This is a genomic window from Microvirga sp. VF16 (assembly GCF_016864375.1).
Classification (GTDB): Bacteria; Pseudomonadota; Alphaproteobacteria; order Rhizobiales; family Beijerinckiaceae; genus Microvirga.
The window spans coordinates 4787415-4844263 of the sequence record NZ_CP069354.1 but is presented as its reverse complement, the minus strand read 5'-3'; the positions used below and the strand labels follow the sequence as shown (position 1 = coordinate 4844263).

The following is a 56849-nucleotide window of genomic DNA, read 5'->3' as shown; positions in this document are numbered from 1 at the left end:
AAAAGCAGAACAACGCCGCACACATGAGGGCGATCCCCACCATGCGGTTCTGGCGCTGCGAGACGGCTTTTGACGAGGACGTGATAACGGTGTCGGCCATGCCGGGAATGCTAGCCGCTTAGCCGTCCCGAGACGAATGTCCGCCACGCACGAGGGCCGTGCGTGGCACACAGGGGTTTTAGCGCATCGTGCGGACCCAGAGGGCCACGTCAGTGAAAAGTGGGTCCAGTTTTCCGCGCTCGGCGATACGCTCATCCATAAAGGGAGCATCGGATTGGATCCCAAAAGCGCAAGTCCACTTTTGGGTCCGATGCTCTAATCAGGCCGTCGCTGCCATCTCCGGTTCGCTGGAGGCCTCCAGCCCGTCTACCTCGTCATCGGTCTCGAAACCCGTCTGATCGGCTCCGGTGAGACCGGCGAGGTTCTTGGCGGCCTTGCGCAGGAGCTTGCGTAGCCGCTTGCGGTCCTTGTTGTCGAAGCCTTGCAGCAGCTCGCCCTCGACCTCTTCCCATAGGGCGTCAATGGCGGCCGCCTTGCGCTTGCCCTCCTTGGTGAGCTTCACGCGCACGACCCGGGCATCGCCGGGCTCGGTGTGGCGTTCCACCAGCTTCAGGCTGGAAAGGCGGGAGACCGTCTTGGAGGCGGTCGGCGGGCGCACCCGCAGGATGGCGGCCAACTCGCCCATGGTCATGGGACCGGAATTGCCGAGAGCCTGGAGGACCTGCTCTTGGCCGGCGAAGAGGCCGAGTTCCGAGAGCTTGTCGCCCGTGCGGCTTCGATGCAGGCGTGAGGCTTGAACCAGAGCCCATCCGACGCTCTTGATGCCCGGATGCGTGTTATCGGTATCCATGGTCCCTCGCTGTTCGAAGCGTTCTCCTTACCTACCATGGACGGGACTCATGACGGTACGATGACAAGCCGGCACACTATTAACAGGCTAAACAAATGGAAGCGCTCAGGCCTCTCGATTGAGGGCGCTTTCGTGCCAGCGGCGAAGAAGGGCATGATTGAGCGCTGCTAGGACGAGAAACAGGCCAATGCCGGTTGCGGCCAAAAGAACAAGAGCCGCAAACAGGCGCGGGATGTTGAGCCGGTACTGGCTTTCGATGATGCGGTAGGCGAGCCCTGAACCTGCCCCTGCGGACCCTGCGGCCATCTCGGCGACCACAGCCCCGATGAGTGATAATCCGCCCGCTATCCGCAGCCCCGCGAGAAAGGCCGGAAGGGCGGCCGGGCGGCGCAGGAACCACAGGGCCTTCAGGCGCGCCCTCAGGCGTGCCAGCGGATCTTGCGAGGCCGGAGCGCCATAAAGCTGGAACAGTTCCATCAGATTCCGGTCCACGGATTGCAGGCCGAGCATCGTATTCGAGAGAACCGGAAAGAATGCGACGAGCCACGCGCAGGTCAAGACAGCCACATCCTGCGGCATGTAGATCAGGAGCAGGGGCGCGATGGCGATGACCGGCGTGACCTGCAGCACGACGGCGAATGGATAGAGCGAATACTCGACGATCTTCGACAGGCTCAACAGCACCGCGAGTAACACCCCGCCGAGAACGGCGAGGACGAGGGCGGTAAGCGTGGTCTTGAGCGTCGTCATGAACGAGGCAGAGAGCAGCGGCCAATCGGCGACGAGAGTTTGGGCGATCAGGCTCGGCGTGGGCAGGATATAGGGTGGGATGCCCCCGATGCGCACGATGGCTTCCCACGCGGCGATGGCTGCCGCGAAGACGACAAGCGGCAGAACGATTTTCAAAGGGTTGCCCTGCCGGCGTGCGGGCAGCGGAGCCGAGGTCATCACAACCGCTCCTCGGCTGTCTGATCGAGCAGAATCTGCGAGATCTCTCCGCAAAGTCGCGCATAGCGCGCGCTGGTGCGGAAATCCTTCGAGCGGGGCCCGGGCAGCTCACCTTCGATCTCGGCGACGATGCGACCCGGACGTGGGGACATGACTGCGATCCGGCTCGACAGATAGGCGCTCTCATAAACCGAATGGGTCACGAACACGACGGTGCAATGCAGTTCGCTCTGCACGCGCAGAAGGTCGTCGTTGAGCCGGAAACGTGCGATCTCGTCGAGGGCGGCGAAGGGCTCGTCCATGAGAAGCAGCCGCGGCTTGAGCGACAACGCGCGCGCGATCGACACGCGCATCCTCATGCCGCCGGAGAGTTCACGTGGATAGGCTTTCGCAAAATCGTTTAACCCGACGAGGGCAAGGCTCTCGGCGATGCGATCTCGCGCATCACGTTTGGACAGGCCGCGAAGGCGCAACGGCAGCCACACATTGTCCGCCACATTCGCCCAGGGCATCAGCGTCGGATCCTGGAACACGAAGCCGATCTCGCCGCGATGATCCTCATCGGTCGAGCCTGGCCAAGTGACGCTTCCTTCCGTCGGCTGCGCAAGTCCCGCAATGAGGCGCAGCACCGTCGACTTGCCGCATCCCGAAGGCCCGAGGAGGGAGACGAACTCGCCTGCGCGCACATCGAGATTGAAACCGGCAAGCGCCGTCACGCCGTTGGAGAAGATCTTCGTGATCTCTCTGAGAGAAACGAGCGCGGGCGAAAGTTGCGTCATGGGTGTAGCGACATGAAAAAGGCGTCGCTCTCCTCTTACTTCTTCAGGTTCAGCCCGACGCCCTTGTTCACGAACTGGAGCGTATAGGCCTTCCTGTAATCGAGGTCCGCCTTGAAGAGACCCGCCTTCACCATCTTGTCGAAGAAGTCCTTCATGCGCGCATCCGTCATGGCACCGATGCCGAGCTGTTGCGTGTCACCGGAATCGACGATGCCGTATTCCTTCATCTTGGCGTGGGAATAGGCCAGCAGTTCGTCCGTCATCTCCGGATTGTCGCGCTTGATGAGTTCTTTCGCTTTCGTGTTGTCGCCGTAGAGATAATTGTACCAGCCAATGGTCGAGGCATCGACGAAGCGCTGCACGAGATCGGGATTCTTCTCTATCACCTCGCGGCGGGTCTCCACCGTGGTGGAATAGGTGCTGAAGCCATGATCCGCGAGCAGGAACACGTTGGGCTTGAAGCCCGCGGCCTTCTCAATGGTCAGCGGATCGGAGGTGACATAGCCCTGCTGCACCGATGCCTTGTTGGCGATGAAGGGCGCCGGGCTGTAGCCGAAGGGCTTCACCTGCTCGTCCTTGAAGCCGTACTCGGCCTTCATCCATTGGAAGAAGGTAGCGACGCCGTCCTTGGACAGAAGAATGTCGTTCGATTTCTTCAGATCCGCGAAGGTGTCGAGGCCCTGGCCAGGATGGCTCAGCAGCACCTGCGGCTCTTTCTGGAAATGAGCCGCAACCACGATGGTGGGGATGTTCTTCTCCACAGCGGAGAGGGCCTGGATCATGCTGCCGCCCATGTAGAAGTCGAGCTTGCCGACGGTCATGAGCATGCGATTGCTGGCGCGAGGGCCGCCCGGCACGATGGCGACCTTGAGGCCGTATTTCTCGTAAGTCCCGTCAGCGACGGCCTGGTAGTAGCCGCCATGCTCGCCTTGCGCGATCCAGTTGGTGCCGAAGGTCACCTCTGTCAGCGGCTGTTGCGCCAAGGCGCTTCCGCCCAAACAGGCTGCAAACGCTCCCGTGATCCAGGCGTTCAGCTTCATCGCACTCACCTTCCGCTAAGGCAGGGCAAACGGCCTGCCATCCGAGGCACAGCTTCTGCGCGGTTCGGCAGGGCTTGGCAAGGTCTCCCGCCATCTGCAGTCATCACTGGCCTTGTACTGGTGATTCCGATTGCCCGAGGCGGCATGCTTTGCATTATCGGAATGGCCGGGACGAGCCCGGCCATAACGTCGTAAGTGTCATCCCTGGCGGGCCGCAGGCGAGGGAAGAGGATCCACTGTGACGTGCTGCCTCTATGGATTCCCTCCCCCTCCGCTGCGTTCCGGTCGGGAATGACACGGAGAGGATGTGAATCACTCCACGTACCAGGGATAGGTCCAGGTCTCCGTCAGTGCCCGGTTGCCGGCGCGCAGAAAGGCGCGCAGATCCGCGGATTGCCCAGGTTCCAGCCTCACGTCGATGGCGGCCCTGAAGCCGTTCGTGTGGCTGTTGGGCATGATGAAGGTATTGGTGATCTGCCCGGCGGAAGTGGAGGGGACGAGCTGCACCTGCTCCGGAGCGCCGAGATAGTAAGGCAGATTGCCGCCCGCGAAGTCGATGATGAATCGGCGGTGCCGGGGATCGCTCGGCGCGTTCGACCCGCTGGCGCGCGGCGGGGTCTGGAAGGTGTTGATCGCCTTCCCGCCCGGATGCATGGCGCGGATCTCGGATGCAGCGCGCAGGCGGTAGGAGAGAACCACTTCCTGCCCCGGCTCGAGGGCCCGGTTCGGCTGCCAATAAGCCACGACGTTGTCGTGAGTCTCGTCGGGGGTCGGGATTTCGACCAGCTCGACCCAGCCCTCGCCCCATTGCCCGATGGGCTCGACCCAGTAGCCGGGACGCTGATGGTATGTGGCTTCGAGATCCTGGTAGTTTTCGAACGCCCGGTCGCGCTGCATCAGGCCGAAGCCGCGCGGATTGTTGTCGCTGAAGGACGAGATCGTCTTGCGGCTCGGGTTGCGCAGGGGCCGCCAGATCCACTCGCCCGCGCCGGACTGCATGAGAAGCCCGTCCGAATCGTGGATTTCGAGGCGGTAGTCGTCCGTCGGCTTCCGGTCGTTCTCGCCCTCGAAGAACATCGAGGTGAGGGGGGCGACACCCACATTGGTGATGGTCTGGCGCGGGAACAGCGTCGCCGTGACGTCGAGAGTCGTTTCCTTCGACGGGTAGATCTCGAACCGGTAGGCGCCGGCGACGGAGGGGCTGTCGAGAAGGGCGTAGATGATGGCCCGCTCGTCATTGGGCTTGGGCATCTCGACCCAGAATTCGCGGAAATGCGGAAACTCCTCCGCTTCGCCGCCTTCCACATTGATCGCGAGGCCTCGCGCCGAGAGGCCATATTTCTGATCCGATCCAAGGAAGCGGAAATAGCTCGCGCCGAGGAAGGCGATGACCTCGTCGAGCACCTTTGGGTTGTTCAGAGGGTAGTGGAGGCGAAAGCCCGCAAAGCCGAGATTGACGGGCAATGGCCGCTCGATCTTGTTGCGGCCGTAATCGAACAGCTCCCGCTGGTAGGGTACCGGGGTCGGAACGCCGTCGCGGATGATGTTCACCATCACTGGGCGCTGGTAGAGGAAGCCCGGATGGAAGAGCTGCATCCGGAACGGCCCGTTACCGGAGCCGAGCAGGGCCTTGTCCGGGCGGAATCGGATATCCCGGTAATCATCGAAGCTGAGTCGGTTGAGGGGCTCGGGCAGCTGCACCGCTGGCGCCTCGTAGGGGACGGCTGCCAGCTCGCGGGCGCGGCGCACCACGTCCTCGTAGCGGAACGGATTGGGCGCCGGTGCGCCGCTCTGCTGCTGAGCCCAGCTCTGCTGACTGAAAGCGGGCAGCGCGGTGGCTGCGAGCAGGCTTTGCAGGAGGGTACGGCGGGACAGGTTCGTCATGGCTGCGGAGCGTTCTCGACTGAAAGAGCAAAATGGCCGGAATTCGGGCTTTGGAATATGGGCCCGGATCTTCTTCCGTGTACCTGTCCCGCTTAATGGAGGCTGAATGGTGATGCGGGCAAGACACAGGTCCCGGCAGGGTTAAAAAAATCCTCTGAAAGGTCTGAAAAGCTCTTGTGATCCCTGACGAATATGCTTATTTCACCCCTGCCCAATTTCGCACGTGCCTGTGGTCGCGTGCCGGTTGGTGGGCATCCGGACAAGAGGCCGGACAGCCGCCCGAGAGCGACCTAGCTCTCGATACCCCTAACCGGCAGCCGGAGGCGAAAACCGGCGCACCTCGTTCTCAACGGGGGACGCGACTTAAAGCAACGACGAACGGGCTTTTTTGGTCTCGTTGGCCCTCCAAAGGTCAACACCGAAGAGGCTTGTTTATCATTGCCAGGCGTGCGGATGGAGTATCCCCATCCAATCCAAGGCAGCATCGTCGGGTGAAGAGCCCATCGCCGCTTCTCGTGTCTCCATCGCACGAAGCGGGATGTCATCTTCTCTCGCTGACGCCGGACGGCAGGAAATCTGATCGTCTGAACTTCAATCCGGAGGCTGGACAAGACCTCCATTGAACCTTTGGTGGGGAGAGCGCCATGACTCAGCGCATCCGTGAATTCCTGCGCAACCGACGTGAGGACGGCCCGTGCGTGGTCGTCGACCTCGAAGTCGTGCGCGACAACTATTCGAAGTTTGCCCGTGCGCTCCCCGACACGCGCGTGTTCTACGCCGTGAAGGCCAATCCGGAGCCGCAGGTGCTCAAGCTCCTGGCCGATCTGGGCTCATGCTTCGACACGGCGTCCGTGGTCGAGATCCAGCTTGCGCTGGATGCCGGCGCTACGCCCGACCGCATCTCCTTCGGCAACACGATCAAGAAGGAGCGCGATATCGTGCGCGCCCTTGAGCTCGGTGTGCGCCTCTATGCGGTCGACTGCGAAGTCGAGGTCGAGAAGATCGTCCGTGCGGCTGCGACCGCCGGTGTCGATGCCTCTGAGGTGAAGGTGTTCTGCCGCATCCTGTGCGACGGTGCCGGCGCCGAGTGGCCGCTCTCCCGCAAGTTCGGCTGCGTGCCCGAGATGGCCGTGGACGTGCTGGAGCATGCCTATCGTCAGGGCCTGGAGGCTTACGGCGTGTCCTTCCACGTGGGTTCGCAGCAGCGCAACACGGAAGCCTGGGATCAGGCTCTCGGCTCTGCCTCCGCGATCTTCCGTGAATGCGCGCATCGCGGCATTCACCTGTCGATGGTCAACCTCGGCGGTGGCTTCCCGACGAAGTACCTGAAGACGGTGCCTCAGGTGGAAGCCTATGGCGAGTCGATCTTCCGTGCGCTGTCGAAGCACTTCGGCAACCGCATCCCGGAGACGATCATCGAGCCGGGCCGCGGCATGGTCGGCAATGCGGGCGTCATCGAGGCCGAGGTCGTTCTCGTCTCGAAGAAGAGCCGCGATGAGGACGAGGTGCGCTGGGTCTACCTCGACATCGGCAAGTTCGGCGGCCTCGCCGAGACGATGGACGAGTCGATCCGCTACCCGATCCGCAGCGAGCGCGACGAGGACCGCAAGGTGCCGTGCGTGCTCGCCGGACCGACCTGCGACTCGGCCGACGTTCTCTATGAGAAGGAGCCCTACCTGCTCCCCATCTCGCTGGAGATCGGCGACAAGGTGCTGATCGAGGGCACGGGCGCCTACACGACCACCTACTCGGCGGTCGCGTTCAACGGCTTCCCGCCGCTCAAGTCCTACGTGATCTAACTCACGTCCCGCCTGCCTCGTGAAATGAGGCAGGCACCAACCTCCAAGAAGTTGTCCCGGACGGCCTGTTCAAGTTGTGAACAGGTGCGAGGGCTGTCGCTCACCCCACGTGTTTTGGGAGGCCACGGCCATGATCACGATTCGCGAAGAAACCTTCCATGATGTCGATGCACGCGAGGCGCTGCTCGATGCCTGCTTCGGACCCGCCCGGTTCCAGAAGACCTGCGAACGCCTGCGCGAGGGCAGGATGCCGGCCGACGGCCTGTCCCTGGTCATCGACCGCGACGGTGAGATCATCGGTACCGTGCGCCTATGGCACATCTCGGCCGGCCCGAACCGTGCGGCACTAATGCTGGGGCCCATCGCCATCGATCCGTCCGTGCAGAGCCTCGGACTCGGCGGCAAGCTCATGCGCGAAGCGCTGAAGCGGGCGGTCGATCTCGGCCACAAGGCGGTGCTGCTGGTGGGTGATGCGCCCTATTACGAGCGCTTCGGCTTCTCGACGGAGAATACGGGCTCGCTCTGGCTCCCAGGTCCCTACGAGCGCAACCGCTTCCTCGCGCTTGAGCTTGAGGCGGGTGCACTCAATGACGCGCGCGGTCTCGTCTCCGCGACGGGAGACCTGGAAGGAAAGCCGGATCTGACCGCTCTCGTGGCTGCCGCGTCCCAGGGAGTTCTGGGAGGTCTCGCCCGCACGGCCTAAGAACCTGTTTCGACATTGACGTGCGCCGCACCAGGAGCCAATGGTGCGGCGCGTTTCTTTGTCGCTGATCAACCCTAACCCGGCTCCCGAGCGAAGAAGGAGAACCATCGATGACCACTTGGCCCGTTCATGGTCGCATCACCGGCCCCATCGTCATGATCGGCTTCGGCTCGATCGGCAAAGGCATGCTGCCCCTGATTGAGCGGCATTTTGAGTTCGACAAGAACCGGTTCACGGTCATCGATCCCGTCGACACGGACCGCAGCATGCTGGACGTGCGCGGTATCACTCTCGTGCAGAAGGCTCTGACGCCTGACAATTACCGCGAAATCCTCACACCCCTCCTCACGGAAGGTGGCGGTCAGGGATTCTGTGTGAACGTGTCGGTCGATACATCCTCGCGAGCCATCATGGAGCTGTGTCGCGAGATCGGCGCGCTCTACATCGACACCGTGGCCGAGCCCTGGGCTGGCTTCTATTTCGACAAGAGCGCGGGGCCTGAGGCCCGCACCAACTACATGCTGCGCGAGAACATCCTCGATGCGCGCCGAAAGAGCCCCGGCGGCCCCACCGCGGTGAATTGCTGCGGCGCCAATCCCGGCATGGTGTCCTGGTTCGTGAAGCAGGCGCTTCTCAATATTGCCAAGGATATCGGTCTCGAGCACGAAGAACCGAAGACGCGCGAGGAATGGGCCGGTCTCATGCAGCGCGTCGGCGTGAAGGGCATCCACATCGCCGAGCGTGACACCCAGCGCGCGGAGCATCCGAAGCCCATGGGCGTCTTCGTGAATACCTGGTCCGTGGAGGGCTTCGTTTCGGAAGGCGTGCAGCCGGCGGAACTCGGCTGGGGTACGCACGAGACCTGGATGCCGGAGAATGGCCGGACCCATACGAAGGGCAGCGGCGCGGCCATCTATCTGCTTCAGCCCGGCGCCAACACGCGCGTCCGTTCCTGGTGCCCTACGCCCGGGCCGCAATACGGCTTCCTGGTCACCCATAACGAGGCGATCTCGATCGCGGACTATTTCACCGTTCGCGAGGGCGACAAGGCCGTCTATCGGCCGACCTGCCACTATGCCTACCACCCGGCGAACGACGCGGTGCTCTCGCTTCACGAGATGTTCGGCAATGAGGGCAAGGTGCAGGAGAAGCACCATATCCTCACCGAGAATGAGATCGTGGACGGCAAGGACGAACTCGGCGTGCTGCTCTATGGGCACGGCAAGAATGCCTATTGGTACGGCTCGCAGCTCTCCATCGAGGAGACTCGCAAGCTTGCGCCTTATCAGAACGCCACCGGCCTCCAGGTGACCTCCGCCGTGCTTGCGGGCATGGTGTGGGCGCTGGAGAATCCGAATGCCGGCATCGTCGAGGCCGACGACATCGATTTCCGTCGCTGCCTCGAAGTACAGCTGCCCTATCTCGGCCCGGTGAACGGCTACTACACGGACTGGACTCCGCTCGACGACCGTCCTGGCTTCTTCCCGGAGGATATCGACACGTCCGATCCGTGGCAGTTCCGGAACATCCTGGTGCGGTAACCACGCGCGTCATGGCCGGCCGTATGCCGGCCATCCACGTCTTCTGTTCCTGAACAAAGCAGGGCGTGGATACCCGGGACAAGTCCGGGCATGACGGTTGGAGTGAACTGAGATGCCCCATTTCGAGGAATTCTACGCCAACAAGCTCCGTGGCGGCCTTGGCGTCGTTGATGCCGGAAGCGTGCTCGACCTGCGGGGCGTCTCGCGCGAAAAGGCGGAGGCCTCGATTCAGGACATGCTGGAGCGCAGCCGCTTCGCTGCAGCGAAGTCAGTGGCCATCCGTCTCGATCCGCCGCCGAAAGGCGGCGGCGAGACCCTGTTCCAGCCGGTCGGCAAGGCTCTGCTCGAGGCCAAGAAGCGCGGCTGGATCGACAGGCTGCAGACCCTGCCGGCGCAGGACGGTCTGGGATTCTATGTGGTGCTGGCCGGAAAGCCGGAGCGCGAGGCTTAAGCCTGTATTTCCTGCCGGCGTGCGCGCGGCCTCCGCAAAAGGCTACGCAGAAAACCCATCAGAAGAAGAACGCCGCCCCAGACGGCAATGAAGCCGATGGCGGTCGAGAGGATGCCTTCTTCCGTCACCGGCACGGCCGGCTCGAAATCGCGGTAGACCGCCTCCATCACATCCTGGTCTCCGTCGCGCACCATCAGGGCGACACGCGAGAAGGGGCCTGCCTGCATCATGGTTCCGCGATGATTCTCAAGCCGGCCCAGGCGCTCCACATTGGCCTGCATGGCGGTGCCCTGGCGGCTGACGAAATCGTCAGCATTGGAGCGCAGGCGGGTAATGGCGCTCTCCCGCGTCTCGCCGCTCGCCTGCGCGTCGGCATCAAAGCGTGTGATCACCTGTCGCAACTCGTCGATCGCGCCGCCGAGACGCTGACGATATTGCTGTGCGAATTCCGGGCCTTGCGAGGCGACGATGCCGCCGCACAGCCCACAACCGAATGCAATGATGCGAACGACCCGAGACAAGCTTGACCTCTTTTAAGGCTCAAGAGCCTTGAGGATATCTTGTTCCATCACCTCGTCGAGGACCTTGGGGACCTTCAGGGCCCTGGTCTTCCGGCCCGGCTCCATCACGAGGATCACAGTCTCGATGCCCGGACAGCCGGGATCGTTGCAGGCGATCTCGTTGACCGCAAAGGCCGTATCCGGCGAGACCTGAAGAGCCGCACGGGCGAGATTCTTCACCCGGTCGATGGCCTGCTTGTCAGGCTTCGGCAGACCGAAGGACCCTCTCAGGAAGGCACCGAACAGAGCCACGGGCGATCTCACGTCGGCAGGGTCAGGATGCCAGCCTGACCATCCTCGCAGCCGAAGGCGAGGCGTTTGCCCCCCTTGTCCCAGGCCATGGCCGTAATCCCGCTGTCCTTGACGGCGGGGCGGACAAGAAGCTCGGAGGCATCGTTGAGACGGATGAGCAGGATGCAGCCATCCTCGTAGCCCACCGCCAGCACATAGGTGTTGGGATGGAAAGCCACACGGCTGACCTTGGCCGGACGTACACCGCATTCCCGCGGCGCCTTGCCCATGGGGCCTTCCTTTGATTCGAACGGCCAGATGATGGCCGCTTCGGCGCCGGAGGTGGCGAGCCACTTGCCGTCGCCCGACCAGGACAGGGAGCGCGTCTTCGACGGATAGCCGCTCATTCGCATGTGGCCCTTGTCGGGGATGAGCCGCCAGCCGTGAAGCGCGTTCTCCTGCATGGAGGTCACGACGAAGCGGGCATCCGGTGACCAGGTAACGTCGAGATGCGAGCCCTTCCATTCAAGCGCCTCGGGTTTGGCTTCCACGTTGGGAAACCAGAGCGTCGCGCCGTTGTAATGGGAAATCGCCAGCCGGTAGCCCTTGGGCGCGAAGGCGAGGCCGCGCGCGGCGGAGGGCACTTCAAGAGTCTTCTCCCGGCCCTTGTCGTCGCGAGCGATCACGCGCTTGCCGGCGCCATAGGCGAAGGCGCCGCCGGCATTGACGGCAAGCGAGTCGATCCAGGCTCCCTTGGTCTCGGCCAGGGTCTTCGTGGAACCGTCAGCGCCGGTAACGACGACGCGGCCGTCGTCTCCGCCAGTCACGAAGCGCTCGCCGTCGCTCGCCGCCGCCATAACGCCCGCGTCGGGATGAGCCTCGACACGATGGCTTTCTCCGTCCTTGCTGAGAAGAACGCCGCCGTCGCCGAGACCGAAGGCGGCCGTGCCTTTGAGCCAGCCGATGGCCGTGACATGCGCGCCCGCCGTCACGGGCGCCACATTCTGGGTCAAGGACGGAGCGGTTCCAGTACTCATCAAAACGATCCCTTCATGCGCGCTGCCCATAACATAGTTTGGCCGGTTGCGGGCAGGGGCATCACGAATTTCTCAAAGGCGGTGATCTACCAATGAGCCCCAGGATTAGGACTTCTGAGCCGTAGCCCGTTCCAGCTTATTGCCTGAGACTACGCGCTCAAAAACGGAGTGATTGAATGCGAGTTCTGGCTTTGGCGACCTTTGCCCTTGCAGGTGTCCTGTCGGCGCAGGTGTCGGCCCAGGAGCAGAGCGCAGAATCCTCCGCGAGGGAGGCGCAGAAGGCCGCCTGCCAGCAGGAAGCGAACCTGATCTACAGGACGAGCAGCCGGGGCATCGGCATGGGTGAGGATGCCCGCAACCAGATCATCGCCGCCCGCAGGGCCCACGTGCGCGACTGCATGTTGCGGGCAGGCCTGGCCCCGGGCTGAGCCCCGAGGCCGTCAGACGGCTGTTTTAAGCCGCGCAGGCCAAGAACCCTTCCTTGATCGCCTTCTCGTTCAGGTCGCGGCCGATGAAGACCACCTTGGAAGTGTGCTTCTCGCCCGGCTTCCACTCGCCTTGCACGTCGCCGTCGAGGATCATGTGCACGCCCTGGAAGACAAAGCGCTTCGGCTCGTTCGGGAACGCGACGATGCCCTTGCAGCGCAGGATGTTCGGCCCTTCGACCTGGGTCAGGTTCGAGATCCACGGCATGAACTTCTCCGGATCCACTTCGCCATCGATGGCGACGGAGACGGACTGCATCTCCTCGTCGTGATGATGGTGATGGCCTTCCTCCAGGAAGTCGGGCTCGAGCTCGATGATGCGGTCGAGATCGAAGGCCTTGCGGTCGAGGACTTCCGAGATCGGGATGGCGCAGTTCTGGGTCCGGTGGACCTTGGCGTAGGGATTGATGGCGCGGATGCGCGCCTCGACCTCTTCCAGTTCCCCCTCGGAGACGAGATCGATCTTGTTGAGGATGATCACGTCCGCGAAGGCGATCTGGTTCTTGGCCTCGGGCGCATCCTTCAGCCGGTCGGAGAGCCACTTGGCGTCCGCCACCGTCACCACCGCGTCGAGCCGCGCGGTGTCGGACACGTCCTGGTCCATGAAGAAGGTCTGAGCCACGGGAGCCGGATCGGCAAGACCGGTGGTCTCGACGATGATGGCGTCGAACTTGCCCTTACGCTTCATCAGTCCGTCGAGGATGCGGATCAGGTCGCCGCGCACGGTGCAGCAGATGCAACCGTTGTTCATCTCGAATACTTCCTCGTCGGCGCCGACGACGAGCTCGTTGTCGATGCCGATCTCGCCGAACTCGTTGACGATCACGGCGTATTTCTTGCCGTGCTGCTCGGTGAGGATGCGGTTGAGAAGCGTGGTCTTGCCGGCGCCGAGATAGCCTGTGAGGACGGTGACGGGAATCTTGTCGGTCATCGGAGTTTCCAGAATATGTGTGTGTCATCCCCGGCGGCCTGCACGGCAGGCCGGGAAGGGGATCCAGATTCCAGTACGAACCCTATCTGGATTCCCTTCCCTCGCTGCGCTCGCCGGGAATGACCTAAGCGATTCAGCGATAGGGGACCTTCAGCTCGACAGAGCCGTGCTGAAAGCCCTTATATTGTGTCTCATCATGTCAATGTAAGTGGCAGCTGGGCCGTTGCCGTCCGAGAGCGCGTCGGAATAGACCTTGGAGCCGATCTTCGCGCCGGTTTCCTTGGCGATGCGCTCCATCAGGCGGATATCGGAGACGTTCTCCACGAAGATTGCGGCGATCTTCTCGCGCTTGATCTGCTGGATGATGCGGGCCACGTCCTTGGCCGAGGCCTCCGACTCGGTGGAGACGCCCTGGGGGGCGACGAAGTCGATGCCATAGGCCTCCTCGAAATAGCGGAAGGCGTCATGGGAGGTGATGATTCTGCGACGCTCGGCAGGAATGCCGGCGACGAGGCTCTTCACCTCGGCGTCCAACGCATCGAGCTGCTTGAGATAGGCGCTCGCATTGGCCTCGTATGTCGCCTTGCCCGCTTCATCCGCGGCGATCAGCGCATCTCGAATGCCGACGACGTAAATCTTCGCATTGCCGATGCTCTGCCAGGCATGGGGATCAGCGCCGCCATGGCCGTGATCATGCCCGTGGCCTTCATCGTCACTCTTCAGAGGCTTCACACCTTTGGCGGCCTCGACCTTCACGGCCTTGGTACCGGAGGATTTCACGAGACGGTCGATCCAGCCCTCGAATTTCAGGCCGTTGGTGAAGACGATTGTCGCCTCAGACAGGCGCCGTCCATCGGCCGGCGTCGGCGAATAGACATGCGCATCGCCGTTCGGGCCGACGAGGGTGGCGACCTCGACGCGCTCGCCGCCCACGTTGCGCACCATGTCGCCGAGGATCGAGAAGGTCGCGACCACCTTCAGCTTGTCGGCGTTCTGCGCCGCCACCGGCAGCGACGATGCGGCAAGGGTGAGGCATCCGGCCAGAAGGGATACGGCAGCTCTTCGCGTCAGCATGGGTCTTGATCCTTATGAAGGAGGTCAGGCTTCCAGGTGCTTGCCGGGCCATGCGAGCCACAGCAGGCCGCCCTCGCGCCCCAGCACGAGGGAGATCACATAGAAGGCACCCGCCGAGAGGATGATCGCCGGCCCCGCGGGCAGTTCCGCATGGAACGAGAGCAGCAGGCCGCTCAATCCCGAGACGATGCCGATGACGACGGAGACCAGCATCATCATGGTGATGTCGTTGGTCCAGAAGCGGGACGCGGCGGCAGGCAGCATCATCATGCCGACCGCCAGCAGGGTTCCGAGCGCATGAAATCCTCCGACGAGGTTCATGACGACGAGGCCTAAGAAGATCAGATGCGTTGGCGTGCCGGCATGGCTCACGGAACGCAGGAAGACCGGGTCCACGCATTCAAGCACGAGCGGGCGGTAGAGCACGGCCAGCGCCAGCACAGTGATGGTGGAAATGGAGGCGATCAGAAGCAGCGTGTTGTCATCGAGCGCCAGTACCGTGCCGAAGAGCACGTGCAGCAGGTCCACATTCGAGCCGCGCAGCGACACGATGGTGACACCGAGTGCCAGAGACAGCAGGTAGAAGGCTGCCAGAGAGGCATCCTCCTTCAATGACGTGAAGCGTGAGACAAGGCCCGCCGCAACCGCGACGATGACGCCAGCAAACAAGCCGCCGATGGTCATGGCCGGCAGCGAAAGGCCGGCGACGAGATAGCCGACGGCCGCGCCGGGCAGGATCGCATGCGCCATGGCATCGCCGGTGAGGCTCATACGGCGCAGCATCAGGAAAACGCCGACCGGGCCGCCGCCCAGGGCGATGGCGATCACGCCCACGAGGGCGCGCTGCATGAACTCGAATTCGGAGAAAGGCGTATAAAGCAGGTCGAGCATGGGCGGGCGCTCTTACGCGACGTTGCGGTGGCATACATCCGCGTGCGGATCGTATGCCTCGACCATGCGCCGGGCCTTCAAAAGATTCTCGGCACTCAATACGTTCATCGTCTCGCCCCAGGCCACGGGCTCGCGGGCGATCAGCAAGGTCTGCGGGAAGGTGCGCTTGACCATGTCGAGGTCGTGCAGGACCGCAACCACCGTACGGGATTCGTCATGCCAGCGGCGGACGAGGTCGAGCAGATCGGCGGTCGTCTTGGCGTCGATGGCGGTGAAGGGTTCGTCAAGCAGGATCACGGGGGCGTCCTGAAGGAGGAGCCGCGCGAAGAGCGCCCGCTGCATCTGCCCGCCCGACAGGGTCGAGATCGGGCGCCGCTCAAAGCCGATGAGGCCTACCGCCGCCAGAGCCTGCTCGATCCTCGTGCGGTCGCGCCGGGAAATGCCGCCGAAGAGGCCGGAGCGGGACCAGAGGCCCATGGCGACGAGATCGTAGACCGAGAGCGGGAAGGACCGGTCTATCTCGGCCGCCTGGGGCAGGTAGGCGATGCCGGAAGCCGAGCCCTTCAGGCGGATATGGCCTTCGAGGGGCTTCAACGTGCCGACGATACCCTTGAGCAGAGTGGATTTGCCGGCCCCGTTGGGCCCGACCACGGCCATCAGGCTGCCGGCCGGGATATCGCCGTCGAGGTGATGCACGGCCGGCCTGCGGTCATAGCCTAAGGTGACCTCGTCGAAGCGGATGGCGGTCGATCTGGACGGCATGCGTTACCCCATCACCGCAAGGACCAGCAGCCACAGGACAAGCAGGAGGGCGGCGGCGGCGATCAGACGCTGCCCGGCCGACAGGCGCAGCAGCGAGAAGGTCGGAGCGGCGGCAATCGCCCGATGCTCGTGGGTATGGTGATGATGGTGGTGGCCATGCGACATGGCCCCTTACATAAACCGGATCAGCCGGCATTTCTAGGGGCGTATAGTATTTTATACGCCCCTATCAACCATATGGTTTATTTGAAGATATTTCAGAACGTAGGGTGGTATTGGTAGAGCCAGGTTTCGCTTAACACCTCGTTCTCATTGCGCAGGTAGCAGCGCATCTCCACCGGCTCGGTTCCGGTCGCGGTGAGGTCGAACTGGGTGCGCCAGTGCCCAGGCACGTTGTTCGGCACGGCCTCGGTCAGGATGTTCGAGAATTCACCGCGGGAGGCACTGAGCACGGGCTTCGGGATCACGCCGCTCGGCAGCTTGGTCAGGGGCTGGCCGATGAACTCCACCATGAACTTGCGCACGCCCTTCGGCCGGTTGGTGCCGGCCTGTCCGCCGTTGCCGAGGCGGGTGGCGATGACCCGCGCGAGCGGCGTCGGATAAGGTTCGTCCGCCGCCCAATGCATGCGATAGCGCAGCTCGATGGCCTGGCCCGCGCGCACCGGTTCGGACGGCACCCACATGGCCACGATGTTGTCGTGGATCTCGTCGTCGGTTGGGATCTCGACCAGTTGGATCGAGCCCCGGCCCCAGCCGCCCTGCGGCTCGATCCAGAGGGAGGGGCGGCGGTCGTAATAGACGCCGTCGAGATAATGGTCGAAGTTCCGGTCGCGCTGGAGCAGGCCGAACCCCTTCGGGTTCTCGTCGGTGAAGGCCGAGGTGATGATGCGCGGCGGGTTGTTGAGCGGGCGCCAGATCCGCTCGCCCATGCCCGTCCACATGGCGAGCCCGTCCGAGTCGTGAATCTCAGGGCGCCAGTCGACGGCGGTGGTCTTCGACTTCTCCGAGTACCAGTACATGGAGGTCAGCGGCGCGAGGCCGAGCCGGCTCACGTCCTGGCGCATGTAGACGGCGCTGTCGATATCCATGATGACGGCTGCCGCCCGCTGCATGACGAAGCGGTAGGCGCCGGCAACGCTCGGGCCATCGAGCAGGGCATAGACTGTGACCGTGTTCGAACCCGGCTGCGGCGTCTCGAAATAGATATGGGTGAAGTCGGGGAATTCCTCATTCTTCCCGAAGACCGCCACGTCTACGGCGAGGCCACGGGCGGAGAGGCCGTATTGGAACAACTCGCCGATGGCGCGGAAGTAAGAGGCGCCGAGGAAGGCAACCCAGTCGTTCTTACGCCAGTCGAGCTTGCCGTTACGGGCTTCTTGGAAGCGGAAGCCGGCAAAGCCCGAATTGTCCGGCAGCTTATGGGCGGGCGAATCCGCCGGCATGTCGAAATAATCGCTGTCGTAGATGATCTCGCGGGCCCGGCCGCCCTCGACCACGTGCATGCGCACCGGCTTCTGGAAAAAGCGGCCAAGATGGAAGAAGGTGACGGGGAACTCGCTGGGGCCGTTGGCCCAGAGCGCCAGATCCGTCTTGAACTTGATCTTGCCGTGGGCGTCGTAGTCGATTTGGTACAGGATCTCGGGCGAAGGGCTCGGCGGCGCCACATAGGCCGAGCGCGCCATGTTCTGCGCCCGCTTCCTCAAATCCTCGAACGAGAACGGGGCAGGGGCCCCCATTTTCAGGCTTTGCTGCGCCAGTGCCTCACCGGAAAAGCCTTGCGCGGCAAGGGCGGCGGTGGCGGTTGCTGTTTGGAGGAAGCGGCGGCGATTGATCATGAATGAGCGCATATGTCTGTGGAAAGGACGCACCCCTACCGACCAAGGTGGCAGGATTAAGTCCCTCTTAGCCTCTTGAGAAATCTTCGTCAGCGGGCAAAGTTACCCTACACACAGGCGTAGGAATAACTGCGCCATAAAATAGGGAGTACGTCATGCATCGAAAAGTCATGCGCCGCGTCATCGGCGCAGCGGCGGCCATTGCCATTGCCGGAGCGGGCCTGCCCGCCCAGGCCCAGGATTTCATCAATGTCCTGACCGGCGGTACCTCGGGCGTCTATTATCCGCTCGGCGTCGCCCTCTCGAAGGTCTTCACGGACAAGGTGCAGGGCTCCCGTCCCTCGGTCCAGGCCACGAAGGCGTCCGTCGAGAACCTCACCCTCCTGCAGCAGGGCAAGGGCGAGATCGGCTTTACCCTCGGCGACAGCCTCGCCATGGGCTGGGCCGGTGACGAGGAAGCCGGCTTCAAGGGCAAGCTCGACAAGCTGCGCGGCATCACCGCCATCTACCCGAACTACATCCAGGTCGTGGCGACCCAGGAATCTGGCATCAAGTCGCTGGCGGACCTGAAGGGCAAGCGCCTCTCCGTCGGCGCTCCGAAATCCGGCACCGAGCTCAATGCCCGGGCGATCCTCCAGGGCGCAGGTCTGTCCTACAAGGATCTCGGCAAGGTCGAGTATCTGCCCTTCGGTGAATCCGTCGAGCTGATGAAGAACCGCCAGCTCGATGCGACCCTGCAATCGGCCGGCCTCGGCGTCTCCTCGATCCGCGATCTCGCCACTTCGGTTCCGATCGTGGTGGTGGAGATTCCGGCAAGCGTCGTGGACAAGGTCGGGTCGCCCTACGTGAAGGCCACGATCCCGGCCAACACCTATGGCGGCCAGACCGCTCCCGTGCAGACGGCGGCGGTGGTGAACTACCTCGTCACCCATTCCGGCATGAAGGACGAGACCGTCTACCAGATGACCAAGGCGATCTATGACAGCCTGCCGGATCTCGTTGCAGCCCATGCGGCCGCCAAGGACATCAAGCTCGAGAGTGCGCTCTCCGGCATGCCCGTTCCCATGCATCCGGGCGCTCAGCGCTATTTCGACGAGAAGGGCGTGAAGAAGCAGGGCTCCTAAACCCTTCGGCCGATTTACATTCCAGCCGGGGCAGATGAACTGCTCCGGCTTTTTCATGACAATAAGAACAAGGTTTGAGGGAACGCCATGAGCCAGGGTGCGAACAATTCTGAACTCGCCCAGATGGAGGCGCCGTCTGAGGCCGTGAATCCGGAACACGGTCTGCCGGAAAGCTTCGGCGAAGATTTTGCGGGCAAGCTCCTGTTCTGGATCGCCGTCTCGTTCTCCACCTTCCAGATCATCACCTCCTTCGGCATCCCCCTCGACCAGCCCTTCATCACGGGCCTGAGCCTCACCCATCTCTGGGCCGTCACCATGGTGGCCTGGGCGGCCTGGCTGATTGGGCTTGCGGTGCGCCGCCGCGGCATCGTCGATGGCGTTCTCGCCTGGCTCGCCATTGCGGGCGCCTTCGGGCTCGTCCTCTGGTTCGGCGGCAGCATGCCGAGTCAGGTCGTGCGCACCATCCATGTGGGCTTCCTGTGCCTCGTGGCAGGCGCGATGATCGCCAATCACCGCTCCGGCTCGTCATCCCTGCGCGCCGTCGGCTGGATCGTCGGCATCGTCAGCTTTCTCGTGGGTCTGTACCACTGGGCGCTCTACGAGGAACTGATCGTTCGCGCCGGCGAGCTCACCACGCTCGATCTCGTCGTCGGCATCGCCGGGCTCGCCATCCTCATCTATCTCATCTGGCGCGTGATGGGACCGGCACTCCCCATCGTGGCTGGCCTGTTCCTGTCCTATTGCCTGTTCGGGCATCTTCTCCCGGCTCCCCTCGATCATCGCGGCTATTCGCTCGAGCAGGTGGTGGAGCACATGTCTTTCGGAACCGAGGGCATCTACGGCACGCCGACGCTCGTGTCCGCGACATACATCTTCCTGTTCATCCTGTTCGGCGCCTTCATGGAGAAGGCCGGCGTCATCGACTTCTTCAACGACATCTCGATGGCGGTCTTCGGCGACAAGCAGGGCGGGCCCGGCAAGGTGTGCGTGGCCTCCTCCGCCCTCATGGGAACGGTCTCGGGCTCGGGCGTCGCCAATGTGGTGGCCTCGGGTCAGTTCACGATTCCGCTGATGAAGCGCTTCGGCTTCACCTCCGCCTTTGCCGGCGGTGTCGAGGCGACATCCTCCATGGGCGGCCAGATCATGCCTCCGGTCATGGGTGCGGTTGCCTTCATCATGGCCGAGACCATCGACGTGCCGTATTCGAAGATCGTCGAGGCGGCGATCATTCCGGCCATTCTCTATTTCGCGGCCTGCTATCTCGCGGTGCATCTGGAAGCCGGCAAGCGCAACCTGCGCGGCCTGCCTAAAGCTGAATTGCCGAGCGCCTGGACCGAGATGAAGAAGAAGTGGTTCCTCATCGCCCCGCTCGGCGTCCTCGTCTATCTGCTCTTCACCGGCTACACGCCGCTCTTCGCCGGCGCGGTCGGTCTGTCGCTGACGGTGGCGCTGATCCTCGGCACCGCCATCGCCACCGGTTTCGGTACGCCGGCTCTGCGCATCGCGTTCTGGGTCGGGCTCGCCTTGGTCGCTGCCTATTCGCTCGCTTCGACCGTGACGCTGGTCGTTCTCGTCGTCGCTGCCCTGTCGCTGTGGAACGCCTTCTCCGGCCGCGGGCGCACGACCTTGCAGGCCTGCATCGAGGCCATGGCGGACGGCGCACGCCAGGCGCTGCCCGTGGGCCTCGCCTGCGCGGTGGTCGGCATCGTGATCGGCACCATGACGCTCACCGGTCTCGGCACCATCGTGGGAACCTGGATGATCTCCATCGGCAAGGAGAACATCTTTGCCGCCCTCGTGCTCACCATGATCTTCAGCCTGATCCTCGGCATGGGCATCCCGACGATCCCGAACTACATCATTACCTCGTCGCTGGCCGCGCCGATTCTGCTGCAGCTCGATGTGCCGCTCATCGTCTCGCACATGTTCGTGTTCTACTTCGGCATCATGGCGGATCTGACCCCGCCGGTGGCGCTCGCAGCTTTTGCGGCAGCGCCGATGGCGAAGGAATCCGGTCTCAAGATCGGTGTCCAGGCCGTCAGGATCGCGCTGCCCGGTTTTGTCATCCCCTATATGGCGGTCTATGACCCGACCCTCATGCTGCAGCCGGTTCCGGGTCTCGAAGGCGTGAGCTACTGGCTCGCCGTGATCTACATCGTCCTCAAGGCGACGCTCGCCATGACCCTCTGGGGAACCGCCGCCATTGGCTATTTCCTGAAACCGCTGTCCTGGTGGGAGCGTCTCTGGGCGGCGATCGCTGCAGCGCTTCTTGTGGCGGCGATCCCGCTCACCGACGAGATCGGCTTCGTGCTCTCCGCGCTCTTCGTCGGCTATCACGTCTGGCAGACACGCCGGGTCGTCAGGCCTGCCGTCAGTTGATGATCTGCCTGCTCGCCGGCACCACGGTCGCGCCCCTGATGGCAGGCGCATTCACCCTCGCCTGGACCCACTCGGTCGAAAAGATCGTCTGGGAGGAGGATTGGCGCTCGAGCAGGGCAGGGCTCGAACTCGTCGAGGCGCGCGTGCGCGGTTCGGGCGCGGGTATGGATCCGCCGCCGGAAGCGAAGTTTCTGAACGGTGTGTGGTCCTGGAAGCCGAACCTGCCGCCTCAAGGAGAGGTGATCATGCGCCGCTCGGGCGCGACGGCGGATTGGCGCATCTGCATTGCGGGCCAATGCCGCCCGATGGAAGCCTATGTGCCGCCTGCGGCCGACCCGATCGTGATGAAGGTGTGTGAGGGCGGCTAACGGCCTTAACAAACACTGTCCTCATCCTGAGGGGGTCGCACAGCGACCGTCTCGAAGGAGGATTCAGTGCGCTCTGGAACCTCCTTCGAGACGCAGCTTCGCTGCTCCTCAGGATGAGGTTCTTGGGATGATAGGCCTGAATGTTTTGTTTTTAAGCCCGCCCAGTCAGCGGCTCGACGGCGACACAGCGGCGCCAGAGATGGACCAGGATGTAGATGGCGAACAGGCTGAACAGGACCATCAGCGCGTAGCCGACATAGTCGCCCAGCTCGAACAGGCCCGCGATGGCCCAGCCGGCGGCGATCGCCACGCCGAAGACTTCCGCGCCCACCAGGACCATGATGCTCAAGACCGTGATCACATTGCGCCAGTTGGTGCTTTTCGCCTGAGCCACTGCCGTCTCACTCCATTTCTTGCACATGGGACTACCCTAAACGCCCCCTCCGGTGCAAGGTCTGCCCGAATCTCATTCTGTCGCGCCTCACTTCCAAGAGACCATGCCTGAGTCCCCCGTCTTCTCGACAGCCGCCGTCGCGGCTCCTCACAACCTTGCCGCCGAAACCGGCCAAATGATTCTGGCCGCCGGTGGCAATGCGGTCGAGGCTATGGTGGCCATGGCGGCGACGATCGCGGTGGTCTACCCGCACATGAACGGCATCGGGGGCGACGGGTTCTGGCTCGTGCGCGAGCCCAAGGGCCGGATCCATGCCCTCGACGCCTCGGGACCGGCCGGCTCGCTCGCCACCATCCGGCGCTATCGCGACAAGGACTACGACGCTATCCCGCCGCGCGGCCCTGATGCGGCGGTGACCGTCGCCGGAGCGATCGGCGGCTGGGCGCTGGCGCTGGAACTCGCCAAGGCGCTCGGTGGGCAGATGCCTCTCGATCTTCTGCTGGGCGATGCCATCCGCTTTGCCCGCGACGGATATCCGGTCTCCCGCTCCGAGGAGCGGTTCAAGACAGGCGAGGAAGCCGCCCTCTATGAGGTTCCCGGATTTGCCGAGGCCTTCCTGGTCGAGGGCAAGCGAGCGCCGGAGGGCACGCAGAGGCGGGCGCCGCGTCTCGCCGATACCTTGCAGCAGCTCGCGCATGCCGGCCTTGCCGATTTCTACCGCGGCGATGTGGGCCGCGAGATCGCGGCCGATCTCGAGCGGATTGGCAGCCCCATTACCCGTAAGGATCTGGAGACCTATCGGGCCCGTGTGGTGGAGCCTCTGTCGGTTCGATTGAAGCACTCCACAATCTACAACCTGCCGCCGCCGAGCCAGGGACTGGCCACCCTGCTGATTCTTGGCATGGTCGAGCGCCTCAAGGGGCTCCGGGGCGAGACGCCCGAACGCCATCATGCGCTCATCGAGGCCTCGAAGCGCGCCTTCTCCCTCCGCGACCGGCTGGTCGCGGACCCGCGGAACCTTGCCCACGACCCGGCCTCCTTCCTGACCTCCCAGGCACTGGAGAGGGAGGCTGCCCTCATCGACATGAAGCGCGCTGCCTCCTTTCCCCTGCCGCGTCCCATCGATGGGGACACGATCTGGATGGGGGCCATCGACCGTGACGGGCTCGCCGTGTCCTATATCCAGTCCGTGTTCTGGGCCTATGGCTCCGGCTGCCTGCTTCCGGCAACGGGTGTCCACTGGCACAACCGTGGCACGGCCTTCTCGCTCGATCCAGCAAGCAACAACCGACTGGAGCCGGGCCATCGGCCGCTCCATTCCCTCAATCCGGCCATGGCCGTGTTTGACGACGGGCGAGTGCTATCCTTCGGAGCGATGGGCGGCGAAACCCAGCCCCAATTCCTCAGCCAGATCTTTTCGCGCTATGCAGAGGCCGACATGGGGCTAGCGGACGCCGTGGAAGCGCCCCGCTGGCTGCTCGATGCGAGCGGGCGCGAGCGCGAGGCCGTGCTGAAGGTGGAGAGCCATTTCGACCCCGGTCTGATCCGCGGTCTCTCACGGCTCGGCCATACAGTCGAAGAGATGGACGAGGCCTATTCCGGACGCTTTGGCCATGCGGGCATGCTGGTAAAGCACCCGCGCAACGGGCGCGTCGAGGCTGTGCACGATCCGCGCTCGGATGGCGGTTCGCTGGGACTTTAGAGGCGAAGTCCGGTACAGGATCGATCCGAGGAGCCACTGCATGCCTGAAACATCGAGCCTCGTCGCCTTTGCCTTGGTCGCACTCGGAATGGTGCTGACGCCCGGACCGAACATGATCTACCTCGTCTCGCGATCCATCTCCCAGGGGCGCGCAGCGGGCTTCATCTCGCTCGCGGGCGTAGCCGTCGGTTTCCTCGTCTACATGCTCTGCGCGGCTTTCGGCATCACGGCGCTCGTGCTGGCCGTGCCCTATGCCTACGATGCGTTGCGTTTCGGCGGGGCGGCCTATCTTCTCTATCTCGCATGGCAGGCGGCGAGGCCCGGCGGACGCTCGCCGTTCCAGGTCAAGGGCCTTCCCAAGGACAGTCCGCGCAAGCTGTTCACGATGGGACTTCTCACGAACCTGCTGAACCCGAAGATCGCCGTGATGTACCTGTCGCTCCTGCCGCAGTTCATCGATCCGGAACAGGGCAGCGTGCTGATGCAGTCTGTGGTGCTCGGCTTCACTCAGATCGTCATCAGCGTCAGCGTGAATTCCGTCATCACCCTGATGGCCGGGTCGATTGCGGTGTTCCTGGCGACCCGCCCGCACTGGGTGGTGATGCAGCGCTGGCTGATGGGCACCGTGCTGGGCGGCCTTGCCGTGCGGATGGCGTTCGAAGCGCGGCGATAGTCCCTGCTAGCCGGCCACCCAGAGGCCGTAGAGAAGGCTTGCTCCTAGCACCAGCACGAAGGCGGCGGCGAGAAGCTCGAGGCCCGCGATGGCGATCGCGCCCGAGGCCCCGCGTCCGCCGGCGATTCTCAACGCCATGGCCTTGAAGAAGACCGCGAGCGCCGCAATCGCGCTGGTGGTCAGAGCTGTGCCGAGCGCCATGGCGAAGGTCGCGGCGATGCCGGCCGCGAACAGGCCCTGCGACAGGGCGAAGACCAGGACGATGAGGGCACCCGCACAGGGGCGAATGCCTGCGGCGATCGCCACGCCTGCCATGTCGCGAAAGCGCGTCAGGCGGCTGAGCTCCTCCGGCGGCGGCATGTGGACGTGGTCGCAATCGTCCTGGATCTGCGCCAGGGGATTTCGCGCGAGCGCCATGACGCCCAAAAACTTGCCCGCCTTGCGCCAGGCGATGACGGCACCGAGCAGGGCCACGGCGATGAAGCTCGCCAGCTCCACGTTCATGGCGAGCTTGTTCATGGTCGAGGCGGTGGCCCGCAGCACCAGGCTCACGAGAGTGACGATGGCGATGGCGACCAAGGCTTGCACGAGAGCTGCCGCGAGGCTCAAGATAAAGCCTTTGCGCAAGGCCTTTTCGTCGGCCACGAGATAGGCCGAGATCACGCCCTTGCCGTGGCCGGGACCGGCCGCGTGGAAGACACCATAGGCGAAGCCGACAAGCAACAGCGACCAGAGAGCCGAGCCGTTCTCCTTCATTTCGCGCACGCCCGCCTGCAGGCTGCCATAGAAGCCCGACTGCACCGACAGGATCCAGACGCCGAGGCTTCCCGAAGGTGTTGCCTCGCGCAGGCCGATGCCGAAAGGGCTGCGCGGCGGCGGCTTGCTCAACGGTCCGAGCCACAGGCCGATCAGTCCCATCGCGAGGGAAATGGCGGCGATGGCTGCGAACATGACACCGAGCCGCCGCCACAGCGGCGCTCGTCCGGTAGTTGGAAGGGCAGGGGTCTCCGACATCAGGGACATGCAATGATGGCCCTGTTCGAATATTCGATGCCGATATCCTGGGTCTGGATCGCGCCCTCGTCCTGCAGGATCTGCTGCATGGTGGTATCGAGCGGCTTGGCCTTGGCGATGCTGGTCACGCAGCCCTGCGGCGCATTGGCGAGAGAGACGGCCGCCTGGCCCTCAGACAGGCTGAAATAGACGAAGAAGGTCGGGTCCTCGATCTCGATGGACACGGCCCCCGAGGAGGAGGCTGGTGCCTTGAGGGGCAGGAAGAACGACATGGAAACTTGTGTTTTCTCCATGCTCATCCGGGCTTCCCGCGGCGACTCGAAGGCTTGCGGCTTGCCGCGGGCTTTCAGCACCGTGAAATACCCGAATTCGTTCAAGGAGGCGGCATTCTCGGTGGCGAGGTCCTGGAGTTCTTCCGGAGAGAGCTTGCCGTCGTTGTTCGTGTCGAGCCCCTGCGTGACATAGGCCGTGTAGGCCTCGTCGAAGGTCCAGTGGTGGCGAACGCCCGCCACTTTCCCGTCGGGGGCAAAGACGACCTCCGCCTTGACCGTCACCCACACATGGGGATGGGCAAGGGCCGGAGAGGCGAGGCCCAAACACAAGGCCGCCAAGGCAGATTTCAGACCGAAATGGCGTGTCATGCGTTGACCCTGGAACAGCGACGCTCCCGGCATGAGGCCGGACCTGAGAAGCGGTATGAGGGTTTCATGGTTAACAGAGGCGAAACGAAGGCGCGAGCCGAAGGGCTTGCAAAGGGCTCGATTGACGGCCTCTGGAAGATATGTCAGCATTACTGACATATTCCACAAAAGAAGACCGGAACACCGGCAAAGGGGCAGAGCCCCAGGAGGAAAGCGAGTCATGGCCGAAGGTCAGGTGGCGCTCCGTCACGTTTCGCTCGACGACAAGTACGATCTGTCCAAGGATCACGTTTTCATTACCGGCACCCAGGCGGTCATCCGCATGCTGCTGATGCAGCGCGAGCGGGATCGGGTCGCGGGCTTGAGCACGGCCGGTTTCGTCTCCGGCTATCGTGGTTCCCCCATCGGCGGCCTCGACCAGAATCTCTGGCGCGCCCGGAAATGGCTGGAGGCCTCCAACGTCGTCTTCCAGCCCGGCCTCAACGAGGAACTTGCCGCGACCGCCATCTGGGGCTCGCAGCAGGCCGAAATCCGGGGAGACGGCAAGTATGACGGCGTGTTCGGCCTCTGGTACGGCAAGGGGCCCGGCGTCGACCGCTCCGGCGACGTGTTCCGTCACGCCAACATGGCAGGCTCCTCGAAGCATGGCGGCGTGCTGGCGCTGATGGGCGACGACCACACGGCGGAATCCTCCACCGTCGCGCATCAGTCCGAGTTCCATTTCGTCGATGTGATGATCCCGATCCTGAACCCGGCGGGCGTTCAGGAGATTCTCGATTACGGCCTCTACGGCTATGCCATGAGCCGCTTCTGCGGCACCTGGGTCGCCTTCAAATGCGTGAAGGACAACATCGAATCGACCGCCTCCGTCGATGCGTCCCTCGACCGGGTGAAGATCGTCATCCCCGACGACTTCACCATGCCGCCGGACGGCCTCAACATCCGTAACCGTGATGGCGTGCTCGACCAGGAGGCGCGGCTTCAGGATTTCAAGCGCGACGCCATGCTGGCGTTTGTCCGCGCCAACAATCTCAACCGCATCGTGTTGTCCGGCGGCCGCAATCCGAAGATCGGCATCATCACGGTCGGCAAGTCCTATCTCGACGTGCGTCAGGCTCTCGACGAGCTTGGCCTCGACGAGGTCAAGGCGAACGACATGGGCCTTCGCCTCTACAAGGTCGCCTGCCCCTGGCCGCTCTCACAACGCGAGCTTGTCGATTTCGCGCGCGGGCTCGACAAGGTCATCGTCGTCGAGGAGAAGCGCTCTCTCATCGAGGTGCAGCTGCGCGAGGAGCTCTACGGCACCGCCAATCAGCCGCTCTGCATCGGCAAGAAGGACGAGGAGGGCCGCTGGCTCTTCCCCGTGAAGGGCGCGCTCGATCCCAACGACATCGCCATCGTCATCGGTGAGCGCCTGCTCGCCTATCACAACAACGACGATCTGCGCGGCCGCGTGGCGCGGCTGCGCCATGCGCAGGACGTGCTTGTCACGACCAGCGACGTGGCGACCCGCACGCCGCATTTCTGCTCCGGCTGCCCGCACAATTCCTCGACCAAGGTGCCGGAGGGCATGCGCGCCTATGCGGGCATCGGCTGCCACTACATGGTGCAATGGATGGACCGCTCGACCGAAGGCTTCACGCAGATGGGCGGTGAGGGCGCGAACTGGATCGGCGAAGCGCCGTTCTCCAAGCGCGGCCACGTATTCCAGAACCTCGGCGACGGCACCTACAATCATTCCGGCATTCTGGCCCTGCGCTGGTCGATCCACACCAAGACCAACGTCACCTACAAGATCCTGTTCAACGACGCGGTCGCCATGACCGGCGGGCAGCCTCACGAGGGCAAGCTCACCGTCGACATGATCGCGCGGCAGGTGCGCGAGGAGGGCGTGGAGCGCATCGCCCTCGTCACCGACGAGCCGCACAAATACCCGAAGGAGATGCGCTGGCCCGCGGGCATGACGATCCATCACCGCAGCGAGCTCGATTCCGTGCAGCGCCAGCTGGCCGAACTCCCAGGCGTGACGGTGATGATCTACGATCAGACCTGCGCCTCGGAAAAGCGCCGCCGTCGCAAGCGTGGCGAATTCCCGGATCCGGACAAGCGCGTCATCATCAACGATCTCGTCTGCGAGGCCTGCGGCGATTGCTCGGTGCAGTCCAACTGCGTCGCCGTGCAGCCGGTGGAGACCGAGTTCGGCCGCAAGCGGCAGATCGACCAATCGAACTGCAACAAGGACTTTTCCTGCGTGCAGGGCTTCTGCCCGTCTTTTGTCACGGTGCACGGCGCCAAGATCCGAAAGGCCGTGCCTGAGACCGCTTCGACGGAAGGCGTGACGTTCAAGCCGTTGCCCGATCCGGCGATCCCCGCCATCGACCGCACCTTCAACGTGATCGTGACCGGTGTGGGCGGTACGGGCGTCGTGACCATCGGCGCCATTCTCGGCATGGCGGCGCATCTCGAAGGCAAAGGGCTCGGCATGATCGATATGGCCGGCCTCGCCCAGAAGGGTGGCGCGGTCTACAGCCATGTACGGCTCGCCAACAACCAGGACGACATCTACGCTATCCGCGTGAGTGCTGAATCGGCACATCTCGTGCTCGGCTGCGATCTCGTGGTGACGGGCACGAAGAAGGTGCTCGCTTCCGTGAAGGAGGGGCAGACGGTGCTCGTGGTGAACACGGCGGAGGTGATGCCGGGTGAATTCACGCGCAACGCCGATTTCTCGCTGCCGACGGAGCGCCTGAAGCGTGCGATCAAGTCTGCGGCGGGTGCAGAGGGCGTGTCCTTCGTCGATGCCACGGCGATTGCCACCGCGCTTCTCGGCAATGCGATTGCCGCCAACATGTTCATGCTGGGTTATGCCTATCAGACCGGCCGCGTTCCTCTGTCGGGCGCTGCCATCGAGAAGGCGATCGAACTCAACGGCGAGGCGGTGAAGATGAATCTCGCTGCCTTCACCTGGGGCCGCCGCGCTGCCGCCGAGCCCGAATTGATCGCCGCCATGATGAGTGAACTGAAGGCGCCGACGGAGTCGCGCAAGTTGTCCGAGACCTTGGACGAGGTGATCGAGCGGCGCCTGGCGTTCCTCTCCGAGTACCAGAGCAGGCGTTATGCCCGCCGCTACAGCAACCTCGTCGAGCACGTGCGTGCGGCGGAAGGGAAAGCCGTGCCGGGTGCTACCGCGCTCACTGACACAGTGGCGCGCTCGCTCTTCAAGCTCATGGCCTATAAAGACGAGTATGAGGTGGCGCGGCTCTACACGAACGGCCATTTCGAGAAACAGGTCGCATCCGCCTTCGAGGGCGAGAACCTGCGTTACGAGTTCCACATGGCGCCGCCGGTTCTTGCCAAAAAGGATCCGGTCACGGGCCTGCCGAGGAAGATGAGCTTCGGACCTTGGATGCTGAAAGCCATGGGCGTTCTGGCGAAGTTCAAGGTTCTGCGCGGCACGCCGCTCGACGTCTTCGGCTACACCCACGAGCGCCGCACCGAGCGCCAGCTTATTGGCGATTACGAAGGGATGATCGGGGAGATCGTGTTGAGGCTCGATGCGGGCAATCACGCTGTCGCTGTCGGCGTCGCCGGCATCCCGCAGAAGATCCGCGGCTACGGCCACGTGAAGGAGCGCAACCTGAAAGCGGCGAAGGCAGAGGAGGCGGATCTCCTCGCCAAGTTCCGTAATGGGCCGCAACCAATGGCGATTGCGGCGGAGTAAATATCTCGACCATTGTCATCCCGGACGCCATAGGCGATCCGGGATCGTCTGACGAGAATGGTACTTGAGCCTAAACGCTGTCATTCCCGCGTAGGCGGGAATCCATAACCGCTGACGGTGCCAAGCTGGCCGTAGGTCGTGAATATGGATCCCGGCCTTCGCGGGGATGACAGTGCTTTATTGGTCGAACGATCCCGGATCGGCTTCGCCGTCCGGGATGACCGCTATGGTTACTTCTGCATCGCCTCGACGAAGCTCTTCGCGACCTTCGGCACATTCGCCTCGTTGAGGCCCGCCACGCACATGCGACCGGAGCCTACGAGATAGACGCCGTCCCGCTCGCGCATGGTGTCCACCTGCTGCGCGCTCAGACCCGTATAGCTGAACATGCCGCGCTGGGTCGCGAGGAAGTCGACGTCGATCGCGTTCGACAGGGCGCGGATCTCGTCGGCCAAACGCTTGCGCATCGCATCCATGCGGTCGCGCATGATCCCGACCTCGCGGGCCCATTCGGCGCGAAGGCCATCGTCGCCGAGCACGGTCGCCACAAGCAGCCCGCCGGTCATCGGTGGGCTCGAATAGCTGCGGCGCACGGCGAGCTTCAACTGCCCGAGCACGCGCTCGGCCTCGTCCGCATCGCGGCAGACGACGCTCAGGCCGCCGCAGCGCTCGCCGTAGAGCGAGAAATTCTTCGAGAAGGAATTGGCGACGAGGCAGCTCGCGCTTTCCGCATACCGGCGCACGAAGGCGGCATCTTCATCGAGGCTGCTGCCGAAGCCCTGATAGGCCATGTCGAACACGACGATGTGGCGCTTGGCGAGAAGCACTTCGGTGACAGCCGCCTGCTGGCGCTCGTCGAGATCGACGCCGGTCGGATTGTGGCAGACGGGCTGAAGCACGACGATGGAGCCGCTCTCGGCGGCTTCGAGCGCCCTCACCATGCCGTCGAAATCGACCGAGCGGTTGGCACGGTCCCAATAGGGATAGGTCGTGGTCTTGAAGCCCGCGCGCTGGAAGAGACCGTGATGGTTCTCCCAGGTTGGATCGCTGACGAGCACCGTGCGGCCGGGGCAATGCTTGGCGAGGAAGTCGGCCGCGATGCCCACCGCACCCGTGCCGCCGATGGTCTGGATCGTGGCGATGCGCTTCTCGGCAAGCGCCGGATGCCTGTCGCCGAAGACGAGCTTCTGCACGCCTGCGCGATAGCCCGCATGCCCTTCCATGGGCAGATAGGGTCGCTCCGCAAAGCCGATGCGCTCATAGGCAGTTTTGACCGCGCCCAGCACCGGGATGCGGCCGTTCTCGTCCGTATAGACGCCGATGCTGAGATTCACCTTCTCGGATCGCGGATCGGCCTTGAAGGCGTCGTTGAGGGACAGGATCGGGTCGCCCGCGAAGGCTTCCACATGTCCAAACAGTGATTCCGTCATGCTGATCTCCAAGCCTGTCGCGGCGAAAGTGTTTGCATTGCGCGAGACCTAGCTCCTGTGGAGGTCTCTCGGCAAGGTTCTTCGTGAAAACTCAAGGTTCCAGCCGCCAATCCACCGGCTCCAGCCTCTTCTCGGCAAGCCAGGCATTGGCGCGACTGAACGGCCTCGTGCCGCGGAAGTCATTGAGGCGGTTGAGCGGGGAGGGGTGGCCCGCCTCGATTACCAAGTGCTTTTTCCGGTCCACCAGAGTGGCGCGCTTGCGGGCCGGTCCGCCCCAGAGCAGGAAAACCACGGCGGGCTGCTGTGCGGAGATCGCCGCAATTGCCTGATCGACCAGGGCCGACCAGCCGAATTTCATATGCGCCCCGGATTGACCGGCCTCGACCGTAAGCGACGTGTTGAGGAGAAGAACGCCCTGCCTCGCCCATTTCGACAGATCGCCCGATTTCGGCATCGGCACACCAAGATCCTCCGCCATTTCGGCAAGGATCGTGCGCAGCGAGGCCGGCAGCCGGCGGGAGCCGCGATAGGAGAAGGCCAGCCCATGGGCATCCCCAGGTGTCGGATAGGGATCCTGACCCAGAACGACGACTTTGACCTGATCGAGCGGTGTCAGCGTCATGCTGGCGAACACGGCGTCGGGCGGGGGGAGCACTTGGGCCCCCGAGGCGACCACCGCGTCGACCTTGGCCGCTACCGCATCCGCGCTCCCGTCTTGAAAGAACGGGAGCCCAAGCCAGCCCTCGGCCTGCGAGTTGGCGCGGAAATCGGCGAGGGCTTGGCTGATGGGTCCAGTCATGAAGAAAGCTTGCCTTTAGGTAAGATGGAGGCTCTGTTGATGTGCCGGCTAAAGGGTTCGGCGGCGAGCGAGGAAAAAGACATCAGGGATGCCGCCGATCCGGCGCCGGGAATATCGACAGAATGTTACTTCTGTGACACGTTGCCGGTCTAGGTTCCATGACCCTAACCAATGGATCCAACCTTCTACGAGGACCTTCATGATGTTTCAGAGCCGCCCTTCCGCTGCGTTTCGCGCCGGGTTTCTTGGGTTGTCCATGCTTCTGTCGGGCACGGCCCTGGCACAGGAGTCCGTGACCATCCGTTTCGTTCAGACCAACGACATCGACCGCATGAGCCCCGAGAAGGGCCGTGGCGGCTTCGCCAAGCTGGCCACGGTCATCAAGGAAGAGAAGGCGAAAGGCAATGCCTTCTTCATCCATGCGGGTGACACCATCTCGCCCTCGCTCCTGTCGGGCTTCGACAAGGGCGCCCATGTCATCGACATCCTGAACCGCATGGGCGTCGACGCCATGGCGCCGGGCAACCACGAATTCGATCTCGGCGACGCGGCCTTCCGCGCCCGCATGGCCGAGGCCAAGTTCGATGTGCTGGCCACCAACATCGTCGACGGCAACGGCCTGCCGGCCAACACCAAGCCCGACAAGATGATCGAGGTCCAGGGCGTGAAGATCGGCTTCTTCGGCCTCACCACCGAGACGACGCCGATCGAGTCGAGCCCCGGCACCATCAAGTTCTCCTCCACCATCGACACCGCCCGCGCGAAGGCCAAGGAACTGCGCGAGAAGGGCGCCGACATCGTCGTCGCCATCGCGCACACTCCCCTGGCAGTGGATCTGATCATCGCCCGCTCAGCCGGCGTGGACGTGATCATCGGCGGCCATGACGAGCACCTGCTTGCCTTCTACGACGGCAAGGTGGTCCTGTCGGAATCGGAATCGCAAGCAAACTACGTCAACGTGGTGGAACTGGCCGTCACCAAGGCCACGAAGGACGGCAAGACCACTGTCACCTGGACGCCGAACTTCCGCATCGTCGACACTGCCACGGTGAAGCCCGATCCCGACATCGAGGCCGTCGTGAAGGGCTACGAGGACAAGCTCTCCAAGGAACTCGACGTCGAGATCGGCGTGACGGAAACGGCCCTCGACAGCCGCCGCGCCACCGTGCGCGGAGGCGAGGCCGCCATGGGCAACCTGATCACCGATGCGCTCAAGGCAGCCGTCGGCGCTGATGTCGCTCTCACCAATGGCGGCGGCATCCGGGCTGACAAGCAGTATCAGGCCGGTCAGAAACTGACCCGTCGCGACATCCTGTCCGAGATGCCGTTCGGCAACACCACCGTGCTGATCGAGGTCACGGGCGCGCAGATCAAGGACGCGCTCGAGAACGGCGTGAGCCAGGTGCGCGAGCTCGGCGGTCGCTTCCCGCAGGTCTCCGGCATCGTGGCCGAGGTCGAGGTGAAAGAACCTGTCGGCAGCCGCGTGAAATCGGTCAAGATCAACGGCCAGCCGCTCGACCCGGCCAAGACCTACAAGCTCGCCACCAACGACTTCGTGGCTCGCGGCGGCGACGGCTATCGCGCCTTCACCAATGCCAAGTCACTCATCGACGTCTCGGCGAGCCAGCTCATGGCGAGCCAGGTGATCGACTACGTCGCCAAGGCCGGTAAGGTGGCGCCGAAGGTCGAGGGTCGCGTCGTCCTGCGCTGATCTGACGGGCAATTTTTCTTCTTCGCGCCGGGGCTCACATGAGCCCCGGCGTTTTTATGGAACGATGTTGCAGATGTGATGGTCATGCGCGTTCTGCCGCATGCCTCTGGTCAAGTGGACAGCGAGACGCAAATTCCCTCTCCATCATTGGCGTTTGCTGTGCCATTCTGGCCGCGCAACGGCGAATCTCACATTCAAAAGCGATCTCTCCTTGCAGTATTACACGCGCCCAGAATCGATCAGCCTGTCCCAGAAGCGGCGTCGCCGTTCCCTCGCGCGCGGACGACTGACGCTGTTCATGGGCTTGTTCGGTGTCGCGTTCATTCTTTTGACCTTCGGCTACATTGCCTGGGAACAGCGCAACCGCCTGATTCAACGTAACGAGGACGACATCCGGAACGCGGCCTTCTTCTTGGCAGATCACACGGCCAGGCTTTTGGAGGTCACGGACCTGACCCTGAAGCAGGCCACTACGCTGGTGCAGGGGCAGAACTGGGATCAGGTGGAAGCCTCGAAAGCCCTGTGGCATCAGATCAATGCAACCCAGGAGGCTCTGCCCTATATCGAGGATGTCTGGCTCAATGATCCGAGCGGACGCCTGCGCCTGACATCGGCGCAGTTCCCAACGCCTGTATCGAATCTTGCCGGGCGGGATGCCTTCAACGCTCACGTGAATGCGGATCGAGGATTGTTCGTCGGAGAGCCGATCCTCGGGCGGGTCTCGAAGGCGCCGACCTTCATGATCAGCCGTCGTCTCCAGGAGGGCGGCGCGGAATTCGGCGGCATTGCGGCGGTCACCGTCTCCCTGTCCTACTTCTACGATTATTGGTCGAAGATCCGCTTGCCGAAGGGCAGCCGGGTCGCTCTGTTGCGCGCGCCCGACGCCGCAGTCATTGCGCAATTTCCGCCGCCGGCCGACGGCCTGTCCTTCGCCCCGATCGACAAGGCGGCCTTCGACAGGGCGCTCAATGCTTCCTCCCAGGCCGGGCTCTTTTCCTTCGTCAGCCTGGGACAGGAGCGCCTCGGAGCCTATCGTCGGGTGGGCTCGATGCCGCTCTATCTGAATGTCAGCATGCCGGAGGATGCCTATTGGACGCCGTGGTATGTCCAGACGCGGCTCTACGGCGCCTTCGCGCTCATCGCCCTGTTGGCCTTACTCGCACTGACGGCGCTGGCCTCCGAGCAGTTTCACGAACAGGCGGCCAATGCTGCGCTTCTCGAGCGGCAGGTAGCTCTGCGGACGAGCGAACTGCGCACGGAAACCGCAGCGCTGGAAATTCTCAACCGCACCGGCAGCGTGCTTGCGGCGGAACTCGATCTTGATCGTATCATCGAGAGCGTCGTCGAAGCCGGCATCGAGCTGACCGAGGCGCAGTTCGGCGCCTTCTTCTGCGGCGCGTCCCAGGGCGGGAAAGAGCATTATGGAAAATTCGAGCCCGCAGGACTCCGCGACGCTTTCGGCGCCCTGAACATCCGGGAGATCTGCGCCCCGGCTTTCCAGGAGGGCAAGACAATTCGCCTGGATAACATTGCAGTCGAGCAGGGACATGACGGCACGCCCTTCCCCCTGGACGTTACGCCAGACGCGCCCTTAATCCGCAGCATCCTGGCCGTTCCCGTCGTGCTGCGGACCGGGGAAACCCATGGCATCCTCGTTTTCGGGCACGAGATGGCTGGAATGTTCAATCGGCGTTCCGAGCGTCTTCTCGCTGGCCTGACGGCACAGGCGGCCATTGCGCTCGAGAACAGCCGCCTCTACCGCAATGCACAGAGCGAGATCGAAGAGCGCAAGCAGGCCCAGACCCAGCAATCCCTGCTGATCCGCGAACTCCATCACCGCGTCAAGAACACGCTTGCCACCGTCCAGGCGGTGGTGGGCGCAACGGCGCGTTCTGCTTTGAGCATCGACGATTTCTATCACGCCTTCGTTGGACGCATCATCTCGCTCGCCAACACGCATTCCCTGCTCACCGAAGCCGTATGGCAGACCGCTTCCTTGCGCGAGATCCTGGAAAAGGAACTCCGCCCCTACAACGACACCAAGGGCGAGAGGGTCATCCTGAACGGTCCCGCCGTGGAACTGCCCTCGGAGGCGGCCGTGCCCATCGGCATGGCAATTCACGAGCTGACCACGAACGCTGCCAAATATGGCGCCCTTTCGATTCCCAACGGGAAGGTTGCGGTAACCTGGGAAGCCGAGCCCGCAGACGGCGGGACACGGCTGCAACTCGTCTGGGAGGAGCGGGGCGGCCCCGCCGTTTCGTCGCCAAAACGGCAGGGGTTCGGCTCGCGTTTGCTGCACCGGGTGCTGGCGACGCAACTCAACGCCAAGGTCGAGATGGATTTCAACCCGACAGGATTGCGCGTAGCCATCGATGCCGTTCTCAAGCAGGCGCGGTTCCCGGAGATGGGTGTCTGACGCGCGCTCGCACAAGACCGGGTTGCAACCAATCCCGACGATGCGATGAGGCGTCCTGTTGGCGCAGCCGCCTGAAACTCCTATCTAGGCCGCATCGAGAGCGGGATTCGTTTCTCGGATCCTGCGGCCAAGGGGCTTTTTATGAATGAGAGTGTGAGTCTGACCGATCTTCGCCAGGGGGTGCGCCCGGTGGATCATCCGCCCGCCCGGGCTGGCAGGATCGGTGTGCTTCTTCTGAACCTCGGCACGCCCGAGGGCACCAGCTACTGGCCGATGCGTGCCTACCTCAAGGAGTTCCTCTCCGACCGGCGCGTGATCGAGACGCCGCGCCTCCTGTGGTGGCCGATCCTCAACCTGATCATTCTGACAAAGCGTCCCGGCCCCAAGGGCCGCGACTACGCCTCGATCTGGAACAATGAGCGCGACGAGGGGCCGCTCAAGACCATCACCCGCAACCAGGCCGAAAAGGTTGCCGAGCATCTGAAAAGCATCACTGGCGACAAGATCACCGTCGATTGGGCCATGCGCTATGGCAAGCCGGAGGTGCGCGAGCGCATCCAGGCGCTTCTCGACCAGGGCTGCGACCGCATCCTGCTGGTGCCGCTCTATCCGCAATATGCGGCGGCGACGTCGGCCACCGCCTGCGATCAGGCCTTCCGGGCCCTCATGGACATGCGCTGGCAGCCGACGGTGCGCGTCTCGCCGCCCTATCACGACGATCCGGTCTATATCGACGCCGTCATCGCTTCGATGAAGAAGGAACTGGCGAAGCTCACCTTCGAGCCGGAGGTGATCCTCGTCTCCTTCCACGGCGTGCCGAAGGAATACCTGCTCAAAGGCGATCCCTATCACTGCCAATGCGTGAAGACCTGGCGGCTGATGCGGGAAGCTTTCGGCTGGCCGGAGGATAGGTTCCGCATGAGCTTCCAGTCCCGTTTCGGCAAGGCGGAATGGCTGCAGCCCTACACGGACAAGACGGTGGAAGCTTTGGCCAAGAGCGGCGTGAAGCGCATGGCCATCGTCGCGCCCGGCTTCTCCGCCGATTGTCTTGAGACGTTGGAAGAGCTCAACGGCGAGAACCGCGAGATCTTCATGCACAACGGCGGCGAGGAATTCGCCTATCTGCCCTGCCTCAATGACGGTGATGACGGCATGCGCGTGATCAACCACATCGTTGAGCGTGAGCTTCAGGGTTGGATCTAGGACTCTAGGCCTGTTTGCGGTAGCGTGAGCCCTCTGCAACGAGGTTGCCTGGGGGGCTCATGCCGCTGAGTGGTTTCGACATCTTCGTCATCGTTCTGGTGCTCGTCGTCGTGGTGACGATCGCCATGGGCATCAGGACGGTCCCGCAGGGCTATGCCTATACGGTCGAGCGGTTCGGGCGCTACTCGCGCACGCTCACGCCGGGCCTCGGTCTGATCGTGCCCTATATCGATCAGATCGGCAAAAAGGTGAACGTCATGGAGCAGGTGCTCGACGTTCCGAGCCAGGAAGCCTTTACCAAGGACAACGCGGGCGTCACGATTGATGCGGCTGCGTTCTATCAGGTGCTCGATGCGGCCAAGGCCTCCTATGAGGTTGCCGATTTGAACCAGGCGCTGCTGGTCTTGACCATGACCAATATCCGCACGGTCGTCGGCTCCATGGATCTCGATCAGTTGCTCTCGCACCGCGACGAGATCAACGAGCGGCTCCTGCGCGTCGTCGATGCCGCGGCCTCGCCCTGGGGTGCCAAGGTTACACGTGTCGAGATCAAGGACATTCTGCCGCCGCAGGACCTTGCCGGCGCCATGGCGCGGCAGATGAAGGCCGAGCGCGAGAAGCGCGCCGCCGTGCTCGAAGCGGAAGGCTTGCGGCAGGCGGAGATCCTGCGCGCAGAAGGCCAGAAGCAGTCGCAGATCCTCGCCGCGGAAGGCCGTAAGGAAGCGGCCTTCCGCGATGCGGAGGCGCGCGAGCGTCAGGCGGAAGCCGAGGCCAAGGCGACCGGCATGGTCAGCGATGCCATCACGAAGGGCGATCTCGCGGCCGCCAACTTCATCGTAGCGGAGAAGTATATCGATGCGATCCGCGCGCTTGCATCGGCGCCGAACCAGAAGGTGGTGATCGTGCCCATCGAGGCGGCCGGCCTTGCCGGCACGCTCGGCGGCATCGCCGAACTCACCAGATCCGTGTTCGGTGAGGGTGGGGCAGGCGTCAAGCCCGTGCGCAGCGTTCCCACGGTTGCCGGCGGAGCCGAGCGCTCATGATCGCCGACGCGTTCATCGGATTTGGAGCCTGGGCCTGGATCATCCTCGGTGTGATCCTGATCGGCGTCGAATTGATCGCTCCGGGCTCGTTCTTCCTCTGGCTCGGCCTCGCCGCCATCGCCACCGGCTTGCTGGATGCCCTGCTCGGCCTGTCCTGGCAGGTGGCTGCGCTGCTCTTCGCGCTGTTGTCCGTCGGAGCAGTGATCCTGGGGCGTTTCGTCACCCGCTCGAAGACGCAGCCCAACGCTGAGCCTTCGCCGCTCAATCAGCGCGGTCAATCTCTTGTCGGACGGGTCTTCACGCTTGAGACGCCGATCAAGGATGGCGAGGGTCGCATCCGGGTCGATGACAGCTCCTGGCGGGTGACGGGCGCCGACCGCTTTGCCGGCGCCAGGGTGCGTGTCGTGCGGGTCGAGGGATCGACGCTTGTCGTCGATGATCCCTGATTACGCTGCACCCGCGCGCAGCAGGTCGAGATAATGCACGAGGCCGATGGGTCGGCTGTTCTCGACTACGATCAGGGCCGTGATCCGGGAGGCCTCTTCCATCTCCAGCGCGGTCGCCACGAGAGCATCCGGCGCGATGGTGCGCGGCGTCTTGGTCATGATCGCCGTGACCGGCAGGGTCATGAGATCGGGCTTGAGATTGCGGCGCAGGTCGCCGTCAGTGACGATGCCGGCAAGCGTGCCGTCATCGTTCACCACGATCACGGCACCAAAACCCTTGCGGCCGATCTCGCCGATGGCCTCGTCCATGCGCGCCTCGATGCCGACGACGGGCAGGCGCTCGTCCTTGTGCATGATGTCACGGACGAGCTTGAGGCGGGCACCAAGCTTTCCGCCCGGATGGAAGACTTTGAAGTGCTCCGCCGTGAACCCGCGCTTCTCCAGAAGAGCGACGGCGAGGGCGTCGCCCAGTGCCAGCTGGATCGTGGTTGAGGTCGTGGGCGCCAGCCCGTTGGGGCAGGCTTCCTTGGCCTTCGGCAGGGTCAGGCAGATATCGGCGGCGCGCCCGAGCGTCGACTCGGCATTTGAGGTCAGCGCGATCAGCGGCACCCGGAAGCGCCGGGAGTAGCCGAGAATGTCGGCGAGCTCGGCCGTCTCCCCCGACCAGGACAGGGCGATGATCACGTCGTCTGTCTGGATCATGCCCAGATCGCCGTGGCTCGCCTCTGCCGGATGGACGTAATGGGCGGGCGTGCCGGTCGAGGCGAAAGTGGCGGTGATCTTGCGGCCCACATGGCCGGACTTGCCCATGCCGGTGACGATCACACGGCCCTTGGCAGCCGCCAGCGTCTCGACCGCAGCCGTGAAGACGGGACCGAGGCCGTTGCCGATGGCCTCCATCAGGATCGTCAGGCCGTCTCGCTCGGTTTCGAGCGTGCGCAGGGCTGAGGCAATGGTCGGATCGGGCGAAAGGGGAGCTTGTTGTGCAAGTGCCATGGCCGCCCCTCTAGCACAGACGGGCGGCCATGAGGAACCCTCGCGCTTGCTTACTTCTGCCGCAGCAGGGCTTCGAGCTCCCGGCGGAAATCGGCGGACAGCTCCTCGCGCTCCAGGGCGTAGGCGACGTTCGCCATGAGGAAGCCGATCTTGGAGCCCGTGTCGTAGGTCTTGCCCTGATACTTCATGCCGAAGAACGGGTGGTCCTTCATCAGGCGGATCATGGAATCCGTGAGCTGGATCTCGTTGCCGGCGCCGCGCTCCTGGGTGGAGAGCAGGTCGAAGATCTCGGGCTGCAGGATATAGCGGCCGGAAATGATGTAGTTCGAGGGCGCGGTGCCCTTCGGCGGCTTTTCCACCATGCCGGTGATCTCGAAGGTCTGGCCGAATTCCTGGCCGACCGAGACGATGCCGTATTGGTGCGTCTGATCCTCCGGCACCTCCTCGACGGCGATGATGTTGCCGCCATGCTTGTCGTAGGCCGCGATCATCTGCTCCATGGAACCGCGGCTGAGCATATCGGGGAGGATCACGGCGAAGGGCTCGTCGCCCACGAGTTCGCGGGCACACCAGACCGCGTGGCCGAGGCCGAGCGGCTCCTGCTGACGGGTGAAGCTCGTCTGGCCGGCCTGGGGCTGATCCTTGGCGAGAAGCTCCAGCTCCTTGGTCTTGTTGCGGCTCTCCAGCGTACGGTTGAGCTCATAGGCGATATCGAAATGGTCCTCGATCACCGCCTTGTTGCGGCCGGTAACGAAGATGAAATGCTCGATGCCGGCGGCACGCGCCTCATCGACCACATGCTGCACGACCGGACGGTCGACGACGCAGAGCATCTCCTTGGGAACGGCCTTGGTGGCCGGCAGGAACCGGGTGCCGAGACCAGCGACGGGAAGGACTGCTTTGCGGATACGCTTCATTGATTGGGCCATGATTGAGCATCAAGAGGGAGGGATAATCTAAGTCAGGACCGGGAAAAGGGAACCGATAACTGTCAAGCTTCGGCACCTTCCAACGCGGCAGTGCTTTCGATGTTTCGTCGTTGCATGTGCCTCATTGCAGCTCCGACCTGAATTGGAGCTGAAGTGTTGTGGTTAAGCTGCCAACAACGGCGGTTTTGAGGAGGGGCCGCCTTGGCGATGCCGATCATGATTGCCACAGGTGACTACGGTATGACCGTGCGGAAGGCTGCATCAGGATGCACTATCAACCGGCTGTTAACCCGTTTAGTGTCGCATTGGCAGGGCAGATCTGTCCTGTTTCCGTGAGCGACTTCCATGCGCCTGCCGCTTTCCCTGGTGTGCCGCCTTTCCGGCGCGCTCCTTCTCGGTTTGAGCCTCACCATGGGTGGGGGCGGCAGTGTTCCGCCCGTCCAGGCGCAGGACGCTTCCCAGGCCGGGTTCCAGCGCTTCGTGCAGGGGCTGTGGCCTGCCGCCAAGGCGCGGGGCGTGTCGCGGGCGACCTTCGAGGAGGCGTTCCGGGGCGTCGAGCCCGACGCCAAGATCATCGCGCTTACGAAAAAGCAGTCCGAATTCGTCCGTCCGATCTGGGATTACATCAACGGTGCCATCTCGGCTCAGCGCCTGAAGCGCGGCCAGGAGATGGCCGCCGAGTGGTCGAAGACCCTCGCCATGGTCGAGCGGACCTATGGGGTTCCGCGCTCCGTGGTCCTCGGCGTCTGGGGCATGGAGACCAATTTCGGCAGCTTCACCGGATCGATCTACGCGGTCCGGGCGCTGGCGACCCTGGCCTATACCGGCTATCGGGGCGATTTCTTCAAGGAAGAGCTGCTCACCGCGCTCCAGATCCTGGAAGGCGAGCATATCGACCGCTCCAGGATGCTGGGCTCCTGGGCAGGCGCCATGGGCCAGACCCAGTTCATGCCCTCGAGCTTCATGAAATTCGCCGTCGACGGCAACCGGGATGGAATGCGGGACATCTGGTCCTCGGTGCCAGACGCCATGGCCTCGACCGCCAATTACCTGCGTCAGCACGGCTGGCAGCCGGGCTTGCCCTGGGGCTTCGAGGTAGCGCTGCCGCGGGGCTTCGATTACCAGCACTTGCGGCAGGATTTCGCCCGCTGGAACGCCGTGGGTGTCCGCCGGCTGGATGGCAAGGCCATGCCTCGCTCCGGCGAGGCCAGCCTGTTCCTGCCGGGTGGTGCAGGGGGACCCGCCTTCCTGGTGACCCGCAACTACGACGTGATCAAGGCCTACAATTCCTCGGATGCCTATGCCATGGGCGTGGCTCATCTCGGCGACCGGCTCTTGGGCGGGCAGCCGATCCAGGGCGCATGGCCCAAGGACAAGCCCATGCTGGACAAGGATCAGAGCCAGGAGTTGCAGGAGCGTCTCGCCCGCCTCGGATTCTATGAAGGCAACACCGACGGCAAGCTCGGCTCCAAGACCCGGGAGGCCGTGCGGAACTTCCAGCTGCGCCGTGGCTTGATCCCGGATGGCTATGCCGATTACGCGGTCCTGCGGGAATTGCGTGCGACCCGCTGACGGAGTTCCCGCAAGGCTCTATATTCAAGGCTGGTCCGGAATGAAGTGGAACCGCCTATGACCATGGTGCCGATTCTTCGCCGACTGTTCCTGGCCCTGCTGCTGGCAGTCCTTGGGGGCAGTGCGGCCCTGGCCCAGTCCGGCTATTATCAGCAACAGCAGCAGCAGCCTCGGCGCGATCTACGGGCCTATCCGCCCGGCTATTATCCCGGAAAGCTCGTGCAGCCGGCACCTCAGCGACCGCAGGGATTCAGCCTGAGACGCTTCTTCGGCGTTCCGGACGATCCTCCGGCGCCCGCGCGGGCGCCCGTGGCCCGGCCGCGCAAGTCCGCTCCCGCGGCGGCTGCCGTCGCCAGGCAGGAGAAGCCGAAGGTCGATCCGAGCACCCATGTGGTGGTGTTTGGCGATGCCCTGGCCGGGTTCGCCCGCCAGGGGCTCGAGGCGCATTTCGCCGAAAACCAGGATGTGGAAGTCGTCGCGAAGGTGCGCGGCGATGTCAGCCTCGTCCGCGCCGATCCGGCCGAATGGCCGAATTTCATCAAGGCAACGCTCGATGGCGGACAGAAAACGAGTGTCGCCGTCGTGATGCTGGGAACGAGCGACCGGCAGTCGATCAGGGAGGGGGACGAGTCGATCGAGCCCCTGTCCGACCGCTGGAAGGAGCTCTACCGGCAGCGGGTCGATGCGATTACGACCGTCTTCAAGGAGCGTCGGATCCCTGCAGTCTGGATCGGTCTGCCGCCGATGAAGAACAGCAAGATCTCCGACGACCTGGTCGCCATGAATGAGATCTACAAGGAGAGCGTCCAGCGCAACGGCGGCGCCTATGTGGATATCTGGCCCGGTTTCGTCGACGATGAAAACCGCTATACGCCCGACGGTCCCGATGTCGACGGCGAGCCTGCCAAGTTGCGCACCAACGAGGGCATATTCTTCACCCGTGCAGGCTCACGCAAGGTCGCCTTCTTTGCCGATACCGAGATCAAGCGGATCCTCGGGCAGGGCGGGACAGCAACGGCCGCCGCTCCCAATCCGGCCGATATCACACCCGCGGATGGCTCTTCCCCTCCCTCGGTCGAGGCAGCGATCCCCGCGCCGCCGGATGCCGCCGCACCGGTCTCCCTGCCGTCGAAGCCTTTGATCGGTCCGGTCCTGCCTCTGACCCGTCAGGATGTGACTCCGGGCGGAACGCTCGTATCGGCACCGCCGAAGCTCACCGGCGACAATGCCTATACGATCCAGCGTGCCCTGCGGGTCGGAATCGCCCCAGGCTCACGTCCCGGCCGGGCCGACGATTTCCGGTGGCCCAATCCCTGAGACGATCTGAAGACATGAAAAAGCGGCGGTCATCTTGCGATGAGCCGCCGCTTTCATTGTGCAGACTTTCGAAATTCTACTCCGGCAGGATGCTGGAGCCCATCAGGAAGGTGTCGATGGAGCGGGCGGCCTGACGGCCTTCGCGGATGGCCCACACCACCAGGGACTGGCCGCGGCGCATGTCGCCGGCGACGAACACCTTCTCGCTCGACGTGCGGTAGCTCTTGTCGTCGGCCACCACGTTGCCGCGGCGGTCCATGGCGACGCCCGATTCGTCCAGCAGGCCTGCCTTCACCGAGCCGGCGAAGCCGATGGCGAGGAAGACAAGATCGGCCTTGAGCACGAATTCAGTGCCGGCTATCGGCTGGCGCTTCTCGTCCACGCGGGCGCATTGCACCCCGGTTGCCTGACCCTTCTTCCCGACGATGCCGAGCGTTGCCGCCTGGAATTCGCGCTCCGCGCCTTCTGCCTGAGATGAGGAGGTGCGCATCTTGGTCGGCCAATAGGGCCACACCGTCAGCTTGTCCTCACGCTCGGGCGGCTTGGGACGGATGTCGAGCTGCGTCACGGAGAGAGCGCCCTGGCGGAAGGCGGTGCCGACGCAGTCGGACGCCGTGTCGCCGCCGCCGATCACCACCACGTGCTTGCCGCTCGCGAGGATGGGTTCTGCCGTGACCTCCTCGTTGCCGACGCGCTGATTCGCTTGCGTGAGATAGGGCATGGCGAAATGCACGCCGGCGAGATCCTGTCCCGGCAGGTACGGATTGCGCGGATCTTCCGCGCCGCCCGCAAACAGTACGGCATCGAACTCGTTGTGAAGCGAGGCGAAGCTCTTGTCGACGCCGACATTGACGCCGCAATGGAAGATTACGCCTTCGGCTTCCATCTGCTTCACGCGTCGGTCGATATGGTACTTCTCCATCTTGAAGTCCGGGATGCCGTAGCGCAGCAACCCGCCGGGCTTCGCCTGGCGCTCGAACACATGCACTTCATGGCCCGCGCGAGCGAGCTGCTGGGCGGCTGCCATGCCGGCCGGCCCTGAGCCGATGACAGCGACGCGCTTGCCCGTGGTGATCTCGGAAGGCTCCGGCTTCACGAAGCCCATCTCCCACGCCTTGTCGGCGATGGCCTGCTCGATGGTCTTGATCGTGACCGGCTGGTTTTCGAGATTCAGTGTGCAGGCTTCCTCGCACGGAGCCGGGCAGATGCGGCCCGTGAATTCCGGGAAGTTGTTGGTGGTGTGGAGGTTGCGCGCGGCCTCCTCCCAGTCGTCGGACCAGACCAGATCGTTCCAGTCTGGAATCTGGTTGTGCACCGGACAGCCCGTCGGACCGTGGCAGAACGGGATGCCGCAATCCATGCAGCGTCCCGCCTGCTTCTTCAGGTCGTTGTCGTCGAGCGGCAGCGTGAATTCGCGGAAGTGGCGCACGCGTTCCCCGGCGAGCTGATACTTCTGCTCCTGCCGGTCGTATTCGAGAAAGCCTGTGACCTTGCCCATGGGTTTGCCCTAAATTCCTTATTCCGCTGCCTGGAGGTTCCGGAGACGATCCATCTCCTGGAGCGCACGGCGATACTCGACCGGCATGACCTTCACGAACTTGGTGCGGTAGGTCGTCCAGTTGTCGAGGATCTCCTTGGCGCGCGTCGAGCCCGTATAGGTGTGATGGTTGGTGATGAGCTGCATCAGGCGCTCCTCATCGGGGCCGGACATGTTGGCCATGATGTCGATGCGGCCCTTGGTTTCCAGATCGCCGCCGTGATGGTGAAGGCGGCGCATCAGGTCCTCCTCCTCTTCGACGGGTTCGAGATCGACCATGGACAGATTACAGCGCTTGGTGAACGTGCCGTCCTCGTCGAGCACATAGGCGATGCCGCCCGACATGCCCGCCGCGAAGTTGCGTCCGGTCTGACCCAGCACGACCACGAGGCCGCCGGTCATGTATTCGCAGCCGTGATCGCCCGTGCCCTCGACCACCGCGATGGCACCCGAGTTGCGCACGGCGAAACGCTCGCCCGCGACACCGCGGAAATACGCTTCACCCGCGATGGCGCCGTACATCACCGTGTTGCCGACGACGATGGAGTTCTCAGGCAGAGCCTTCGAGTCAGGTGACGGTGCGATGATGATCTTGCCGCCCGACAGACCCTTGCCGACATAATCGTTGGCTTCGCCTTCGAGATTGAGCGTCACACCACCCGCCAGCCACGCACCGAAGCTTTGGCCCGCGGTGCCTTTCAGCTTCACGGTGATCGTGTCGTCGGGCAGTCCCTCATGGCCGTAGCGCTTCGCCACCTCGCCGGAGAGCATGGCGCCCACCGTGCGGTCAGAGCTTTTCACCTTCGACTCGATGGTGACGGCCTCGCCGCTCTCCAGCGCGGTACCTGCCTGCGCGATGAAATCGCGGTCGAGCACGTTGGCGATCGGGTGAACCTGACGCTCCAGATGGCGAATCGCCACATTCGTGGGCACTTCCGGCTTGTGGAACAGCTTCGTGAAATCGAGGCCCTTCGCCTTCCAGTGATCGATAGCCGCGTTCTTGTCGAGAAGGTCGGACTGGCCGATCATGTCGTCGAACGTGCGGAAGCCCATCTCGGCCATCAGCTCGCGCACTTCCTCGGCGACGAAGAAGAAGTAGTTGATGACGTGCTCGGGCAGTCCCTTGAAGCGCTTGCGCAGCACCGGGTCCTGTGTGGCCACGCCGACAGGGCAGGTGTTGAGATGGCACTTGCGCATCATGATGCAGCCGGCCGCGATCAGCGGCGCGGTAGAGAAGCCGTACTCATCGGCACCGAGCAAGGCTGCGATGATGACATCGCGGCCCGTGCGCAGGCCGCCGTCCGCCTGCAGCGCCACGCGTCCGCGCAGGCGGTTGAGCACGAGGGTCTGCTGGGTCTCGGCAAGGCCGATCTCCCATGGCGAGCCCGCATGCTTGAGCGAGGTGAGGGGAGACGCGCCCGTGCCGCCCTCGAAGCCGGAGATCGTGATGTGGTCGGCGCGCGCCTTGGCAACGCCTGCCGCCACCGTGCCGACGCCGACTTCAGCCACGAGCTTCACCGACACGTCGGCGGAAGGGTTCACGTTCTTCAAATCGAAGATCAGCTGCGCCAGATCCTCGATGGAGTAGATGTCGTGATGCGGCGGCGGCGAGATGAGACCGACGCCGGGGGTCGAGTGGCGAACGCGAGCGATCTTCACGTCGACCTTGTGGCCCGGAAGCTGGCCGCCTTCGCCGGGCTTGGCACCCTGCGCCACCTTGATCTGCATCATGTCCGCGTTGACGAGATATTCCGTCGTCACGCCGAAGCGACCGGAGGCCACCTGCTTGATGGCGGAACGCTTGGACATGCCGTTCGGCAGCGGACGGAAGCGCTCCGGCTCCTCGCCGCCTTCGCCGGTGTTGGACTTGCCGCCGATGGCGTTCATGGCGAGCGCGAGCGTCTCGTGCGCTTCCTTCGAAATCGAACCGAAGGACATGGCGCCGGTGGAGAAACGTTTCACGATCTCCTGGGCCGGCTCCACGTCGTTGATGTCGACGGATGCCCGTCCCGTCTCGTCCGCCTTCTTGATGCGGAAGAGACCACGGATCGTCTTGAGCTCGTTGTCCTGCTCGTTCACGAGGCGGGCGTATTCGCGGTAGCGGTCCTGCGCGTTGAGACGCACGGCATGCTGCAGCGTCGCGACCGTGTCCGGGTTCCAGGCATGCACTTCGCCGCGCTGACGATAGGCGTATTCGCCGCCCACATCGAGGGCGTTGCGGTAGATCGGAGCGTCGCCGAAGGCGTCGCGGTGGCGGCGCACGTTCTCTTCGGCCACCTCGTTCATGCCGATGCCCTCAATCGAGGTCGTGGTGCCGAAGAAGTCACGGGACACGAAGTCGGACTTGAGGCCGACCGCGTCGAAGATCTGCGCGCCGCAATAGGACTGGTAGGTGGAGATGCCCATCTTGGACATCACCTTGAGCAGGCCCTTGCCGATGGACTTGATGTAGCGCTTGATCGCCTCATCCGCGTCCACCTCTTCCGGCAGCTCGCCATTCTCGAGCATGTCCGCGATGGTCTCGAAGGCGAGATACGGATTGATCGCTTCCGCGCCGTAGCCGGCAAGGCAGGCGAAGTGATGGATCTCGCGCGGCTCACCGGACTCGACCACGAGACCGACAGAGGTGCGAAGCCCTTTCCGGATCAGGTAGTTGTGCACGGCCGCCGTGGCGAGCAGCGCCGGGATCGGAATACGGTCCGGACCGACCATGCGGTCGGTAAGAATGATGATGTTGTAGCCGCCATGCACGGCCGCTTCCGCGCGGTCGCAGAGACGGTCGAGCGCACCGTCGAGGGCCGCCGCGCCGAGTTCGGCGTCATAGGTGATGTCGAGGGTCTTCGTGTCGAAACGGTCCTCGAAATGGCCGATGCAGCGGATCTTCTCCAGATCCTCGTTGGTGAGGATCGGCTGGCGCACTTCGAGACGCTTGCGGCGCGATGTGCCTTCGAGATCGAGGATGTTCGGGCGCGGGCCGATGAACGACACGAGGCTCATGACGAGCTCCTCGCGGATCGGGTCGATCGGCGGGTTCGTCACCTGCGCGAAGTTCTGCTTGAAATAGGTATACAGAAGCTTCGACTTGTCGGAGAGCGCGGAGATCGGTGTGTCCGATCCCATGGAGCCGACGGCTTCCTGGCCAGTGACGGCCATGGGCTGCATGAGAAGCTTCAGGTCTTCCGCCGTGTAGCCGAAGGCCTGCTGGCGGTCGAGGAGCGACACGTCCGTGCGCGATTCACGCGCCTGCACGGGCTTCAGGTCTTCGAGCACGATCTGCGTGCGCTTCAGCCATTCCTTGTAGGGATGGGCGTTCGAGAGCTGCTGCTTGATCTCGTCGTCGGAGACGATGCGGCCTTCCTCCAGGTCGATGAGCAGCATCTTGCCCGGCTGCAGGCGCCACTTCTCGACGATCTTCTCTTCCGGAATCGGCAGAACGCCCATCTCGGAGGCGAGCACCACGAGACCGTCGTCGGTCACGAGATAGCGTGCAGGACGCAGGCCGTTGCGGTCGAGCGTCGCGCCGATCTGCTTGCCGTCGGTGAAACACACAGCGGCGGGGCCATCCCAGGGCTCCATGAGGGCGGCGTGATACTCGTAGAAGGCACGCCGGTCGTCGTTCATGAGCGGGTTGCCGGCCCAGGCTTCCGGGATCAGCATCATCATGGCGTGCGAGAGCGAGTAGCCGCCGCGCACCAGGAATTCGAGCGCGTTGTCGAAACAGGCGGTGTCGGACTGACCCTCATAGGAGATGGGCCAGAGCTTCGAGATGTCGTTGCCGAAGAGCTCGGAATCGACCGAGGCCTGACGGGCCGCCATCCAGTTCACGTTGCCGCGCAGCGTGTTGATCTCGCCGTTGTGGGCGACCATGCGGTAGGGATGCGCCAGCTGCCAGGTCGGGAAGGTGTTGGTGGCGAAGCGCTGGTGCACGAGGGCGATGGCGCTCTCGAAGCGCTCGTCCTGCAGGTCGAGGTAATAGTCGCGCAACTGCGTGACCAGCACCATGCCCTTGTAGACGATGGTGCGCGAGGACAGGCTGACCGGGTAATAGCCGACTGTCCGCGCATCCTTCATGTCGTAGACGGCGTTGGAGATGACCTTGCGGGCGAGGAACAGGCGGCGCTCGAAGGTCTCGGCGTCGTCCATTCCCTTGCCCTTGCCGATGAAGATCTGGCGGTGCTGCGGCTCGGTGGCCTTCACGCTCTCGCCGAGATCGCTCGAATCCACCGGCACTTCGCGCCAGCCGAGAACCTGCAGGCCCTCGTCGGCGATCGCCTTGGTGACGATCTCCTCGACGAGCTTAAAGCCTTCCGGATCGCGCGGCATGAACAGGTGGCCGACACCGTACTGGCCTTCCTCGGGCAACCAGATGCCGACCTTGGCGCACTCGGCGGCGAAGAACTTGTGCGGGATCTGAACCAGGATGCCGCAGCCGTCGCCCATCTTAGGGTCAGCACCGACCGCGCCGCGATGGTCGAGATTGTGCAGGATGGACAGGCCCTGCTCGACGATGTCGTGCGACTTGCGGTTCTTCATGTCGGCGATAAAGCCGACGCCGCAGGAATCCTGCTCGTTGGAAGGGTCGTAGAGGCCCTGGGCGGCGGGCAGGCCCGGATCGCGCACCACTTTGACCGTATCCGCCATCGTGGCTGTGCGGCTCGGCACTTGGGTTTCCAGGCTCTTGATCGGCTCGTCGCTCATGGCAGATCCTCACATCCGAACGCGTATTCAGGTTCTTTGAGGCGGCTTTTGGGCCTGCCGGATGATCGGATCGTCCGGAGTGCCCGCCGCTTCTTCGGGTTTTCGAGGGTTGGGTCCGGCAGGGGAGCCCGCACCTCGCGGGCACCTTTGGGCTGTCGTCAGCCCAGAGTCGCCCGTTCCGCCCACGTTTTGCGGGCGGTTTTCGTGGTATCTCGTTTCGTTCGCGTCAGGCGAAGCATCAAGAAAACCCCAGGGCGAAGGTAGGAGTGCAGGCACTCCAAAAGGGACAGCATCGCTGTCCTAATAAGGGCAAAGTGCCAGAGTTCGACGCAGCGCACAAGAGGGTTTAGAAATATTTTAGACAAAAGTTACAAGCCGACGACTCAGAATGTAACAAAAGCAGCTTTTAGGCCCTAGGAACGAAAGTCTCCACCGATGGGTCAATGACCTTGACATGTTGTTCGTAGCCGACCCTAGAGCAGTCTAGCCATGTCCGAATGGGCATTTCCCTTTCCCAGGCGATGCTCTAGGAAACGCTTCATGAACTTCGCGAGCGACAATATCGTGGGGGCCAGCGCTCCCGTTCTCCAAGCCATCATGCAGGCCAATGCCGGGACCATGACGGCTTACGGCAACGACGAGATCTCGAAGCGCGTCAGAGCGTGTTTCAACGAGATCTTCGAGCGCGAGGTTTCCGTGTTCTTCGTGACCACCGGGACGGCCGCCAACGCGCTGGCCCTTGCCTCCGCCGTGCCGCCCTACGGCCTCTGCGTCTGCCATCGGGAGGCGCACATCATCGACGATGAGTGCGGCGCGCCTGAATTCTTCATGCATGGGGCAAAGCTTGCAGGGCTGCCGGGCATCGGCGCCAAGCTGAGCGCCGAAGACGTTGTGGCCTATCTCAAGAGCCTCCCCAAGGCGGTCAAGCAGATGCCGCCGAAGGGGTTGTCGATCTCGCAGGTGAGCGAGGGCGGCATGGTCTACAGCCTCGACGAGATTGCGGCCCTCGGGGCGATCTGCCGCGAGCATGGCCTGTCCTTCCACATGGACGGTGCGCGCTTCGTCAACGCCCTCGTGTCGCTCGGCTGCACTCCGGCGGAGATGACCTGGAAGCAGGGCGTCGACATTCTCTCCTTCGGCGCGACCAAGAACGGCGGCCTGATGGCCGAGGCCATCGTGGTGTTCAGGAAAGATCTGGCGGAGGCGCTCGACTACCGCTCCAAGCGCGCCGGCCAGATCATCTCCAAAGGCCGTCTCATCGCCGCGCAGTTCGAGGGCTACTTCGCCGACGATCATTGGCTCGACAATGCGCGCCATGCCAATCGCATGGCAGCATTCCTCTCGGAAGGCTTGCTGCAATTGCCGCGCGTGCGTTTGGCTTGGCCGACTCAAGCCAACGAAGTCTTCCCGATCATCCCGAAGACACTGGACCAGGCGCTGAAGGCCGCCGGCATACTCTACAATCCGTGGACCGAATTGAGCCTGCCCGAGACCGAGCGGGTCGGCGATCACAAGGTGTTGATCCGGCTCGTTACCTCCTGGGCCTCTAGGGAAGAGGACGTCCGCAGGCTGCTGGAGGTCGCTTCTTCGGGATTATCGCGCGAAGCCGCCGAGTGATTGCCCTAACCCTGCCGCAATCACCCGCGATTGCTTTTCTCCAGAGACCCTTGACCGACGGGGCCCCTCCAGCCCCAGCGGGACACCAAGGACCAGGATCCGACAAATAAAAAGCGCCCCGGCCGAACCGGGGCGCTCTTCGTTTGGGCTCAGAAAACTGGTTACGCAGCCTGCTTGGCTTCGATGGCCTGAGCACCGTTCGAGGAAATCGGAATAAGCTTCGGCTTCTTGGCCTCCGGGATCTCGCGAACGAGGTCGAGATGGAGCAGGCCGTTCTCGAGGGCCGCACCCATCACCTGCACGCCGTCAGCCAGCTGGAAGCGCCGGTCGAAGCTGCGCGCCGCGATGCCCTGATGGAGCACGTCGGTTTTACGCTCTTCGGAGGGCTTGCGCTCGCCGCGGACGGAGAGGGTGTTTTCCTTGACCTCGATGGTCAGGTCTCGGTCGGTGAAGCCGGCAACCGCGATCGAGATGCGATAGGCATTCTCGCCGGTGCGCTCGATGTTGTAGGGCGGGTAGCTCGGGGCCGCATCGACGCTGACGAGCTGGTCGAGCATCGAGAAGAGACGGTCGAAGCCGACCGTGTTGCGGTAGAGGGGAGCAAGATCGTACTGTCGCATGGCATATCCTCCGCTTGAAGCGACATGCAGAATGAGGATCCACCGTGAAATGGCTGGATCCGGGTTGATGTGCCGCCATCATGGCCGGCACATTTTTCGATGTGGGAGCCGATACGTTTGCTTTCAAGAGGCACGTTTCTTAAGCTCAGGACGCCCTATAAAAGCGTGAGCTTTTGAGTTGGAAACTCCCGTGGAATTCATCGCCACCCCTGACAATCCCGTGCCCGGCGAGCCGAAGCTCGTCAGTGTCACGACGCACGACGGCATCACGCTTCGGGCCGCCACCTGGATGCCGGAGACCGAGGAACCTCAAGGGACGGTCTGCATCCTGCAGGGCAGGGCGGAGTTCATCGAAAAGTATTTCGAGACGGTGGGCGAACTGCTCGACCGGGGCTTTGCCGTCGTCGCCTTCGACTGGCGCGGGCAGGGGCTCTCCGGACGACAGGTGAAGAATCCCCGCAAGGGTCATGTCCGGCGCTTTTCCGATTTCCGGCACGACCTGGAGGCGATTCGCGACCAGATCCTGGTGCCGCGCATGCCGCAGCCGCATTTCGGCCTCGCCCATTCCATGGGTGGCGCCATCGCATTGAACGCGGCTTATGAAACCTGGCTGCCCTTCCGCCGGCTCGTGACCACGACGCCGATGATCGCGCTCTGCATCATCAAGCGCACTCGCACCAGTGCCTTTTTTGCGAGGAGCCTGCGGTTTCTCGGAATGGGCGGAATGTTCGTGCCCGGCGGCGGTGAGACGTCGATTTCCACCATGCCGTTCAAGGGCAATCGCCTGACATCCGATCCCGTGCGCTATGCCCGCAACGCCGAGGCTGCCCACGCCATCGGAGCCGGTGCCATCGGAGCTCCAAGTGTGGCTTGGCTCGACGGCGCCTTCCGCCTGATGAAGCGCTTCGCCGATCCGCGCTACGCCATCAAGATCCGCCTGCCGACGCTTATCGTCGCGGCCGGTGCCGATCCGGTCTGCGCCACCCCGGCCACCGAGCGCTTTGCCTCACGGCTCAAGGCCGGCTCCGTCATCGTCATTCCGGGCGCCCGGCATGAAATCCTGATGGAGCGGGATGCGATCCGCGAGCAGTTCTGGGCCGCCTTCGACGCCTTCATTCCCGGCACTCCCGATCCGGAAGTCGGAGCGAAGCGCAAGCTCGCTGAAGCCGGTCTAGCGGCTGAGCAGCTCGATGGCGGCGGCGTGGACCCGGCGGTCGCCCGCAGCGACGATGCGCCCGCCATCGGCCGCTGAGCTCCCCTCCCAGGTGGTCACGATGCCGCCGGCCCCCTCGATGATCGGCACCAGAGCCGCGATGTCGTAGGGCTTCAGTCCCGACTCGACCACGAGGTCGATATGGCCTGCGGCCAGCATGCAATAGGCATAGCAATCGCAACCGTAGCGGGCGAGGCGAGCGACGCTCTCCACCCGATCATAGGCGCGCAGCTCGTCGCCCGCGAAGAGGCGCGGGCTGGTGGTGGAGATGACGGCGTCCTTGAGCGAAGCGCAGCGGCGCGTCAGGAGCCTGCGCTCGCCGCCCGGACCCCGATAGGTCGCGCTGCCGCCGTCGCCGAAAAAGCGCTCGCCGGTGAAGGGCTGGTGCATCATGCCGAAGACCGGCTGGCGCTTGTAGGTCAGCCCGATCAGCGTACCCCAGGTCGGAAGCCCGGCGATGAAGGCCCGGGTTCCATCGATGGGATCGAGCACCCAGACGTAATCCGCATCCTCGCGCTCGGCGCCGAATTCCTCGCCGACGATGCCGTGGGTGGGGAAGCTGCGCTTGATCAGGTGGCGCATGGTCGCTTCACTCGCGCGGTCCGCCTCAGTGACGGGATCGAAGGCACCACCGCGGGACTTGTCTTCGGTCGCGATGGCCGTGCGGAAGAAGGGCAGGATTGCTTGGCCCGATTGGGTCGCGAGCTCGTTGACGAAATGCGTGAAGTCGATGAGCCCCATGACGCGCGTATCCCCTTAAAGACTAAAGCATCGGACCCAAAAGTGGATTTGCACTTTTGGGATCGATCCGATGCTCAATCCCTTAAGTGGCGCATCGTCGGGCGCGGAAAATCGGATCCACTTTTCCACACGATGCGCTATGCGGGCGCCCTTGGCCCGCTGGCGATCAGCTTTTATCAAGCGCATGGCGCGCGGCAAGAGAGCGGCAGCGTCAAAGGGGTACGGTATCGATGAATTTTGCGCCCAAGCTTGGCACGACCCGTTCGGAAGCGGCCCTACTCCTGATCGCGGTGCTCGCCGCTCTCTATGCGATCAGCCAGTTCCTGCGCAATTCCATCGGCGTCATCGCCAACGATCTGGCCCGCGAGCTTCATCTCTCGGCCACCCAGACGGGCCTGCTTTCCAGCGCCTTCTTCTTCTCCTTCGCGGCGGTTCAGATTCCCATTGGCATTCTCATCGATCGCTATGGTCCGAAGCGGACGATGCTGGCGACCGCTGTGCTGACGGTGGCAGGTACCGTTCTCTTCGCGCTCGCCCCTGACGCCTCCGTACTCATCGCCGCGCGGGCGCTCATGGGGCTCGGCTGCTCCACCTTCTTCATGGCGCCCCTCGTGATCTATGCCCGGCGCTTCCCGCCGGAACGTTTCGCAGGGCTTACGAGCCTGCAGATGGGCTTGGCGAATTTGGGCACTCTGGCGGCGACGGCGCCGTTAGCCGCCTCGGCGGCCGTCTTCGGCTGGCGTACCTCGTTCCTTGCGGTGGCCGCCCTGACGATCGTCATCGTTCTCGCCATCGCCTGGATCGTGCCCCGGGATTCCGGCAGCCAGCAAACGAAGGAAACCTGGGTGGCCACCTTCCGTGGTGTGTCGGATGCCTTGAAGGTGCCGTCCTTCTGGCCGGTCTTCTTCATGCACCTGACCACCTATGGGTGCTTTGCCTCCGTCGTCGGGCTCTGGGGCGGGCCATGGCTGTCGGATGTGCACGGGGCCGACCTCGGCACGAGGGGCAGTATCCTGCTCCTCGGGGCAACGGCGCAGATCTGCGGCATGCTGCTCTGGGGAGCCATGGACCGGTTCTGGGGCAGCTACAAGAGGCCCGTTTTGATCGGTAGCACGGCAACAATCCTGCTTCTGAGCGTCCTTGTCCTCGCGCCTCTCGACCGAACCTCCGCTGCTGTCTGGTTCCCGCTGTTCGGTCTCTGCATCGCCTATACGCCCATCCTCACCAGTCACGGAAAGTCGCTGTTTCCACCATCTCTGACAGGCCGGGGTATCACGCTGATGAATATCGGCACCATGGGAGGGGCCTTCCTCTCTCAGAGCGTGACGGGAATGCTGATCGATCTGATGGGACGGTCGGACCAGGGCCTCTATCGGCCCGAGGGTTATCGGCTCGTTTTTGCGGCTCTCGCGGGCTGGCTGCTCCTCAGTCTTGCTTTTTATGTCAGAGCCATCGACCCGCATCCCAGCAGCCATGCATATAGGGCATGACAAAAGCAAAGATTTTTGTTGCATTTTGTGCGATGCGGCGTAATTATTGCAGTGCGATATGGCGATGGCGTCGCCTTATCGTAGCCCTTCTTGGGCGTTTCCTCCCTAAACTTCGGGCCGCTGGCAACAGTGGCCTTTTTTCTTGCCTGGTTGAGGGAAATGGCGCCGGGGATTACTCCGCCGCGATGGGCCGGATCGTCAATTCACCCTCGATATCCGCAATCACCTGAGCAAAGGCCTGGGCCAGGTCGTCCGCCAGGACCGCGAAGCCAGGTTTCTGGTGCATGCTGCGCTCGTCCATATAGAGCGCGCGATTGATTTCGATCTGGAGCGCATGCCGTCCGAGGGCCGGTTCGCCGTAATGCTCGGTGATGAAGCCACCCGCATAGGGCTTGTTGCGGATCACCGTATAGCCGCGTCCGCGCAAGGCCGCCTCCACGAGGTCGATCAGCAGGGTGGCGCAGCTCGTGCCGTAGCGGTCTCCCAGCACGATATCGGCCTTGGCCCCGTCCTCGCGGCTGACGCTGGAGGAGGGCATGGAATGGCAATCGATGAGGACGGCATGCCCGAAATGCTGGGCCGTGCGGCGCACGAGATGCCGAAGGGTCCGGTGATAGGGCTTATAGAGCCATTCGATCCGGTGCAGGGCTTCCTCCACATGGAGGCGCGTTCGGTAGATCTCCTGCCCGTCGGCCACGATGCGCGGAATGGTCCCCAGGCCCCCGGCCACCCGCATGGAGCGGGTATTGGTGAAGGGCGGCAGGCGGCCATCGAACATGCGGGAATCGAGTTCGTAGGGCTCCCGGTTCAGGTCGAGATAGGCCCGCGGAAAGCGCGCCGTCATGAGAGGGGCGCCGAGATCCGTCATCGCGCCGAACAGCTCGTCGACGAAGGCGTCCTCGGATCGCCTCAGAGCGACGGCGTCGAGCCGGGACGCAGCCAGAAAGGAAGCCGGATAGACGGCTCCCGCATGCGGCACGTTGAAGACGAAGGGAATCGTCTGGGCCGAAGGTTCGGTGACGGTGAAGGGAGGATCGAACTCATCGACGATGGTGGGCCGCATCAGAAAATGTGCTGTGTTGGAAAGGGAAATCAGGTGTTCGGACTAGTGTAAGGCAGCGTTGCCGCCTGTCCATGACAATATCGTAGCAACGCCGCATCGTACTTTCACGGCTTGTTTACCCCAATGCGCGATGAAGAGGCTAAGACCATCCGCCACGATTCGGGACTGGCAACCGATGAAGATCCTTC

The 56849-nt window shown here is 63.6% G+C and carries 49 protein-coding genes (2 of these 49 cut by a window edge); 22 read left to right on the top strand and 27 right to left on the bottom strand.

The genetic code is table 11. The features are described from left to right. From JO965_RS22720 to JO965_RS22695, 6 genes are all read right to left on the bottom strand, one after another. Positions 1-100: the start of a DMT family transporter gene (locus JO965_RS22720; protein WP_203441229.1), read on the bottom strand. 824 nt of this gene lie to the left of the window's left edge; only the first 100 of its 924 coding nucleotides appear in the window; the start codon lies at positions 98-100; its stop codon lies beyond the left edge, outside the window. Between the two features lie 219 nt (positions 101-319). Next, positions 320-850 (bottom strand): MarR family winged helix-turn-helix transcriptional regulator, encoded by a 531-nt coding sequence (locus JO965_RS22715; RefSeq protein WP_203441228.1) that lies wholly within the window; start codon positions 848-850, stop codon positions 320-322. A 105-nt stretch (positions 851-955) separates the two neighbouring features. Beyond that, the gene (locus JO965_RS22710) at positions 956-1798 is read right to left on the bottom strand and encodes an ABC transporter permease (protein ID WP_203441227.1); all 843 of its coding nucleotides are present in this window, start codon (positions 1796-1798) and stop codon (positions 956-958) included. Beyond that, a complete protein-coding gene (locus JO965_RS22705; RefSeq protein WP_203441226.1) occupies positions 1798-2577 on the bottom strand; it encodes an ABC transporter ATP-binding protein in 780 nt (259 codons plus the stop codon). The genes JO965_RS22710 and JO965_RS22705 overlap by 1 nt, the downstream gene beginning before the upstream one ends. A 35-nt stretch (positions 2578-2612) precedes the next feature. Continuing rightward, positions 2613-3617 (bottom strand): ABC transporter substrate-binding protein, encoded by a 1005-nt coding sequence (locus JO965_RS22700; RefSeq protein ID WP_203441225.1) that lies wholly within the window; start codon positions 3615-3617, stop codon positions 2613-2615. Between the two features lie 312 nt (positions 3618-3929). Then, the gene (locus tag JO965_RS22695) at positions 3930-5501 is read right to left on the bottom strand and encodes a glucan biosynthesis protein (RefSeq protein WP_203441224.1); all 1572 of its coding nucleotides are present in this window, start codon (positions 5499-5501) and stop codon (positions 3930-3932) included. A 644-nt stretch (positions 5502-6145) separates the two neighbouring features. On the opposite strand from JO965_RS22695, the gene JO965_RS22690 reads away from it, so the two are divergent. From JO965_RS22690 to JO965_RS22675, 4 genes are all read left to right on the top strand, one after another. Continuing rightward, on the top strand, positions 6146-7300 hold the full coding sequence (locus tag JO965_RS22690; RefSeq protein WP_203441223.1) for a type III PLP-dependent enzyme: 1155 nt from the start codon (positions 6146-6148) through the stop codon (positions 7298-7300). A gap of 130 nt (positions 7301-7430) precedes the next feature. Further along, positions 7431-8003, top strand: coding sequence for a GNAT family N-acetyltransferase (locus JO965_RS22685; protein ID WP_203441222.1), 573 nt, complete (start codon positions 7431-7433; stop codon positions 8001-8003). 110 nt (positions 8004-8113) lie between these two features. Then, the gene (locus tag JO965_RS22680) at positions 8114-9544 is read left to right on the top strand and encodes a homospermidine synthase (protein WP_203441221.1); all 1431 of its coding nucleotides are present in this window, start codon (positions 8114-8116) and stop codon (positions 9542-9544) included. A 112-nt stretch (positions 9545-9656) separates the two neighbouring features. Then, positions 9657-9995: a hypothetical protein gene (locus JO965_RS22675; protein WP_203441220.1), complete on the top strand. Its 339-nt coding sequence runs from the start codon at positions 9657-9659 to the stop codon at positions 9993-9995. Here the strand turns inward: JO965_RS22675 and JO965_RS22670 are convergent. Genes JO965_RS22670 through JO965_RS22660 form a run of 3 tightly spaced genes read right to left on the bottom strand, consistent with a single transcriptional unit; the run spans position 9992 to position 11823 of the window. Further along, entirely contained in the window at positions 9992-10516 is a 525-nt protein-coding gene (locus JO965_RS22670) for a DUF2937 family protein (RefSeq protein ID WP_203441219.1), read from the bottom strand. The two genes, JO965_RS22675 and JO965_RS22670, sit on opposite strands and share 4 nt — an antisense overlap. Positions 10517-10528: 12 nt before the next feature. Beyond that, positions 10529-10807, bottom strand: coding sequence for a hypothetical protein (locus JO965_RS22665; protein WP_203441218.1), 279 nt, complete (start codon positions 10805-10807; stop codon positions 10529-10531). 8 nt (positions 10808-10815) lie between these two features. Beyond that, positions 10816-11823 (bottom strand): WD40 repeat domain-containing protein, encoded by a 1008-nt coding sequence (locus tag JO965_RS22660; RefSeq protein ID WP_203441217.1) that lies wholly within the window; start codon positions 11821-11823, stop codon positions 10816-10818. 176 nt (positions 11824-11999) lie between these two features. Here JO965_RS22660 and JO965_RS22655 point away from each other — a divergent pair, with 176 nt between their 5' ends. Further along, positions 12000-12251, top strand: coding sequence for a hypothetical protein (locus tag JO965_RS22655; RefSeq protein ID WP_203441216.1), 252 nt, complete (start codon positions 12000-12002; stop codon positions 12249-12251). 25 nt (positions 12252-12276) lie between these two features. Here JO965_RS22655 and JO965_RS22650 read toward each other — a convergent pair whose 3' ends face one another. From JO965_RS22650 to JO965_RS22625, 6 genes are all read right to left on the bottom strand, one after another. Continuing rightward, entirely contained in the window at positions 12277-13239 is a 963-nt protein-coding gene (locus JO965_RS22650) for a GTP-binding protein (protein WP_203441215.1), read from the bottom strand. Positions 13240-13389: 150 nt separating this feature from the next. Next, on the bottom strand, positions 13390-14313 hold the full coding sequence (locus tag JO965_RS22645; protein WP_203441214.1) for a metal ABC transporter substrate-binding protein: 924 nt from the start codon (positions 14311-14313) through the stop codon (positions 13390-13392). Positions 14314-14337: 24 nt separating this feature from the next. Beyond that, positions 14338-15204 carry a zinc ABC transporter permease AztB gene (gene aztB, locus JO965_RS22640; protein WP_203441213.1) on the bottom strand — a complete coding sequence of 289 codons (867 nt, stop codon included), beginning with the start codon at positions 15202-15204 and terminating at the stop codon, positions 14338-14340. Between the two features lie 12 nt (positions 15205-15216). After that, positions 15217-15966, bottom strand: coding sequence for a zinc ABC transporter ATP-binding protein AztA (gene aztA / locus JO965_RS22635; protein ID WP_203441212.1), 750 nt, complete (start codon positions 15964-15966; stop codon positions 15217-15219). Positions 15967-15969: 3 nt separating this feature from the next. Next, a complete protein-coding gene (locus JO965_RS22630; RefSeq protein ID WP_203441211.1) occupies positions 15970-16131 on the bottom strand; it encodes a hypothetical protein in 162 nt (53 codons plus the stop codon). Positions 16132-16223: 92 nt separating this feature from the next. Beyond that, positions 16224-17801, bottom strand: a complete 1578-nt coding sequence (locus JO965_RS22625; RefSeq protein WP_203441210.1) for a glucan biosynthesis protein — start codon at positions 17799-17801, stop codon at positions 16224-16226. A 155-nt stretch (positions 17802-17956) separates the two neighbouring features. On the opposite strand from JO965_RS22625, the gene JO965_RS22620 reads away from it, so the two are divergent. The 3 genes from JO965_RS22620 (at position 17957) to JO965_RS22610 (ending at position 21672) form a co-directional block, all read left to right on the top strand. Beyond that, complete coding sequence (locus JO965_RS22620) at positions 17957-18925, top strand: TAXI family TRAP transporter solute-binding subunit (RefSeq protein WP_203441209.1); 969 nt, start codon at positions 17957-17959, stop codon at positions 18923-18925. A gap of 87 nt (positions 18926-19012) precedes the next feature. After that, a complete protein-coding gene (locus tag JO965_RS22615; RefSeq protein ID WP_203441208.1) occupies positions 19013-21304 on the top strand; it encodes a TRAP transporter permease in 2292 nt (763 codons plus the stop codon). Continuing rightward, positions 21304-21672, top strand: coding sequence for a DUF1850 domain-containing protein (locus tag JO965_RS22610; protein WP_203444319.1), 369 nt, complete (start codon positions 21304-21306; stop codon positions 21670-21672). The genes JO965_RS22615 and JO965_RS22610 overlap by 1 nt, the downstream gene beginning before the upstream one ends. Before the next feature lie 151 nt (positions 21673-21823). Here JO965_RS22610 and JO965_RS22605 read toward each other — a convergent pair whose 3' ends face one another. Beyond that, positions 21824-22093, bottom strand: a complete 270-nt coding sequence (locus JO965_RS22605; RefSeq protein ID WP_203441207.1) for a hypothetical protein — start codon at positions 22091-22093, stop codon at positions 21824-21826. A gap of 76 nt (positions 22094-22169) precedes the next feature. On the opposite strand from JO965_RS22605, the gene JO965_RS22600 reads away from it, so the two are divergent. After that, positions 22170-23768: a gamma-glutamyltransferase family protein gene (locus JO965_RS22600; RefSeq protein ID WP_203441206.1), complete on the top strand. Its 1599-nt coding sequence runs from the start codon at positions 22170-22172 to the stop codon at positions 23766-23768. Positions 23769-23808: 40 nt separating this feature from the next. Next, positions 23809-24441 carry a LysE family translocator gene (locus JO965_RS22595; protein ID WP_203441205.1) on the top strand — a complete coding sequence of 211 codons (633 nt, stop codon included), beginning with the start codon at positions 23809-23811 and terminating at the stop codon, positions 24439-24441. 6 nt (positions 24442-24447) lie between these two features. Here the strand turns inward: JO965_RS22595 and JO965_RS22590 are convergent, their stop codons facing one another. Next, the gene (locus JO965_RS22590; protein ID WP_203441204.1) at positions 24448-25464 is read right to left on the bottom strand and encodes a nickel/cobalt transporter; all 1017 of its coding nucleotides are present in this window, start codon (positions 25462-25464) and stop codon (positions 24448-24450) included. Next, positions 25455-26096: a DUF1007 family protein gene (locus tag JO965_RS22585; protein WP_203441203.1), complete on the bottom strand. Its 642-nt coding sequence runs from the start codon at positions 26094-26096 to the stop codon at positions 25455-25457. The genes JO965_RS22590 and JO965_RS22585 overlap by 10 nt, the downstream gene beginning before the upstream one ends. 220 nt (positions 26097-26316) lie before the next feature. On the opposite strand from JO965_RS22585, the gene JO965_RS22580 reads away from it, so the two are divergent. Continuing rightward, on the top strand, positions 26317-29817 hold the full coding sequence (locus JO965_RS22580) for an indolepyruvate ferredoxin oxidoreductase family protein (protein WP_203441202.1): 3501 nt from the start codon (positions 26317-26319) through the stop codon (positions 29815-29817). Positions 29818-30047: 230 nt separating this feature from the next. Here JO965_RS22580 and JO965_RS22575 read toward each other — a convergent pair whose 3' ends face one another. Continuing rightward, positions 30048-31247: an amino acid aminotransferase gene (locus JO965_RS22575; protein ID WP_246776653.1), complete on the bottom strand. Its 1200-nt coding sequence runs from the start codon at positions 31245-31247 to the stop codon at positions 30048-30050. Positions 31248-31338: 91 nt separating this feature from the next. Beyond that, the gene (ung, locus tag JO965_RS22570; RefSeq protein ID WP_203441201.1) at positions 31339-32046 is read right to left on the bottom strand and encodes a uracil-DNA glycosylase; all 708 of its coding nucleotides are present in this window, start codon (positions 32044-32046) and stop codon (positions 31339-31341) included. A 199-nt stretch (positions 32047-32245) separates the two neighbouring features. Here ung and JO965_RS22565 point away from each other — a divergent pair, with 199 nt between their 5' ends. From JO965_RS22565 to JO965_RS22545, 5 genes are all read left to right on the top strand, one after another. Beyond that, on the top strand, positions 32246-33757 hold the full coding sequence (locus tag JO965_RS22565; protein ID WP_246776652.1) for a bifunctional UDP-sugar hydrolase/5'-nucleotidase: 1512 nt from the start codon (positions 32246-32248) through the stop codon (positions 33755-33757). Positions 33758-33968: 211 nt separating this feature from the next. After that, on the top strand, positions 33969-36176 hold the full coding sequence (locus tag JO965_RS48015) for a sensor histidine kinase (protein WP_246776651.1): 2208 nt from the start codon (positions 33969-33971) through the stop codon (positions 36174-36176). A 141-nt stretch (positions 36177-36317) separates the two neighbouring features. After that, positions 36318-37379, top strand: a complete 1062-nt coding sequence (gene hemH / locus JO965_RS22555; protein ID WP_203441200.1) for a ferrochelatase — start codon at positions 36318-36320, stop codon at positions 37377-37379. Positions 37380-37438: 59 nt separating this feature from the next. Then, positions 37439-38422 carry an SPFH domain-containing protein gene (locus JO965_RS22550; protein WP_203441199.1) on the top strand — a complete coding sequence of 328 codons (984 nt, stop codon included), beginning with the start codon at positions 37439-37441 and terminating at the stop codon, positions 38420-38422. Next, complete coding sequence (locus tag JO965_RS22545; protein ID WP_203441198.1) at positions 38419-38868, top strand: NfeD family protein; 450 nt, start codon at positions 38419-38421, stop codon at positions 38866-38868. Before JO965_RS22550 ends, JO965_RS22545 begins: the two co-directional genes overlap by 4 nt. Here the strand turns inward: JO965_RS22545 and JO965_RS22540 are convergent, their stop codons facing one another. Continuing rightward, complete coding sequence (locus JO965_RS22540) at positions 38869-39864, bottom strand: SIS domain-containing protein (RefSeq protein ID WP_203441197.1); 996 nt, start codon at positions 39862-39864, stop codon at positions 38869-38871. It lies immediately after the preceding gene. A 50-nt stretch (positions 39865-39914) separates the two neighbouring features. After that, the gene (galU, locus tag JO965_RS22535; protein WP_203444315.1) at positions 39915-40781 is read right to left on the bottom strand and encodes a UTP--glucose-1-phosphate uridylyltransferase GalU; all 867 of its coding nucleotides are present in this window, start codon (positions 40779-40781) and stop codon (positions 39915-39917) included. Positions 40782-41138: 357 nt separating this feature from the next. On the opposite strand from galU, the gene JO965_RS22530 reads away from it, so the two are divergent. Together JO965_RS22530 and JO965_RS22525 are read left to right on the top strand one after the other, a co-directional pair. Further along, on the top strand, positions 41139-42365 hold the full coding sequence (locus JO965_RS22530; RefSeq protein ID WP_203441196.1) for a lytic murein transglycosylase: 1227 nt from the start codon (positions 41139-41141) through the stop codon (positions 42363-42365). Between the two features lie 57 nt (positions 42366-42422). Next, a complete protein-coding gene (locus tag JO965_RS22525) occupies positions 42423-43682 on the top strand; it encodes a DUF459 domain-containing protein (protein WP_203441195.1) in 1260 nt (419 codons plus the stop codon). 76 nt (positions 43683-43758) lie between these two features. Here JO965_RS22525 and JO965_RS22520 read toward each other — a convergent pair whose 3' ends face one another. Both JO965_RS22520 and gltB read right to left on the bottom strand, forming a co-directional pair. Next, entirely contained in the window at positions 43759-45180 is a 1422-nt protein-coding gene (locus tag JO965_RS22520; RefSeq protein ID WP_203441194.1) for a glutamate synthase subunit beta, read from the bottom strand. An 18-nt stretch (positions 45181-45198) separates the two neighbouring features. After that, entirely contained in the window at positions 45199-49860 is a 4662-nt protein-coding gene (gene gltB, locus JO965_RS22515; protein WP_203444314.1) for a glutamate synthase large subunit, read from the bottom strand. A 597-nt stretch (positions 49861-50457) separates the two neighbouring features. Between gltB and JO965_RS22510 the strand changes: the two genes are divergently transcribed. Further along, positions 50458-51534, top strand: a complete 1077-nt coding sequence (locus JO965_RS22510) for a low specificity L-threonine aldolase (protein ID WP_203441193.1) — start codon at positions 50458-50460, stop codon at positions 51532-51534. A 161-nt stretch (positions 51535-51695) separates the two neighbouring features. On the opposite strand, the gene JO965_RS22505 is transcribed toward JO965_RS22510, so the two are convergent. Next, a complete protein-coding gene (locus tag JO965_RS22505; protein ID WP_203441192.1) occupies positions 51696-52154 on the bottom strand; it encodes an Hsp20 family protein in 459 nt (152 codons plus the stop codon). 190 nt (positions 52155-52344) lie between these two features. Between JO965_RS22505 and JO965_RS22500 the strand changes: the two genes are divergently transcribed. Beyond that, positions 52345-53406 (top strand): alpha/beta hydrolase, encoded by a 1062-nt coding sequence (locus tag JO965_RS22500; protein WP_203441191.1) that lies wholly within the window; start codon positions 52345-52347, stop codon positions 53404-53406. On the opposite strand, the gene hisN is transcribed toward JO965_RS22500, so the two are convergent. Further along, positions 53326-54108, bottom strand: coding sequence for a histidinol-phosphatase (hisN, locus tag JO965_RS22495; protein WP_203441190.1), 783 nt, complete (start codon positions 54106-54108; stop codon positions 53326-53328). The genes JO965_RS22500 and hisN overlap by 81 nt on opposite strands. A 230-nt stretch (positions 54109-54338) precedes the next feature. On the opposite strand from hisN, the gene JO965_RS22490 reads away from it, so the two are divergent. Continuing rightward, positions 54339-55598, top strand: coding sequence for an MFS transporter (locus JO965_RS22490; RefSeq protein ID WP_203441189.1), 1260 nt, complete (start codon positions 54339-54341; stop codon positions 55596-55598). Positions 55599-55770: 172 nt separating this feature from the next. On the opposite strand, the gene JO965_RS22485 is transcribed toward JO965_RS22490, so the two are convergent. After that, on the bottom strand, positions 55771-56661 hold the full coding sequence (locus JO965_RS22485) for an N-formylglutamate amidohydrolase (protein WP_203441188.1): 891 nt from the start codon (positions 56659-56661) through the stop codon (positions 55771-55773). Positions 56662-56836: 175 nt separating this feature from the next. Between JO965_RS22485 and cpdR the strand changes: the two genes are divergently transcribed. Continuing rightward, positions 56837-56849, top strand: partial view of a cell cycle two-component system response regulator CpdR gene (gene cpdR / locus JO965_RS22480; protein ID WP_036361886.1) — the 5' portion only. It continues 344 nt past the right edge of the window; 13 of the gene's 357 nt are visible here — the first part of the coding sequence; it begins with the start codon at positions 56837-56839; its stop codon lies beyond the right edge, outside the window.

What these genes read in the sequence shown, in the direction of transcription:
- JO965_RS22715 (WP_203441228.1), bottom strand. Translation starts at nt 850, where the DNA reads ATGGATACCGATAACACGCATCCGGGCATCAAGAGCGTCGGATGGGCT.
- JO965_RS22710 (WP_203441227.1), bottom strand. Translation starts at nt 1,798, where the DNA reads ATGACCTCGGCTCCGCTGCCCGCACGCCGGCAGGGCAACCCTTTGAAA.
- JO965_RS22705 (WP_203441226.1), bottom strand. Translation starts at nt 2,577, where the DNA reads ATGACGCAACTTTCGCCCGCGCTCGTTTCTCTCAGAGAGATCACGAAG.
- JO965_RS22700 (WP_203441225.1), bottom strand. Translation starts at nt 3,617, where the DNA reads ATGAAGCTGAACGCCTGGATCACGGGAGCGTTTGCAGCCTGTTTGGGC.
- JO965_RS22695 (WP_203441224.1), bottom strand. Translation starts at nt 5,501, where the DNA reads ATGACGAACCTGTCCCGCCGTACCCTCCTGCAAAGCCTGCTCGCAGCC.
- JO965_RS22690 (WP_203441223.1), top strand. Translation starts at nt 6,146, where the DNA reads ATGACTCAGCGCATCCGTGAATTCCTGCGCAACCGACGTGAGGACGGC.
- JO965_RS22685 (WP_203441222.1), top strand. Translation starts at nt 7,431, where the DNA reads ATGATCACGATTCGCGAAGAAACCTTCCATGATGTCGATGCACGCGAG.
- JO965_RS22680 (WP_203441221.1), top strand. Translation starts at nt 8,114, where the DNA reads ATGACCACTTGGCCCGTTCATGGTCGCATCACCGGCCCCATCGTCATG.
- JO965_RS22675 (WP_203441220.1), top strand. Translation starts at nt 9,657, where the DNA reads ATGCCCCATTTCGAGGAATTCTACGCCAACAAGCTCCGTGGCGGCCTT.
- JO965_RS22660 (WP_203441217.1), bottom strand. Translation starts at nt 11,823, where the DNA reads ATGAGTACTGGAACCGCTCCGTCCTTGACCCAGAATGTGGCGCCCGTG.
- JO965_RS22655 (WP_203441216.1), top strand. Translation starts at nt 12,000, where the DNA reads ATGCGAGTTCTGGCTTTGGCGACCTTTGCCCTTGCAGGTGTCCTGTCG.
- JO965_RS22650 (WP_203441215.1), bottom strand. Translation starts at nt 13,239, where the DNA reads ATGACCGACAAGATTCCCGTCACCGTCCTCACAGGCTATCTCGGCGCC.
- JO965_RS22645 (WP_203441214.1), bottom strand. Translation starts at nt 14,313, where the DNA reads ATGCTGACGCGAAGAGCTGCCGTATCCCTTCTGGCCGGATGCCTCACC.
- aztB (WP_203441213.1), bottom strand. Translation starts at nt 15,204, where the DNA reads ATGCTCGACCTGCTTTATACGCCTTTCTCCGAATTCGAGTTCATGCAG.
- aztA (WP_203441212.1), bottom strand. Translation starts at nt 15,966, where the DNA reads ATGCCGTCCAGATCGACCGCCATCCGCTTCGACGAGGTCACCTTAGGC.
- JO965_RS22630 (WP_203441211.1), bottom strand. Translation starts at nt 16,131, where the DNA reads ATGTCGCATGGCCACCACCATCATCACCATACCCACGAGCATCGGGCG.
- JO965_RS22625 (WP_203441210.1), bottom strand. Translation starts at nt 17,801, where the DNA reads ATGATCAATCGCCGCCGCTTCCTCCAAACAGCAACCGCCACCGCCGCC.
- JO965_RS22620 (WP_203441209.1), top strand. Translation starts at nt 17,957, where the DNA reads ATGCATCGAAAAGTCATGCGCCGCGTCATCGGCGCAGCGGCGGCCATT.
- JO965_RS22615 (WP_203441208.1), top strand. Translation starts at nt 19,013, where the DNA reads ATGAGCCAGGGTGCGAACAATTCTGAACTCGCCCAGATGGAGGCGCCG.
- JO965_RS22610 (WP_203444319.1), top strand. Translation starts at nt 21,304, where the DNA reads ATGATCTGCCTGCTCGCCGGCACCACGGTCGCGCCCCTGATGGCAGGC.
- JO965_RS22605 (WP_203441207.1), bottom strand. Translation starts at nt 22,093, where the DNA reads ATGTGCAAGAAATGGAGTGAGACGGCAGTGGCTCAGGCGAAAAGCACC.
- JO965_RS22600 (WP_203441206.1), top strand. Translation starts at nt 22,170, where the DNA reads ATGCCTGAGTCCCCCGTCTTCTCGACAGCCGCCGTCGCGGCTCCTCAC.
- JO965_RS22595 (WP_203441205.1), top strand. Translation starts at nt 23,809, where the DNA reads ATGCCTGAAACATCGAGCCTCGTCGCCTTTGCCTTGGTCGCACTCGGA.
- JO965_RS22590 (WP_203441204.1), bottom strand. Translation starts at nt 25,464, where the DNA reads ATGTCCCTGATGTCGGAGACCCCTGCCCTTCCAACTACCGGACGAGCG.
- JO965_RS22585 (WP_203441203.1), bottom strand. Translation starts at nt 26,096, where the DNA reads ATGACACGCCATTTCGGTCTGAAATCTGCCTTGGCGGCCTTGTGTTTG.
- JO965_RS22580 (WP_203441202.1), top strand. Translation starts at nt 26,317, where the DNA reads ATGGCCGAAGGTCAGGTGGCGCTCCGTCACGTTTCGCTCGACGACAAG.
- JO965_RS22575 (WP_246776653.1), bottom strand. Translation starts at nt 31,247, where the DNA reads ATGACGGAATCACTGTTTGGACATGTGGAAGCCTTCGCGGGCGACCCG.
- ung (WP_203441201.1), bottom strand. Translation starts at nt 32,046, where the DNA reads ATGACTGGACCCATCAGCCAAGCCCTCGCCGATTTCCGCGCCAACTCG.
- JO965_RS22565 (WP_246776652.1), top strand. Translation starts at nt 32,246, where the DNA reads ATGATGTTTCAGAGCCGCCCTTCCGCTGCGTTTCGCGCCGGGTTTCTT.
- hemH (WP_203441200.1), top strand. Translation starts at nt 36,318, where the DNA reads ATGAATGAGAGTGTGAGTCTGACCGATCTTCGCCAGGGGGTGCGCCCG.
- JO965_RS22550 (WP_203441199.1), top strand. Translation starts at nt 37,439, where the DNA reads ATGCCGCTGAGTGGTTTCGACATCTTCGTCATCGTTCTGGTGCTCGTC.
- JO965_RS22545 (WP_203441198.1), top strand. Translation starts at nt 38,419, where the DNA reads ATGATCGCCGACGCGTTCATCGGATTTGGAGCCTGGGCCTGGATCATC.
- JO965_RS22540 (WP_203441197.1), bottom strand. Translation starts at nt 39,864, where the DNA reads ATGGCACTTGCACAACAAGCTCCCCTTTCGCCCGATCCGACCATTGCC.
- galU (WP_203444315.1), bottom strand. Translation starts at nt 40,781, where the DNA reads ATGAAGCGTATCCGCAAAGCAGTCCTTCCCGTCGCTGGTCTCGGCACC.
- JO965_RS22530 (WP_203441196.1), top strand. Translation starts at nt 41,139, where the DNA reads ATGCGCCTGCCGCTTTCCCTGGTGTGCCGCCTTTCCGGCGCGCTCCTT.
- JO965_RS22525 (WP_203441195.1), top strand. Translation starts at nt 42,423, where the DNA reads ATGACCATGGTGCCGATTCTTCGCCGACTGTTCCTGGCCCTGCTGCTG.
- JO965_RS22520 (WP_203441194.1), bottom strand. Translation starts at nt 45,180, where the DNA reads ATGGGCAAGGTCACAGGCTTTCTCGAATACGACCGGCAGGAGCAGAAG.
- gltB (WP_203444314.1), bottom strand. Translation starts at nt 49,860, where the DNA reads ATGGCGGATACGGTCAAAGTGGTGCGCGATCCGGGCCTGCCCGCCGCC.
- JO965_RS22510 (WP_203441193.1), top strand. Translation starts at nt 50,458, where the DNA reads ATGAACTTCGCGAGCGACAATATCGTGGGGGCCAGCGCTCCCGTTCTC.
- JO965_RS22505 (WP_203441192.1), bottom strand. Translation starts at nt 52,154, where the DNA reads ATGCGACAGTACGATCTTGCTCCCCTCTACCGCAACACGGTCGGCTTC.
- hisN (WP_203441190.1), bottom strand. Translation starts at nt 54,108, where the DNA reads ATGGGGCTCATCGACTTCACGCATTTCGTCAACGAGCTCGCGACCCAA.
- JO965_RS22490 (WP_203441189.1), top strand. Translation starts at nt 54,339, where the DNA reads ATGAATTTTGCGCCCAAGCTTGGCACGACCCGTTCGGAAGCGGCCCTA.
- JO965_RS22485 (WP_203441188.1), bottom strand. Translation starts at nt 56,661, where the DNA reads ATGCGGCCCACCATCGTCGATGAGTTCGATCCTCCCTTCACCGTCACC.